At 60.5% G+C, this 56321-nt stretch carries 52 protein-coding genes, 1 tRNA gene and 1 pseudogene (2 of these 54 only partly in view); 23 read left to right on the top strand and 31 right to left on the bottom strand.

Features of this window, described 5'->3' with window-relative positions:
- The 3 genes from BTN45_RS11235 to BTN45_RS11225 form a co-directional block, all read right to left on the bottom strand.
- Positions 1-1031, bottom strand: partial view of an NAD(P)(+) transhydrogenase (Re/Si-specific) subunit beta gene (locus tag BTN45_RS11235; RefSeq protein WP_112765887.1) — the 5' portion only. The gene continues 415 nt to the left of window position 1, outside the view; the window shows 1031 of its 1446 coding nt (coding positions 1-1031); its start codon is at positions 1029-1031; its stop codon lies off the left edge, out of view.
- 21 nt (positions 1032-1052) lie between these two features.
- Complete coding sequence (locus tag BTN45_RS11230; protein ID WP_207587778.1) at positions 1053-2627, bottom strand: Re/Si-specific NAD(P)(+) transhydrogenase subunit alpha; 1575 nt, start codon at positions 2625-2627, stop codon at positions 1053-1055.
- 192 nt (positions 2628-2819) lie between these two features.
- A complete protein-coding gene (locus tag BTN45_RS11225; RefSeq protein ID WP_004443480.1) occupies positions 2820-4703 on the bottom strand; it encodes an MFS transporter in 1884 nt (627 codons plus the stop codon).
- Positions 4704-5214: 511 nt separating this feature from the next.
- Here BTN45_RS11225 and BTN45_RS11220 point away from each other — a divergent pair.
- Both BTN45_RS11220 and BTN45_RS11215 read left to right on the top strand, forming a co-directional pair.
- Positions 5215-6249, top strand: a complete 1035-nt coding sequence (locus BTN45_RS11220; protein WP_003522626.1) for an aspartate-semialdehyde dehydrogenase — start codon at positions 5215-5217, stop codon at positions 6247-6249.
- A 221-nt stretch (positions 6250-6470) separates the two neighbouring features.
- Positions 6471-7286 (top strand): lytic transglycosylase domain-containing protein, encoded by an 816-nt coding sequence (locus tag BTN45_RS11215; protein ID WP_004443477.1) that lies wholly within the window; start codon positions 6471-6473, stop codon positions 7284-7286.
- A 176-nt stretch (positions 7287-7462) separates the two neighbouring features.
- Here the strand turns inward: BTN45_RS11215 and BTN45_RS11210 are convergent, their stop codons facing one another.
- Positions 7463-8104 (bottom strand): carbonic anhydrase, encoded by a 642-nt coding sequence (locus BTN45_RS11210; RefSeq protein WP_004443476.1) that lies wholly within the window; start codon positions 8102-8104, stop codon positions 7463-7465.
- Positions 8105-8278: 174 nt separating this feature from the next.
- Positions 8279-9154, bottom strand: a complete 876-nt coding sequence (pdxY, locus tag BTN45_RS11205) for a pyridoxal kinase PdxY (RefSeq protein WP_004443475.1) — start codon at positions 9152-9154, stop codon at positions 8279-8281.
- Between the two features lie 264 nt (positions 9155-9418).
- Here pdxY and BTN45_RS11200 point away from each other — a divergent pair, with 264 nt between their 5' ends.
- Both BTN45_RS11200 and BTN45_RS11195 read left to right on the top strand, forming a co-directional pair.
- Entirely contained in the window at positions 9419-10879 is a 1461-nt protein-coding gene (locus BTN45_RS11200) for a phosphatidylserine/phosphatidylglycerophosphate/cardiolipin synthase family protein (protein WP_004443474.1), read from the top strand.
- Positions 10880-10892: 13 nt separating this feature from the next.
- Positions 10893-11738 carry an endonuclease/exonuclease/phosphatase family protein gene (locus tag BTN45_RS11195; RefSeq protein ID WP_004443473.1) on the top strand — a complete coding sequence of 282 codons (846 nt, stop codon included), beginning with the start codon at positions 10893-10895 and terminating at the stop codon, positions 11736-11738.
- A gap of 52 nt (positions 11739-11790) precedes the next feature.
- On the opposite strand, the gene BTN45_RS11190 is transcribed toward BTN45_RS11195, so the two are convergent.
- The 4 genes from BTN45_RS11190 to BTN45_RS11175 form a co-directional block, all read right to left on the bottom strand.
- Positions 11791-11994: a hypothetical protein gene (locus BTN45_RS11190; protein ID WP_004443472.1), complete on the bottom strand. Its 204-nt coding sequence runs from the start codon at positions 11992-11994 to the stop codon at positions 11791-11793.
- A 288-nt stretch (positions 11995-12282) separates the two neighbouring features.
- Positions 12283-15477, bottom strand: a complete 3195-nt coding sequence (locus BTN45_RS11185; protein WP_207587768.1) for a multidrug efflux RND transporter permease subunit — start codon at positions 15475-15477, stop codon at positions 12283-12285.
- 133 nt (positions 15478-15610) lie between these two features.
- Positions 15611-16801 carry an efflux RND transporter periplasmic adaptor subunit gene (locus BTN45_RS11180; protein ID WP_004443470.1) on the bottom strand — a complete coding sequence of 397 codons (1191 nt, stop codon included), beginning with the start codon at positions 16799-16801 and terminating at the stop codon, positions 15611-15613.
- A 115-nt stretch (positions 16802-16916) separates the two neighbouring features.
- Positions 16917-17726: an alpha/beta hydrolase gene (locus tag BTN45_RS11175; RefSeq protein ID WP_004443469.1), complete on the bottom strand. Its 810-nt coding sequence runs from the start codon at positions 17724-17726 to the stop codon at positions 16917-16919.
- 135 nt (positions 17727-17861) lie between these two features.
- On the opposite strand from BTN45_RS11175, the gene BTN45_RS11170 reads away from it, so the two are divergent.
- Positions 17862-18761 (top strand): LysR family transcriptional regulator, encoded by a 900-nt coding sequence (locus BTN45_RS11170; protein ID WP_004443468.1) that lies wholly within the window; start codon positions 17862-17864, stop codon positions 18759-18761.
- 3 nt (positions 18762-18764) lie between these two features.
- Here BTN45_RS11170 and BTN45_RS11165 read toward each other — a convergent pair whose 3' ends face one another.
- The gene (locus tag BTN45_RS11165) at positions 18765-19664 is read right to left on the bottom strand and encodes a LysR family transcriptional regulator (protein ID WP_207587766.1); all 900 of its coding nucleotides are present in this window, start codon (positions 19662-19664) and stop codon (positions 18765-18767) included.
- A gap of 163 nt (positions 19665-19827) precedes the next feature.
- On the opposite strand from BTN45_RS11165, the gene BTN45_RS11160 reads away from it, so the two are divergent.
- Positions 19828-21009 carry an MFS transporter gene (locus BTN45_RS11160; RefSeq protein WP_207587764.1) on the top strand — a complete coding sequence of 394 codons (1182 nt, stop codon included), beginning with the start codon at positions 19828-19830 and terminating at the stop codon, positions 21007-21009.
- A 61-nt stretch (positions 21010-21070) separates the two neighbouring features.
- A complete protein-coding gene (locus BTN45_RS11155; protein ID WP_207587762.1) occupies positions 21071-21904 on the top strand; it encodes an aldo/keto reductase in 834 nt (277 codons plus the stop codon).
- A gap of 116 nt (positions 21905-22020) precedes the next feature.
- On the opposite strand, the gene BTN45_RS11150 is transcribed toward BTN45_RS11155, so the two are convergent.
- Positions 22021-22095, bottom strand: a tRNA-Gly gene (locus tag BTN45_RS11150).
- Between the two features lie 368 nt (positions 22096-22463).
- Here BTN45_RS11150 and BTN45_RS11145 point away from each other — a divergent pair.
- On the top strand, positions 22464-22685 hold the full coding sequence (locus tag BTN45_RS11145) for a hypothetical protein (RefSeq protein ID WP_004443464.1): 222 nt from the start codon (positions 22464-22466) through the stop codon (positions 22683-22685).
- A 66-nt stretch (positions 22686-22751) separates the two neighbouring features.
- Here BTN45_RS11145 and dps read toward each other — a convergent pair whose 3' ends face one another.
- The 10 genes from dps to BTN45_RS11095 form a co-directional block, all read right to left on the bottom strand.
- On the bottom strand, positions 22752-23240 hold the full coding sequence (dps, locus tag BTN45_RS11140; protein WP_004443462.1) for a DNA starvation/stationary phase protection protein Dps: 489 nt from the start codon (positions 23238-23240) through the stop codon (positions 22752-22754).
- Positions 23241-23362: 122 nt separating this feature from the next.
- On the bottom strand, positions 23363-24121 hold the full coding sequence (locus BTN45_RS11135; RefSeq protein WP_207587760.1) for an ABC transporter ATP-binding protein: 759 nt from the start codon (positions 24119-24121) through the stop codon (positions 23363-23365).
- Complete coding sequence (locus BTN45_RS11130; RefSeq protein WP_207587758.1) at positions 24118-25086, bottom strand: iron chelate uptake ABC transporter family permease subunit; 969 nt, start codon at positions 25084-25086, stop codon at positions 24118-24120. Before BTN45_RS11130 ends, BTN45_RS11135 begins: the two co-directional genes overlap by 4 nt.
- Entirely contained in the window at positions 25079-26044 is a 966-nt protein-coding gene (locus BTN45_RS11125) for an ABC transporter permease (RefSeq protein ID WP_207587756.1), read from the bottom strand. The genes BTN45_RS11130 and BTN45_RS11125 overlap by 8 nt, the downstream gene beginning before the upstream one ends.
- A gap of 193 nt (positions 26045-26237) precedes the next feature.
- On the bottom strand, positions 26238-27176 hold the full coding sequence (locus tag BTN45_RS11120) for a siderophore ABC transporter substrate-binding protein (protein ID WP_022556835.1): 939 nt from the start codon (positions 27174-27176) through the stop codon (positions 26238-26240).
- A gap of 342 nt (positions 27177-27518) precedes the next feature.
- Entirely contained in the window at positions 27519-27779 is a 261-nt protein-coding gene (locus BTN45_RS11115) for a hypothetical protein (protein ID WP_004443453.1), read from the bottom strand.
- A 129-nt stretch (positions 27780-27908) separates the two neighbouring features.
- A complete protein-coding gene (locus BTN45_RS11110) occupies positions 27909-29426 on the bottom strand; it encodes a tripartite tricarboxylate transporter permease (protein ID WP_004443452.1) in 1518 nt (505 codons plus the stop codon).
- Between the two features lie 103 nt (positions 29427-29529).
- A complete protein-coding gene (locus BTN45_RS11105; protein ID WP_035210454.1) occupies positions 29530-30024 on the bottom strand; it encodes a tripartite tricarboxylate transporter TctB family protein in 495 nt (164 codons plus the stop codon).
- Positions 30021-30965, bottom strand: coding sequence for a tripartite tricarboxylate transporter substrate binding protein (locus tag BTN45_RS11100; protein WP_004443448.1), 945 nt, complete (start codon positions 30963-30965; stop codon positions 30021-30023). The genes BTN45_RS11105 and BTN45_RS11100 overlap by 4 nt, the downstream gene beginning before the upstream one ends.
- Positions 30966-31314: 349 nt before the next feature.
- Positions 31315-32382 carry an ABC transporter substrate-binding protein gene (locus tag BTN45_RS11095; RefSeq protein WP_006700422.1) on the bottom strand — a complete coding sequence of 356 codons (1068 nt, stop codon included), beginning with the start codon at positions 32380-32382 and terminating at the stop codon, positions 31315-31317.
- 81 nt (positions 32383-32463) lie between these two features.
- On the opposite strand from BTN45_RS11095, the gene BTN45_RS11090 reads away from it, so the two are divergent.
- Genes BTN45_RS11090 through BTN45_RS11075 form a run of 4 tightly spaced genes read left to right on the top strand, consistent with a single transcriptional unit; the run spans position 32464 to position 35306 of the window.
- On the top strand, positions 32464-33144 hold the full coding sequence (locus tag BTN45_RS11090; RefSeq protein ID WP_207587754.1) for a response regulator transcription factor: 681 nt from the start codon (positions 32464-32466) through the stop codon (positions 33142-33144).
- Positions 33141-34526 (top strand): sensor histidine kinase, encoded by a 1386-nt coding sequence (locus tag BTN45_RS11085; RefSeq protein ID WP_207587752.1) that lies wholly within the window; start codon positions 33141-33143, stop codon positions 34524-34526. The genes BTN45_RS11090 and BTN45_RS11085 overlap by 4 nt, the downstream gene beginning before the upstream one ends.
- Positions 34527-34554: 28 nt before the next feature.
- Entirely contained in the window at positions 34555-35115 is a 561-nt protein-coding gene (locus tag BTN45_RS11080; RefSeq protein ID WP_037091853.1) for a hypothetical protein, read from the top strand.
- Positions 35112-35306 carry a hypothetical protein gene (locus BTN45_RS11075; RefSeq protein WP_037091850.1) on the top strand — a complete coding sequence of 65 codons (195 nt, stop codon included), beginning with the start codon at positions 35112-35114 and terminating at the stop codon, positions 35304-35306. The genes BTN45_RS11080 and BTN45_RS11075 overlap by 4 nt, the downstream gene beginning before the upstream one ends.
- A 33-nt stretch (positions 35307-35339) precedes the next feature.
- On the opposite strand, the gene purU is transcribed toward BTN45_RS11075, so the two are convergent.
- The 4 genes from purU to BTN45_RS11055 all read right to left on the bottom strand — a co-directional run bounded on the left by purU (position 35340) and on the right by BTN45_RS11055 (position 38422).
- Positions 35340-36224, bottom strand: a complete 885-nt coding sequence (purU, locus tag BTN45_RS11070) for a formyltetrahydrofolate deformylase (RefSeq protein WP_207587750.1) — start codon at positions 36222-36224, stop codon at positions 35340-35342.
- A gap of 206 nt (positions 36225-36430) precedes the next feature.
- On the bottom strand, positions 36431-37207 hold the full coding sequence (locus BTN45_RS11065; protein WP_207587740.1) for a YbaY family lipoprotein: 777 nt from the start codon (positions 37205-37207) through the stop codon (positions 36431-36433).
- A gap of 333 nt (positions 37208-37540) precedes the next feature.
- Positions 37541-38065, bottom strand: a complete 525-nt coding sequence (gene hutX / locus BTN45_RS11060) for a heme utilization cystosolic carrier protein HutX (protein WP_207587738.1) — start codon at positions 38063-38065, stop codon at positions 37541-37543.
- 9 nt (positions 38066-38074) lie between these two features.
- Positions 38075-38422: an antibiotic biosynthesis monooxygenase gene (locus BTN45_RS11055; RefSeq protein ID WP_004429958.1), complete on the bottom strand. Its 348-nt coding sequence runs from the start codon at positions 38420-38422 to the stop codon at positions 38075-38077.
- A 186-nt stretch (positions 38423-38608) separates the two neighbouring features.
- Between BTN45_RS11055 and BTN45_RS11050 the strand changes: the two genes are divergently transcribed.
- From BTN45_RS11050 to BTN45_RS11040, 3 genes are read left to right on the top strand one after another with little or no spacing between them, the layout of a single operon-like run.
- Positions 38609-39502, top strand: coding sequence for a hemin ABC transporter substrate-binding protein (locus BTN45_RS11050; RefSeq protein ID WP_207587735.1), 894 nt, complete (start codon positions 38609-38611; stop codon positions 39500-39502).
- A complete protein-coding gene (locus BTN45_RS11045) occupies positions 39499-40587 on the top strand; it encodes an iron ABC transporter permease (protein WP_022556828.1) in 1089 nt (362 codons plus the stop codon). Before BTN45_RS11050 ends, BTN45_RS11045 begins: the two co-directional genes overlap by 4 nt.
- Positions 40584-41366 carry a heme ABC transporter ATP-binding protein gene (locus BTN45_RS11040; protein ID WP_022556827.1) on the top strand — a complete coding sequence of 261 codons (783 nt, stop codon included), beginning with the start codon at positions 40584-40586 and terminating at the stop codon, positions 41364-41366. The genes BTN45_RS11045 and BTN45_RS11040 overlap by 4 nt, the downstream gene beginning before the upstream one ends.
- 15 nt (positions 41367-41381) lie before the next feature.
- Here the strand turns inward: BTN45_RS11040 and BTN45_RS11035 are convergent, their stop codons facing one another.
- Positions 41382-41738, bottom strand: a complete 357-nt coding sequence (locus BTN45_RS11035) for a YbaN family protein (RefSeq protein ID WP_004443420.1) — start codon at positions 41736-41738, stop codon at positions 41382-41384.
- A gap of 247 nt (positions 41739-41985) precedes the next feature.
- On the opposite strand from BTN45_RS11035, the gene BTN45_RS11030 reads away from it, so the two are divergent.
- The 5 genes from BTN45_RS11030 to BTN45_RS11010 all read left to right on the top strand — a co-directional run bounded on the left by BTN45_RS11030 (position 41986) and on the right by BTN45_RS11010 (position 46346).
- Entirely contained in the window at positions 41986-42381 is a 396-nt protein-coding gene (locus BTN45_RS11030; RefSeq protein WP_004443419.1) for a VOC family protein, read from the top strand.
- Positions 42382-42399: 18 nt separating this feature from the next.
- On the top strand, positions 42400-43092 hold the full coding sequence (gene ung / locus BTN45_RS11025; RefSeq protein WP_004443416.1) for a uracil-DNA glycosylase: 693 nt from the start codon (positions 42400-42402) through the stop codon (positions 43090-43092).
- A 206-nt stretch (positions 43093-43298) separates the two neighbouring features.
- Positions 43299-44375 carry a DUF2218 domain-containing protein gene (locus BTN45_RS11020; RefSeq protein ID WP_207587733.1) on the top strand — a complete coding sequence of 359 codons (1077 nt, stop codon included), beginning with the start codon at positions 43299-43301 and terminating at the stop codon, positions 44373-44375.
- 160 nt (positions 44376-44535) lie between these two features.
- The gene (locus tag BTN45_RS11015; protein WP_006700433.1) at positions 44536-45480 is read left to right on the top strand and encodes a VOC family protein; all 945 of its coding nucleotides are present in this window, start codon (positions 44536-44538) and stop codon (positions 45478-45480) included.
- Positions 45481-45731: 251 nt separating this feature from the next.
- A complete protein-coding gene (locus tag BTN45_RS11010; RefSeq protein WP_207587731.1) occupies positions 45732-46346 on the top strand; it encodes an alpha/beta hydrolase in 615 nt (204 codons plus the stop codon).
- 245 nt (positions 46347-46591) lie between these two features.
- Here the strand turns inward: BTN45_RS11010 and BTN45_RS11005 are convergent, their stop codons facing one another.
- A complete protein-coding gene (locus BTN45_RS11005) occupies positions 46592-47176 on the bottom strand; it encodes a transglycosylase SLT domain-containing protein (RefSeq protein ID WP_004443407.1) in 585 nt (194 codons plus the stop codon).
- Between the two features lie 660 nt (positions 47177-47836).
- Here BTN45_RS11005 and BTN45_RS11000 point away from each other — a divergent pair.
- A complete protein-coding gene (locus tag BTN45_RS11000; RefSeq protein ID WP_207587729.1) occupies positions 47837-48370 on the top strand; it encodes a transglutaminase-like cysteine peptidase in 534 nt (177 codons plus the stop codon).
- A gap of 51 nt (positions 48371-48421) precedes the next feature.
- Here BTN45_RS11000 and BTN45_RS10995 read toward each other — a convergent pair.
- Positions 48422-49310 (bottom strand): annotated as a pseudogene (locus BTN45_RS10995) (DMT family transporter).
- A gap of 242 nt (positions 49311-49552) precedes the next feature.
- On the opposite strand from BTN45_RS10995, the gene BTN45_RS10990 reads away from it, so the two are divergent.
- Positions 49553-50851, top strand: coding sequence for an adenylosuccinate synthase (locus BTN45_RS10990; RefSeq protein ID WP_004443399.1), 1299 nt, complete (start codon positions 49553-49555; stop codon positions 50849-50851).
- Positions 50852-50921: 70 nt separating this feature from the next.
- Entirely contained in the window at positions 50922-53222 is a 2301-nt protein-coding gene (locus BTN45_RS10985; protein WP_207587727.1) for a hypothetical protein, read from the top strand.
- A gap of 427 nt (positions 53223-53649) precedes the next feature.
- Here BTN45_RS10985 and rpoH read toward each other — a convergent pair whose 3' ends face one another.
- From rpoH to BTN45_RS10970, 3 genes are all read right to left on the bottom strand, one after another.
- Entirely contained in the window at positions 53650-54552 is a 903-nt protein-coding gene (gene rpoH / locus BTN45_RS10980; protein WP_207587725.1) for an RNA polymerase sigma factor RpoH, read from the bottom strand.
- A 166-nt stretch (positions 54553-54718) separates the two neighbouring features.
- Entirely contained in the window at positions 54719-55543 is an 825-nt protein-coding gene (locus BTN45_RS10975; protein ID WP_035211706.1) for a class I SAM-dependent methyltransferase, read from the bottom strand.
- 222 nt (positions 55544-55765) lie between these two features.
- Positions 55766-56321 carry the 3' portion of an RluA family pseudouridine synthase gene (locus tag BTN45_RS10970; protein WP_113380773.1) on the bottom strand. The gene runs 467 nt beyond the window's last position, so only the last 556 of its 1023 coding nucleotides appear in the window; the start codon falls outside the window, past its right edge; its stop codon occupies positions 55766-55768.

The following is a 56321-nucleotide window of genomic DNA, read 5'->3' as shown; positions in this document are numbered from 1 at the left end:
ACGGCCGATTGCGCCTGCGCCACCGCCATGCCGTAACCGGGCACGATGATGACGCTGTCGGCGTCGTTCAGCGCTGCGGCCACGCCTTCGGCGTCGATCGCGACCTGTTCGCCCTCGATTTCCATCGCCGGGCCCGTCGTGCCGCCGAAGCCGCCGAGGATGACCGAGATGAAGGAGCGGTTCATCGCCTTGCACATGATGTAGGAGAGAATCGCACCCGAGGAGCCGACCAGCGCGCCCGTGACGATCAGCAGATCGTTGCCGAGCGTGAAGCCGATGGCTGCTGCCGCCCAGCCGGAATAGCTGTTCAACATCGAGACGACGACAGGCATGTCGGCGCCGCCAATGCCCATGATCAGGTGGTAACCGATAAAGAAGGCGGCAAGCGTCATCAGGACGAGCGTCCATGCGCCTGCGCCGTTGCAATACATGATGAGCAGCACGAGCGACAGGATCGCAGCACCAGCGTTCAGCAGATGCCCGCCCGGCAGCTTCTTCGCCTTGCCATCCACCTTGCCGGCAAGCTTGCCGAAGGCAACGACAGAGCCGGTGAAGGTCACCGCGCCGATGAAAACGCCGAGGAAGACCTCGACCTTCATGATCGCCAGTTCCACCGGCGTCTTGTGGGCGAGGATAGCGGAAAAGCCCGTCAGCAAGGAACGCGCGGTTTCATCGAGCGAGGCGACATGCGCTTCCTCGATATGGGCGTTGAAGCCGATGAAAACGGCGGCAAGGCCGACGAAGGAGTGAAGCGCCGCCACAAGCTGCGGCATCTCGGTCATCTGTACACGGCTTGCGACGAAGTAGCCGAGCACGGAGCCGCCGGCCAGCATCAGGAGCACGACGAGCCATTGCCCGACGCCCTTGCTGATTTCAGGGCCGAAGACGGTGGCGATGATGGCGAGGCCCATGCCTGTTATGCCGTACCAGACGGCACGTTTGGCGCTTTCCTGGCCGGAGAGACCGCCGAGCGAGAGGATGAAAAGAACGGCTGCGGCAACATAGGCCGCGGAAACAATACCAATGATCATTTATTTGATTCCCCGCTTGGCTCAGGACTTCTGGAACATGGCGAGCATGCGCCGTGTCACGAGGAAACCGCCGACGATGTTGATCGTCGCGATCAGGACGGAAAGCGAGGCGAGGATCACCACCAGCCAGTTGCCGGAGCCGATCTGCAGCAGCGCACCGATGATGACGATGCCGGAAATCGCGTTGGTCACGGCCATCAGCGGCGTGTGCAGCGAGTGACTGACATTCCAGATCACCTGGAAGCCGACGAAGCAGGCAAGCACGAAGACGATGAAGTGGCTCATGAAGCTTGCCGGCGCGTAGAGGCCAACGAGCAGCAATACGGCCGTGCCGGCGACCAGAAGCCCGACCTGGTTCTTGGTCTGTGCCTTGAACTCGGCCTTTTCCCTGGCGTGTTTCTCCTCCGGCGTCAGCTCTTTTGCTTTTTCCTTCGGTTTCTGCGCGGCAATGGCCTGAATTTTGGGTGGCGGCGGAGGATATGTGATTTCGCCCCCATAGGTGACCGTCGCGCCGCGGATGACGTCATCTTCCATGTTATGAACGAGCTTGCCATCCTTGGCAGGCGTCAGATCGGTCATCATGTGACGGATGTTGGTAGCGTAGAGGGTCGAGGCCTGCGTCGCCATGCGGCTTGGGAAATCGGTGTAGCCGATGACGATGACGCCGTTGTCGGACACGACGCGCTGGTCGGGAACCGTCAGATCGCAATTACCGCCGCGCTCGGCGGCGAGGTCGATGATGACCGAACCCGGCTTCATCATCGCCACCATGTCGGCAAGCCACAGTTTCGGGGCGTCGCGGCCCGGTATCAGCGCCGTGGTGATGACGATGTCGATCTGCGGTGCGAGTTCACGGAATTTCTCCAGCTGCTTCTCGCGGAATTCCGGCGAGGAGGGGGCGGCATAACCGCCGGTCGCTGCGCCATCCTGCTGCTGGTCGGCAAAATCGAGATAGACGAATTCCGCGCCCATGGATTCGATCTGCTCGGCCACTTCAGGGCGAACGTCGAAGGCATAGGTGATCGCGCCGAGCGATGTGGCCGTGCCGATGGCGGCAAGACCGGCAACGCCGGCACCGATGACCAGCACCTTGGCGGGGGGCACCTTGCCGGCGGCGGTGACCTGCCCGGTGAAGAACCGGCCGAAATTATTGCCGGCCTCGATCACCGCGCGATAACCGGCGATATTGGCCATGGAGGAGAGCGCGTCCATCTTCTGGGCGCGGGAAATGCGCGGCACCATGTCCATGGCGATGACGTTAGCGCCCTTTTCCTTCGCCTGCTCCAGAAGGTCCTTGTTCTGGGCGGGATAGAAAAACGAGATCAGCGTCTTGTCAGAAGACAGGCGATCAATCTCCGAGGTTTCAGGCGGACGAACCTTGGCGATGATTTCGGAGCCGGTGTAAAGCGCCTCAGCGCTGTCGACCACGGTCACGCCTGCGGCGCGATAGGCGTCGTCAGAAAAACCGGCCGCCTTGCCGGCGCCGGCTTCGATGACGCAATCATATCCCAGTTTCTGCAAAGCCTGAGCGCTATCCGGCGTCATGCCAACGCGGGCTTCGCCCCCATATAATTCCTTAGGTGTCCCGATTCTCAAAACTGCTCTCCCATTCCCGTCCTGATAAGCCGTCATAGCCCATTTCGAGTGTTTTTGTCTTGTTCTTGCTGTTTTTCTACCTGCGGCGGATTGACAGGCTGGAAAAGCCCATTTTCGGCGATGGCGGTACGGCGGCAACAAAAAACCCGGCGCCGAAGCGCCGGGTGATTGCTGCGTTTCATCGACTGCCACTCAATCCATGGCGTGGATATCACGATCCTTGGTTTCCGGCAGGAACAGCATGCCGATGACCAGCGTGATGCCTGCAAAGATGATCGGATACCAGAGACCATAATAGATGTCCCCCTTGGCCGCGCTCATGGCGAAGGCGGTGGCGGGCAGAAGGCCGCCGAACCAGCCGTTGCCGATGTGGTATGGCAGCGACATGCCGGAGTAGCGGATGCGGGTCGGGAACAGTTCGACCAGCAAAGCTGCGATCGGGCCATAGACCATCGTCACGTAGATCACGAGGACGGTGAGAACCGCGATGATGACAACCCAGTTCACGGCAGCCGGATCGGCCACCATGGAGAAGGCGCCGCCGCCGGCCACGGTGTAAACGGCCATTTCGGCTGCACCACCGGTTTCGGCCGGGGTCAGCAGCTTGTCAGCCACCAGCTTGTCGGTCGCAACCATCTTCTTGTCGGCAGCGCGAACGGCGTCTGCATTGAGGTTCAGTTCCGGGTTTGCGGCAATGAAGGCGTCCAGTTTCGCGTCCGGCACCTGTGCCGCGCCACGCACTAGCGGGTAACCGCCATCGTGGAGCGCCGTGTTGACCTGCTTCTGGAACGCCTTGTCCTTGGCTGCCGCATCCGCGCCGGCGGCGACGGCGTCGTAGCTGGTAATGGTGGCGTCGCCGATCTTCACGGTGGCCGGCTGGCCGGCTGCGCCCGCAACCACGTCGTAAGGCACCGAGTTGCGTGTCAGGAACGAGGTGGCGATATCGCAGGACGTGGTGAACTTCGCCGTGCCCGTCGGGTTGAACTGGAACTTGCAGTCGCCCGGTGCGGCAGTCACGGTGGCGCGAACGCTCGCCTGTGCCTGTGCAAGCGCCGGGTTGCCTGCCCAGGTCAGTGCCTTGAACAGCGGGAAGTAGGTCAGCATGGCAAGGATGAGGCCGGCCATGATGATCGGCTTGCGGCCGATCTTGTCTGAAAGCCAGCCGAAGATAACGAAGAAGCTGGTGCCAAGAATGAGCGCTGCCGCCACCATGATGTTGGCCGACTGTCCGTCGACCTTCAGAATGCTCTGCAGGAAGAAAAGGGCGTAGAACTGGCCCGTGTACCAGACAACGGCCTGGCCGATGACGGCACCGACAAGCGCGATGAGCGCGATCTTGGCGTTCTTCCACTGGCCGAAGGCTTCGCTGAGCGGCGCCTTCGACGTCTTGCCCTCTTCCTTCATCTTCTTGAAGGCGGGGGATTCGTTCATCTTCAGACGGATCCAGACGGATACGCCAAGCAGCAGAACGGAAACGAGGAAGGGAATGCGCCAGCCCCAGGCAGCGAAAGCTTCCTTGCCGAGCGCGAACTGCACGCCGAGGATAACCACCAGTGACAGGAACAGGCCGAGCGTTGCCGTCGTCTGGATCCAGGAGGTGTAATAGCCTCTGCGACCGTTGGGGGCATGTTCGGCAACATAGGTTGCGGCACCGCCATATTCACCGCCAAGCGCCAGACCCTGCAGCATGCGCAGGACGATCAGGATGATCGGAGCGGCGATGCCGATCTGCGATGCGCTGGGCAGCACGCCGACGAGGAAGGTGGACACACCCATGATGAGGATGGTGATGAGGAAGGTATATTTGCGGCCGACGATATCACCGAGGCGGCCAAAGACCAGCGCGCCGAAGGGGCGGACGAGGAAGCCAGCGGCAAAGGCCAGCAGAGCGAAGATGTTACGCGTCGTTTCCGGATACTGGCTGAAGAAGTTCGCGCCGATGTAAATCGCCAGCGAGCCATAGAGATAGAAATCGTACCATTCGAAGACTGTTCCGAGAGAAGAGGCGAAAATCACCTTCTTCTCTTCACCCGTCATCGGACGGGCGGCGCCGCTTACGGCTGCAACATTTGCCATTGTCTGTCCTCCACAGATGTCCCAATCGACGCATTGCGGAGCCCAACTCTCTCCTCTGGACTCACCTTGCGGCTGCAATGCGCGGATCATGAGAGTGACAGAAAATTAACCCCAATAAGAGCGATGCTTTCGGATTATGACTTTAGTCTAATGTTAAACGTCCCGAATATGTCGCTGCGGCGATTTGTGCTTTGGTCCGAGCGGCTGCATGACGCGCCTTTTTCCTTGACAGAACCGAGAAACCTTCTAATAGCTTCTCGCGAAGAAGGAGCATCACCTTGCGCATGCATGTTGCAGACATGTTCGTCATGGAAGGACCGGCACAATCCGCCGGCGATGATCCGCGCCTTTCTTATTCTATCCGAATTACGGCCAAAACGACGATTAAAACCGTCTGACGTCTCTGGCCACCGCTCTCTCCCCGGTTTGGCTGGGGATCGAGGAAGCCGCGATCTGATGATGCGGGTTCCCACCTCACCAAAAAGAGGAGAGACAGAAAGAGAGCTTGATCATGGGTTTCAAAGTTGCAATTGCAGGCGCCACCGGCAACGTCGGTCGCGAAATGCTCAATATCCTGGCCGAACGCGGTTTTCCCGCCGATGAAGTCGTGCCGCTCGCTTCCGCCCGTTCGCAGGGCACGGAAGTCTCCTATGGCGACCGCACGCTGAAGGTCTCGAACCTCGAGAACTACGATTTTTCCGACACGGATATCTGCCTGATGTCTGCAGGCGGCGATGTTTCCAAGAAGTGGTCGCCGAAGATCGGCCAGCAGGGCTGCGTCGTCATCGATAACTCATCCGCATGGCGCTACGATCAGGACGTTCCGCTGATCGTTCCGGAAGTCAACGCCGATGCGGTTGCAGGCTTCACCAAGAAGAACATCATCGCCAACCCCAATTGCTCCACGGCGCAGCTTGTTGTCGCGCTGAAGCCGCTGCATGACTTCGCCAAGATCAAGCGCGTCGTCGTCTCCACCTATCAGTCGGTGTCCGGCGCCGGCAAGGAAGGCATGGACGAGCTTTTCCAGCAGACTCGCGCCGTTTTCGTGGCTGACCCGGTCGAAGCCAAGAAGTTCACCAAGCGCATCGCCTTCAACGTCATTCCGCACATCGACGTCTTCATGGAAGACGGCTACACGAAGGAAGAATGGAAGGTTCTGGCCGAAACCAAGAAGATGCTTGATCCGAAGATCAAGGTGACCTGCACGGCCGTGCGCGTCCCTGTCTTCATCGGCCATTCGGAATCGGTCAATATCGAGTTCGAAAACGAGATCACCGCCGATCAGGCCCGTGACATCCTGCGCGAAGCACCGGGTTGCCTCGTGATCGACAAGCGCGAAAACGGCGGTTACATCACGCCGGTTGAATCCGCTGGCGAAGACGCGACCTACATCTCGCGTATCCGCGAAGATGCGACTGTCGAAAACGGTCTCAACCTGTGGGTTGTTTCTGACAACCTGCGCAAGGGTGCTGCCCTTAACGCCGTCCAGATCGCCGAACTGCTCATCAATCGTGGCTTCATCAAGCCGCGCAAGGCGGCCGCCTGATCCGAGATACGAATTTTTAAGGTTCGTTAAGTATAACCCGTCTGTTCTGTGTGGGGCAGGCGGGTTTTATAATTGGCGAGATCACGGCCAGTTTATTTGCAGGCCTTGCTGCCGAAAGGCAATTTAGGCCGCCAAAAGACAGTTTTGGCACCTGAATCATACAGTATTGACGGTTTGGTTCTCGGGAAAAACTCCCCAAAGGATATCGAAGGCAGATTTTGATGCGGGCAATGAAGGTAATTCTGGCTGGTGTGGCCATGGTCTCGGTTCTGGCAGCGACGCCGGTTATGGCCGCGCAATGCGGCAACACTTCGGCGGGCTTCGATGCCTGGGTCAGCGCCTTCAAGCAGGAAGCGGCGGGTCGCGGCGTCAGCGCCTCGGTGCTCGACCGGGCTTTCTCCGGCGTCTCCTACAACCAGGCGACGATCCGCGCCGATCGCGGTCAGCACAGCTTCAAGCTTTCCTTCGAGCAGTTCATGCAGAAGCGCGGCGGTCAGACGATCATTTCGCGCGGCAAGACCATGAAGAAGAACAACGCCGCACTGTTCGCCTCCATCGAGCGTGCCTATGGCGTGCCGGCTGGTCCGCTGCTCGCCATCTGGGGCATGGAAACAGGCTTTGGCGGTTTCATGGGCAACCAGCACACGCTTTCCGCCGTTTCAACGCTTGCTTTCGACTGCCGCCGTTCGGACTATTTCACCGAGCAGCTTTATGCGGCTCTGAAACTCGTCGGCAGCGGCTCGCTGAACGTCAACGCCAAGGGTGCCGCCCATGGTGAAATCGGCCAGACGCAGTTCCTGCCGCTGAACGTCGTGCGCTACGGCGTGGATTTCGACCGCGACGGTCGGATCGATCTCGTCGGTTCGCGCGCCGACGCGCTGGCGTCCACCGCGAACTTCCTCGTCGGCCATGGCTGGCAGCGCGGTGCAGGCTACCAGCAGGGGCAGGCGAATTACGCGGCAATTCAGGGCTGGAACGCCGCAAGTGTCTACCAGCAGGCGATCGCCTTCATCGGCAAGGCGATTGACGGCCAATAAGGCTGCTTTCCACGCGCGAATTCCACTTCCGTCATGCCGGACTTGATCCGGCATCCAGTCACGGCGCGTCCGCGCCATGAAAGAGTCTTTGGCGATCAAGGACTTGATCGCGCTGGACCCCGGATCTAGTCCGGGGTGACGAGCGTTGAGTTTGGCCGGTAGCTATTACCTGCCAATCACAGATCCGGGCGGCGGAAGTCGCCGGTCTTGCCGTCCATCACCCACAATTCGCCGGTCGAAATATCGAACCATGCGCCGTGCAGCTTCACCTTGCCGGCGGTTTCCTGTGCCTTGACGAAGGGGAAGCCGCGCAGATTGGCGATGGAGTTGCGGATGGAAACGCGTTCCAGCGCCGTCTGCCGCTCAGAGGCGGTCATGACGTCGTTGCTCTGGATTTGCGAGGCGGCCGACTTGACCATGTTCATCCATTTGCCAATGAAATCACCGGGCGACAGCGGCTCCAGATTGGGATCGAGCGCTGCCTGAATGCCGCCGCAGCGACCGTGGCCCATGACGACGATATCCTTCACCTTCAGCACCTGAACCGCATATTCGATGGCCGCCGAGGTGGCGTGATATTGCCCGTCCGGCTCGAAGGGCGGCACCATGTTGGCAACATTGCGGACGACAAAAAGCTCTCCCGGGCCGCAGTCGAAAATGGTTTCCGGCGCGGAGCGGGAGTCACAACAGGCAATGAACAGGGTCTGCGGTTTCTGTCCGGTATCGGCCAGAACGCGGTATCTTTCGCGCTCGTCGGCATAACGACCGCTCATGAAGTTCTTATAGCCGTTGAGAAGGTTTTCCGGAAAATCTTTCATCTATCGCAGTACCGTTGTGGTTGGACCGAGATCAAGGGAAGAACTCGGTGCGTTGAAGACCAATCCTTTGGAGCATTTTCGCTTTTCTTCGAGCCGTGAAACCGCTCCAACTCCTTGCTTGTCGCATTTCCGGACGAAGACCGGGGGCCACGTTTCACGGAAATGCTCTAGCCGCTATTTGCGCTTGCTGCGCGAAGGATGCAAGAGATGACGCATCTGCACCATGGCCATGGGTGTGGAGAGGCTTGAAGAATCCGTCTCCAGCGTCAGTTCGTTCATGTCGCGTTTTTTTGTGCGGGCCAGAATTTCGAACACGCTGGCGGTTGCGAGCTGCAGCGCCTTTTCGTCATCCAGACCTTCCAGCAGGCGGGCAAGAAACAGCGCCGACATCAGGTCGCCGAGGCCGTTAGGCGCATTTTCAATGGCGCGATGTTCGGCGAGCAGCGCGTGGCGGCCGCTGAGGTAAAGGTTGCCGGTGCCGCCCGTCATCATCGGCACCGCCGAGGTGACCAGCATTTTTGGCGGGCCGAGGGAAAGCGCTGCATCCATGATGGCGCTGTTGGTCTCAAGCGCGGCGCCGCTCATCCAGGCGAGTTCATATCGGTTGGGCGTGGCGACCGTGGCAAGCGGAATGAGGTGATCGCGGATGGCTTCGGCGGTCTCAAGGGGAATATAAAGTCCGCCCAGATCACCCATGACAGGATCGCAGGCGTAAATCAGCGCCGGGTTCTTTTCCTTGAGATTTCGGATCAGCCTTGCGACGGCACGCACCTGCGCGGCGCTGCCGAAATAACCGGTCAGAACCGCCTTGACCTCGCCGATCCATTTGGCGTTTTCGAGGTCGGTCATCGCCTTGTCGAAGTCTTCGTCCTGAAAGCGCATGCGGGTGGATGGTCCGTGGCCGGGATGCCAGGGCATGACGATGGTGGGCACTGCCCAGACCGGAAAACCGAGTGTCTCCAGCGCGAAGACTGCCGCGCGGTTGCCAACGGAGCCCCGCATGACATGGCTGGAAATGACGATGACGGCGCCTTGGGTATTGTCCTGCATCACGGCCTTCTTGCGTTCAAACGCGGCAGAAAGCCCACCAATGCTGCCCCCGCCCAAAGATCAAGATGCGCTCTCATGACATATCGCAAGACCAGTTTCCACCGTTAATCCCGCAAGGGTCTGTCCCGCAAAAGCATGGCGGTCGTTTTGCCGCCGTCAGGGAACGCCTCTCGTTGCGGGATCGCTGCACCGATTTCTCGTTAAGGCGGCGGCTTTCGGAAAACCGCGTTACACTTTTCCGCCTGATGCCCTATAGTTGTATTCATGCTCGCTCTCATCATCGCCTATTGGCCGCATATTCTTGCCGTTCTCTCCGTTTTGATGGGAACCGTGGCGGCCGTGCACGCCACCATGACGAAGGAAGAAGTTCGCTCGGCACTGGGCTGGGTCGGTGTCATCGTGCTGTCGCCCATCGTCGGTGCGGTCATCTATGCCATTGCCGGCATCAACCGCATCCGCCGGTCCAACATCACCCAGCAGCGGTCCTTCATGCAGGACGAGATCATGGACCGCGTGGCCCGTTTCGACGCTGGCGGTGAGCTGGTAGCCGAGCGGTTCGGCCGCCGTTTCGCGGCGATGAAGGTACTGGGTGACCGGGTGACCCGCCATGCACTGACGACTGGCAACAGCATCGAACCCATCGCCACGGGTGACGCCGCCTATGCGGCGATGCTTGAAGCGATCGAGCAGGCGAAACGGTCGATCATCCTCGAAACATATATTTTCGATAATGACCGGATCGGCGCCCGCTTCGTTTCCGCCCTCCAGCGGGCAAAACAGCGCGGCGTGGAGGTGAGGGTGCTCATCGATGCCGTGGGCGCGCGTTATTCGGTTCCGAGCATCCTGCCGACGCTGCGGGAAAGGGGCATCGTCGCCAACGTCTTCAACGGTAACGTCATCATGGGGCTGCGGCTGCCCTACGCCAATCTGCGCACCCACCGCAAGATTCTCGTGGTAGACGGGCGTGTCGCCTTTAGTGGCGGCATGAACATACGCGAGGGTTTTACCGAGGAGTTCGGCCAGGGAAGACAATCGCACGACACACATTTCAAGATCAGCGGACCGGTGGTAGCGGATTTTTTCTCCATTGCGGCGGAAGACTGGCGTTTCACGACAAAGGAACTTCTGGATACGCCGGTCTGGGATATCGCCATTCCCGAAGGCGTGCCGGGCTCGCAGATCGTTGCCCGCGTTTGCTCCTCCGGGCCGGACAAAAGCATCGAGACCAATCACAAGATGCTGACCGGCGCTTTTTCCATCGCAAGGTCGTCGATTCTCATCATGTCGCCCTATTTTCTCCCGGATCGGGAGCTTATTTCGGCGCTGATTACGGCGGCGCGACGCGGCGTCGTCGTTGATATCGTCGTGCCGAAAAGCAATAATCTGGTGCTTGTCGACAGGGCGATGACGGCGCAGTTCGATCAGATGTTGCGCAACTATTGCCGGATATGGAGGGCGACGGGAGCGTTCAATCATTCGAAGATGCTGGTGATCGACGGACGGTGGAGCTACATCGGTTCGTCCAATCTCGATCCCCGCTCTTTGCGTCTGAATTTCGAGATCGATCTGGAGGTTATGGACGAAGCGTTCGGACAGGCCATCACGCAGACGATCTCGACGGCGCGCGACGCCGCAATACCTGTGAGACTGAGCGAACTGAAAGCGCGTCCGTTCGTTGTTCGTTTTGTGGAACGGGTACTGTGGCTGGCCTCGCCCTATCTTTGAGCGGAGATGACGTGTGAAAAAAGACGGCGTGCTGGAAAACGAAAAAGCGGTACTGGCGCGGAATACCAGCCTGCCGGCCTTTGTGATGGACTCGCTGCGCAATCACCGTCAGCGGCAGAATGCCAAGCCTGCGGAAAAGGCGCATGATTTTCCCGTTATCGCCTCCTACAACGTGCATAAATGCGTGGGCCGGGACCGCAAGTTCGATCCTGATCGCACCAGTCGCGTGATTCAGGAAATCGGGGCGGATATCATTGCGCTGCAAGAGGCCGACAGCCGCTTCGGCGAACGCACCGGCCTGCTCGATCTCGCCCGGCTGGAAAGGGAAAGCGGCCTTGTCCCCGTGCCTGTACAGGTCGGGGTGAAGGCGCATGGGTGGCATGGCAATGTCGTCCTGTTCAAGGAGGGCGCGGTCAAGGAGGTTCATACCCTGAAGCTGCCCGGGCTTGAGCCGCGTGGCGCGCTCGTTGTCGAACTGGATCTGAAGCGCGGCGGCACCCTGCGGGTCATTGCCGCTCACTTCGGGCTGCTGCGGCATTCCCGCGCCCAGCAGGCGAAGGCTCTGATCGGCCTTCTTGAAGCGAGGGATGAATGCCCGACCATTCTCATGGGAGACCTGAATGAATGGCGCCTCGGCAATGGTTCGTCACTCAATACGTTTCGCGATGCTTTCGGCGCTTTGCCGCCAGCCGTACCCAGTTTTCCGTCCAACCTGCCGGTGCTGGCTCTGGACCGGATCATCGCCAATCGTGAAGGGCTGATCGAGCAGGTCGAAGCGCATGACAGCGCACTGGCGCGTATCGCTTCGGATCATCTGCCGCTGAAAGCCGCGGTGCGGACCGACCTGCTTCCGGCCTGATCTTGCAGCGGCGTGCCCAGGAAAGCTGCCGCAACAATCTCAGGAGGCCGGCTTAAACCCGTTGCGCCGCTGTCACGTGGCTGCGTGAGCGCGCTTCCAGCAAGGATGTGCGAATGGCTTCCATCAACCGCTCACGATTGTTTCTGGTCTTGCCTCTATCGAGATTTTGCGCGGAAAGCGCGAGATCAAGACCCTCATGCATCACTATCGAATAGGCAACGGTCGTCGCCCAGTTCTCGTAATCCTGCTCCATCATGTCGCCCCTGAACTAAATCGTTTAGTCCGAATCACCCTGTTCTTGGAAAGTAACACAAAATACAAAGCATAAAATATCATTGTTTCTTCCTCTGCGCGCAGTCACCAACATCTATATTGACTTTTGCCAATTGTGGTGCGGCGCAGAACGCAGCCTGTATTACCGTTAAGCACTTGAAACTGATTCAATTTCAGAAGAGGCGCATACACATCTTTCCATATAAAACGCCGCGCATCTCGGGATGCGCGGCGGGCTTGCGTCGAAGGTTGCGGTGGATAGGTGTCGGTCTCAGCCGGCCTTTTCGAGCTTGTAGTCCGAATTGGCCGGTTCTTCCTGCTTGTGCTGGATGAGCGGACGGTTACCCGCCAGCTTGCGCACCAGCACATAGAAGACCGGAGTCATGAAGATGCCGAAGAACGTCACGCCGATCATGCCGGAGAAGACCGCGACACCCATGGCGGCGCGCATTTCCGCACCGGCACCTGTAGAGACGACCAGCGGCACCACGCCCATGATGAAGGCGAGCGAGGTCATCAGGATCGGGCGCAGGCGAAGCCGGCTTGCCTCGATGGCCGCCTGAACCGGCGTTCGTCCCTCGAATTCCAGTTCCCGTGCGAATTCCACGATCAGGATCGCGTTTTTCGCCGAGAGACCCACAAGGACGACAAGGCCGATCTGCGTAAAGATGTTGTTGTCCCCTCCTGTCAGCCAGACGCCCGTGAGAGCTGCAAGCACGCCCAGCGGCACGATCAGGATGATCGCAATCGGCAGGGTCAGGCTTTCATATTGCGCGGCGAGCACGAGATAGACGAGCAGCAGCGCCAGCGGGAAGACCACGATGCTGGAATTGCCGGCGAGAATCTGCTGGTAGGTCAGATCGGTCCATTCGTAATCGATGCCAGCGGGCAGGGTTTCGGCAAGGATCTTTTCGATCGCCGCCTGCGCCTGACCCGAAGAGAAGCCCGGTGCCGGTCCACCGTTGATATCGGCTGCGAGGAAGCCGTTATAACGGTTGGTGCGCTCCGGTCCCGTCGTTGCATCCACCTTCAGCAGTGTCGACAGCGGGATCATCTGACCCGTTGCGGAGCGAACCTTCAGGCGACCGATATCTTCCGCATGGGCGCGGAATTGCGAATCCGCCTGCACACGGACGCTGTATGTGCGACCGAACGCGTTGAAGTCATTGACGTAGAGCGAGCCGAGATAAATCTGCAGCGTTTGGAACACGTCGCTGACGGAGACGCCCAGCTGCTCGGCCTTGGCCCGGTCGAGATCGGCGAAGAGCTGCGGCACGTTGATCTGGTAGCTGGAGAAGATGCCTGCCAGCTCCGGTGTCTGATAGGCCTTGCCGATCACGGCTTTCGCCGCTTCGTCCAGCGTCTGGTAGCCGTAACCGGCGCGGTCTTCGATCTGCAGCTTGAAGCCGCCTGTCTGGCCGAGACCGTTGACCGGCGGCGGCGGGAACATGGCGATGAAGGCGTCCTGAATGCCGGCAAACTTCTGGTTCAGCTGCATGGCGATGGCGCCACCGGAGAGTTCAGGTGTCTTGCGCTTTTCGAAGTCATCGAGAACCGCAAAGACGATGCCGGAGTTGGAGCCGATGGTGAAGCCGTTGATCGACAGGCCCGGGAAGGCGATGGCGTGGCTGACGCCGGGTGTTTCCATGGCGATCGCGCTCATCCGCTTGATGACGTTTTCGGTGCGGTCGAGCGTTGCGCCATCGGGAAGCTGGGCGAAACCGATCAGATACTGCTTGTCCTGCGCCGGCACGAAGCCGCTCGGCACTGTCGTGAACATGCCATAGGTAGCAGCCACCAGTGCCATGTAAACGATCATGACGAGGCTTTTGCGCGTCACCAGCCCGCCGACCGTCTTGCCGTAGCCGTTCGAGGCCGCGCCGAAGGCACGGTTGAAGCCACGGAAGAACCAGCCGAAAATCTTGTCCATGAAGCGGGTGAGCCAGTCTTTCGGTGCACCATGTTCCTTCAGCAGCAGGGCTGCAAGAGCGGGTGACAGCGTCAGCGAATTGATGGCCGAAATGACGGTGGAGATCGCAATCGTCAGCGCGAACTGCCGGTAGAACTGGCCGGACAGGCCGGAGATGAAGGCAAGCGGCACGAAGACGGCGACCAGAACCAGCGCAATGGCGATGATCGGGCCGGAGACTTCACGCATCGCCTTATAGGTGGCGTCACGCGGTGAGAGCCCGTTTTCGATGTTTCGCTCGACGTTTTCAACGACCACGATGGCGTCATCCACCACGATGCCGATGGCGAGCACGAGACCGAACAGGGTCAACGCGTTGATGGAGAAGCCGAAGGCATACATGACGGCGAAGGTGCCGATGATCGAGACCGGAACGGCGATCAGCGGAATGATCGAGGCGCGCCATGTCTGAAGGAAGAGGATGACGACAAGCACCACGAGGCCAACGGCCTCGAGGAGTGTATCGACAACCTTCTCGATGGAGGAGCGCACGAATTTCGTCGTATCGTAGACGATCTCGTATTTCACGCCATCGGGCATCGCCAATTGCAGATTGTCCATGGTGGCGCGAACATTGTCGGCGATTTCGATGGCGTTGGAGCCGGGAGCCTGAAGCACGGCCACAGCCACGGCGGGCTCGCCATCGAGCAGCGAACGCAGCGTGTAATCGGCCGCGCCCAGTTCGATGCGGGCGACATCGCGCAGGCGGGTGATTTCGCCGTTCGCACCGCTCTTGACGATGATGTTGCCGAATTCTTCCGGCGTCGTCAGACGGCCCTGGGCATTGACGTTGAGCTGCAGGTCGACACCGTTAGGGCTTGGCGAAGCGCCGATGACACCGGCTGCGGCCTGAACGTTCTGCTGGCGGATGGCGTCGGAGACGTCGGCGGCAGCAAGATCGTGTTCGGCCACCTTCTGCGGGTCGAGCCAGACGCGCATGGAGTAGTCACCTGCGCCGAAGACCTGCACCTGGCCGACACCTTCGATGCGGGCGAGACGATCCTTGACGTTCAGCGTCGCATAGTTGCGCAGATAGGTGATGTCATAGGCGTCGGTCTTCGAGACGAGGTTGACGACCATGATGAAGTCGGGCGAGCTCTTGACCGTGGTGATGCCGAGCGCGCGCACTTCCGCCGGCAGGCGTGGTTCCGCCTGGGACACACGGTTCTGCACCAGTTGCTGGGCTTTGTCGGGGTCGGTGCCGAGCTTGAAGGTGACGGTCAGCGTCAGCACGCCGTCGGATGTCGCCTGGCTGCCCATGTAGAGCATGTCCTCGACACCGTTGATCTGTTCTTCGAGCGGTGTCGCGACGGTTTCAGCGATAACGGTCGGGTTCGCACCGGGATAGGTGGCGCGCACGACGACGGATGGCGGAACGACTTCGGGATATTCCGAAATCGGCAGGGCGCGCATGCCAAGAAGGCCTGCCACCACAATCAGGATCGACAAGACGCCGGCGAATACCGGCCGGTCGACAAAAAATCTGGAAATATTCATATCCAGTCCCTCTCCGGGTATATTTTGGAATGCGAAGGCCGCTCCGGCGGCAATTCTGCCGCCGGTGAAGGCCGGTTCTGTCTGAATGCGCGTCTCGCGAAAGCGCGGGACGCTTACTGATCAAAGAGATGGATTACTGCGAGGCAGCAACCTTATCTTCCGCCTGAGGTGCGATGGTTGCGCCGGGACGGATGCGCTGCAGGCCGTTGACGACGATCGTATCACCGGCAGCAAGGCCGCTTTCGATGATGCGCTGGCCATCGGCCGGCGCGCCCGGCTTGATCTGGCGGTAGCTCACCTTGTTTTCGGCATCGACCACGAAGACGAAGCGCTTGTCCTGATCCGTGCCGATGGCGCGATCGCTGATGACGATGCGGTTTTCCGGCTTCGGTTCGCCCATGCGCACCCGCACGAACTGGCCGGGGATCAACCTGCCATCGGGATTGTCGAAGACGGCGCGCACACCGATGGTGCCGCTTGCCGAATCCACCTGATTGTCGATCAGGTGCAGCGTACCCTTGATCGGCGTGCCTTCATCCGAAAGCGTGCCGATTTCCACTGGGATCTGTTCGAGAGCCGGCAGGGCGCCATCGGTCTTCGGCAGCTCGGCAAGAGCCTTGGCCACCACGCCTTCGCTGGCGTTGAAGCTCGCATAGATCGGGTTGACCGACACGAGGGTCGTCAGTGCCGGCGAGGTGGAACCGGCGGCGACGAGGTTGCCGGCGGTGATTTCGATGCGGCCGACGCGGCCTGAAACAGGTGCGCGGATTTCGGTGTAACCGAGATCGAGTTGCGCCGTGGTGAGTGCTGCGCGGGCGGCGCGAAGCTGGGCTTCGGCATCCGCAAACGAGCTCTGGCGCTGGTCGAGATCGCTCTGCGAGATGGTGCGGTTGTCGGAAAGCCGGCGACCGCGGTCGAGTTCCGTTTTCGCAAGGCTGACCTTGGCTTCGGCCGAGGCGACCTGTCCTTCAGCGCCGGCAACAGCGGCCTGATAGGGGGCCGGATCGATGGTGAAGAGGGGATCGCCTTCCTTCACCAGCGCGCCTTCGCGAAAATGCACAGCCTTGATCTGGCCGGCGACGCGGGAGCGAATCTGCACCCGGTCAACGGCTTCCAGACGGCCGGAAAATTCCTCCCAGCGCATCACGTCGCGGCTTTCAACCTTGGCAACGGTGACAGGGATCGCTGGTGTTTCAGCAGGCGTGGAAGCGGCCGTTGCATCGCGACTGGTGGGGAGGTCGAAAAACAGTGCTGCTGCTGCAACGGACATAGCAAGCCCGATACCGGCGCCCGTCAGGGCCCGGCGCTTTGTGTTCAGCGTCATGGGTATCTCCTTCGCCCCCGATCGGGAGCAGGTCGTTCATCTATTTTACTTCGTCGCATGATCCGGACGTAAAACCGCTACGCACTTTTACTGGACATGCTCAAAATGCGAAATTTCAGTGGTTTAACTGGTCAACGAAAGTCTTGAACTCCGAACAGACGGATGAGACCCATCCGCCGCCCTCTCCTTGATAAAGCCCCGTCCAGCCGACGCCGGCGGGGAAAACATGCTGCCTAACGCTAACGCCTGAGGCGATGAGGCGGTCTCCGTAATTGACCGTTTCGTCGCGCAGAGGGTCGTCCTCGGCGGTAAAGATCAGCGCCGGCGCCACCCGGTTCAGCCGCGTGCACTGGCAGGGTGCGGCATAGGGGTGAAAAAACCCGCACGCCTTGGCAAGGTAATGGCTCCAGCCATCGGCCCAGCGCTGGCGCATGCCGATCCTGTCCGCGTCGCGGAAGGATTCCGTCGTCATCATCGGATCGATCATGGGCGACAGAAGTATCTGACCGGCAAGTTTGCCCGGCATGCGGTCACGGGCCTTCAAGGCAAGCCCCGCCGCCACATTGCCGCCTGCCTCTTCGCCGGCCACGAACAGCAGCGATTTCGCGCCGCCATAATGCTTGCGATCCCGGCTCAGGCGATCGAGCGCTTCGTAAGCGCAGTCGATAACCATCGGAAACTCGTTGCCGGACGGCCTGCTGTAATCGGCCTCCACGACGACGGCGCCGCTTTCTGCAAGCGCGCGCGCGACCGGAAGTTCCGGGCAATTGCCGCCCGGCTCCAGGCCGGGTTCCAGAAACGAACCGCCGCGCAGATAAAGTACGACGGGCGGTTGGCTGCACAGGCTCGAACCTTCATATCGGCGCACGGAAAGCTGGGACGCGAAGCCCCCACAGCTTTTGATATTCTCCCAGTGCGCGTTCATCTGATCCGGTCCCGTTGCACCACCTTGAGCAGTGCATCACATTTGCAAAATCTGAAATTCATATTATTGTTCGGAGAAAAACGATCAAGTATGCCAAAATGAAAACACTATTCCAAAACGACGGATAATCTCATCATGGATCAGCTCTCCGCCATGCGGGTTTTTACGCGTGTCGTGGAAACCGGCAATTTCAGCCGCGCCGCGACAGCGCTGAACATGCCGAAAACCACGGTCACCAATATGGTCCAGGCGCTCGAGGCGCATTTGCAGACCACGCTTCTCAACCGCACGACGCGGCGAGTGATGCTGACAACGGACGGCGCTCTCTATTATGAGCGTGCATCGCAGATTTTATCGGAAATAGAAGAACTTGACGGCAGCATGTCCAGCGCGCAGGTGCAGCCATCCGGCCGGTTGCGCGTGGAAATGGCCGGTGTCTTTGCGGACCTTGTGGTTATCCCACATCTTTGCGAATTTTACCAGCGCTATCCGCAAATCCGTCTCGATCTCGGTGTCGGCGACCGTCTGGTCGATTATATCGCGGAAAATGTCGACTGTGCACTGCGCGTCGGCGTGTTGCGCGATCAGTCGCTGATTGCCCGAAAAGTAGGCGAACTCCGGTTCGAAACATTTGCGTCGCCGTCCTATATCGAAAATTTTGGCATGCCCCGAGAACCGGAGGACCTGGAGAAGGATCATCTGTCGGTGGGTTACCTCAATGCCACCACCGGGCAGATCATGCCGGCCTCCTTCGACAATGGCATACGCAGCGTCGAGTTGACGCCCAACTACGTCGTTTCCGTCAATGACAGCCGCACCTACTTGAATGCGGCGCTCGCCGGCATGGGCATCGTGCAGCTGCCGATCTTCATGGTGCGCGACGCCCTTTCGCGCGGAGAGCTGGTGCCGGTGCTTTCCGAATGGCGACGGGAGGCGATGCCGATCTATGTCGTCTATCCCCAGACCCGGCACGTGACCAACAAGGTCCGCGTATTTGTCGACTGGCTTGCGAAGCTGGTACATGGGCTGGTGTGATAATCAGCGCCCGACCCTTGCGGCAAGGAAATCTATGAAGGCGCGCACGCGGGCTGCGAGATGCTCATGGCCGGCATAAACCGCGTGGATCACCTCCATGTCCTCGGCGCTATAGTCTTCCAGTACGGGAACGAGCAGGCCAGCCCTAATATCGGGTTCGACGTGGAATTCACCGACCCGACCGAGCCCAAGCCCCGAGAGGCAAAGCCTGCGCATCGCCATGCCGCTGTTGACGGAGGCATTGCCCGTGACGGGCAGGCGATAGACATAGGCAGAACCGGGGTCGCGGAACGGCCATTCATTGAGACTGCGACTGAAATTGAAGCTCAGGCAATTATGCCGCGCCAGATCCTGCGGCGTTTCCGGCATGCCGTATTGTTCGATATAGGTGGGGGAGGCGACGATAACGCGGCGTACTTCCTTCAGCTTTCTTGCCTTCAGCGATGAATCGCCCATGGCGCCGGAGCGTATGGCAATGTCCGTGCGTTCCTCGATCAGGCTGATGACGCCATCGGTGAGCGAAATATCCAGCTCGATTTCCGGATAAAGCGACAGGAATTCCGGTGCAAGCGGCAGGAGATAACGTTCACCGAAGCCCAGCGTCGCGTTGACCCGTAGCAGCCCGCGCGGCACCACCTTGCCGCCGCTCGCCACGATCTGCTCGGTCTCGGCTATGTCGGCGAGAATGCGTCGGGCCCGCGCCAGATAGACCTCGCCCTCCGGCGTAAGCGTTACGAGCCGGGTGGAGCGGGCCAGCAACCTGGTGCCGAGACGGTCTTCGATACGTGTGACAAGTTTGCTGACGGCCGAGGGCGAAAGCTTCAGCCTGCGCCCGGCGGCTGAAAAGCTGCCGAGTTCCGCCGCCGCCACGAAGACTTCCATCTCTCCGGCCCTGTTGTCCATCGCGCATCACCTATGAAATCAATTCAAAGGTATTTATCCGGCTTTGCCGATTATCATGCAAGTCCCCTTTGCCCATATTGCGCTCATACAATTTGATCCAACCGGGCAGCCCCAAGCTGTCCAGAAGGCCCGCGATCCAGCTGCGGGCGAAGAGGTATTCGTCATGCCATTGGCCATATTTGCCCTGACGATCGCGGCCTATGCGATCGGAACAACGGAGTTCGTCATTGTCGGTCTGCTGCCGACTGTCGCAAACGATCTCCATATCACCCTGCCGCTCGCCGGTCTCATCGTCAGTGTCTATGCACTGGGTGTGACCTTTGGTGCGCCGATCCTGACCGCATTGACCGGCAAGATAGAGAGGAAGCCGCTGCTGCTCGGCCTGATGGCCCTGTTCATCGTCGGTAACAGTCTCGCAGCACTTTCACCCAATTATGAGATGCTGCTGGTCGCGCGCGTCATTGCCGCCTTCGCCCATGGCGTCTTTTTCTCGGTCGGCTCCACCATCGCGGCCGATCTCGTGCCGGAAAACCGTCGCGCCTCGGCCATTGCCATGATGTTCATGGGCCTTACGGTCGCCATCGTCACCGGTGTTCCGCTCGGCACCTATATCGGCCAGGTCTTCGGCTGGCGCGCAACCTTCTGGGCCGTTGCTGCCCTTGGTGTCATTGCCTTCCTCGGCATTGCAGCGCTTCTCCCGAACACACTCAAGAAGGCGCCGCCGGCAAGCTTGCTCGATCAGGTCCGTGTTCTCGGCTCCGGCCGCCTGCTCATCGTCTTCGCCATGACCGCGCTTGGTTACGGTGGCACCTTCGTCGCCTTCACCTTCCTTGCGCCAATCCTGCAGGATGTGACCGAATTTTCGGAAAAGAGCGTCAGCCTGATCCTCGTGCTTTACGGTATCGCCATCGCGGCCGGCAACATCGGTGGCGGCCGGATCGCCAACCATAATCCGGCCAAGGCCCTCATTGGCCTCTTCCTGGCGCAGGCCATCGTGCTGCTCGTCTTTTCCTTCACCGCGGTTTCGCCGGTGCTGACGCTCATCACGCTTGCCGCGCTTGGTTTCCTCTCCTTCGCCAATGTTCCCGGCCTGCAGCTTTATGTGGTGCAGCTTGCCAAGGAGCATCGTCCCGGCGCCGTCGATGTCGCTTCGGCGCTCAACATCGCCGCGTTCAATCTTGGCATCGCCATCGGCGCGTGGCTCGGCGGTCTGGTGGTGGAATCACTGTTGGGTCTGGGAGCCACACCCTGGGTTGGCGCCATCCTCGTCGCGGTTGCCCTGCTTCTGACCATCTGGAGCAGCGCGCTCGACCGCCGCGCCGCGCTGACGCTGAAAACTGCCTGAGCTTTTCATGAAATACCCGGCCGCTCCCAAGTCGGCCGGGCCACCTCAAAGGAGAAAATATATGTTTGATGTCACTGCAAACGGCGCGTCAATCCCGGCGCTTGGTTTCGGCACGTTTCGCATTCCCGGCCCCGATGTGCTGCGTATCGTTCCCCATGCGCTGAAGGCCGGGTTCCGCCATATCGATACCGCCCAGATCTATGGCAATGAAGCCGAGGTCGGTGAAGCCATTGCTGCTTCGGGCGTTACGCGCGGCGAAGTGTTTCTCACCACCAAGGTCTGGGTCGAGAACTACAGGCACGATGCCTTCCTCGCCTCTGTCGATGAGAGCCTGAAAAAGCTGAAGACCGATCATGTGGACCTGCTGCTGCTGCACTGGCCGAACGAGGCGGTTTCGCTTGCCGAGCAGATCGGCGCGCTGAACGCGGTGAGGCAGGCCGGCAAGGTGCGCCATATCGGCGTCTCCAACTTCAGCACGGCGCTGATGGCCGAAGCGGTGAAGCTGTCCAATGCCCCGATCGTGACCAACCAGATCGAATACCACCCCTACATCGATCAGGATGTGGTTATCGCCGCCGCCAAAGCTGCGGGCATGTTGGTGACGGGTTATTACGGCATGGCCGATGGTAAAGTGTTTGACGATCCGGTGCTGAAGGAGATTGCCGCGGGCCGTGGCAAGTCGGTAGCACAGGTGGTTCTGCGCTGGCTCGTGCAGCAGCAGGGCGTCGTCGCCCTGTCGAAAACGGTGAGTGAAGCCCGGGTCGAGGAAAATCTCGCCATCTTCGACTTCGAGCTTTCGGCAGATGAAATGGCGGCAATCCGTGCGCTTGCAAGACCGGATGGCCGCATCGTTTCGCCGGAAGGGCTTGCGCCCGTCTGGGACGAGGCCGCCTGACGATGAGGGCCGGGGAGAGAACTCTCTTCCCGGTTTCTTTGCGCGAGAAATTTTCGCGTATGGCGATGCGCCTCGCATCGGGCATGCCAGAGATTTATCGGCCTGTTCTGGAAATCTGGAGCGGGCGAAGGGATTTGAACCCTCGACCCCAACCTTGGCAAGGTTGTGCTCTACCCCTGAGCTACACCCGCTCAAATCCACCGGTCCGGGGTAGTATGCTGAACCGTGGGCCGCCGAAGCGGCGACGGGTGCTATATCGCTCAATCGTTTTTGGAATGCAACAGTTTCTTTTGCGGTTTCGGTGGAAATCCGCCCGCCTGCGAGTTTATCTGCCCTTCCGGGAAGCGGTGGGCTCGGACGCCATGGATATTTGAGCGAAGATATTGTTTCATCTGGTTTTTATTGCCGTCTCACAATGGAGCGCCCAGATGCGGTGCCAGGAAATAATCTATTTACATTTGGTTAAAATCTGATTCGACAAGTGATTCGTTCGGGTGTACAAATTTCCTGTCCACGAAAAAAAGAAACGATACTTGGCATATCATCAGGAGGATGAGCCTTGTCGTATGCAGCTTTTGAACGGGTTGGCGCACAATTGTCGCCGGAGCAGATCACCGATCTGCAGAATATTTTCGATGGCGTATGTTTCGAGTGCCTTCAAGATCGCAGCAGCCACGTTGCCAACGAGTGCGCGGCGGTTCTTATCCGCAGCGCCCAGCGCGGCATTCTCGACCATGAGATGTTGCGGGACATCGGGCTTGCCGTTTTGCGGCGGCACTGATGCCTGAGAAGAAAAAAAGCGCCCGGATATCCGGGCGCTTTGTTTTTGACGTGGGCGGATTTCCGCTCAGCTCTTTTCCTGCACATGCGCTTCGAGGAACCAGAGCGCCTTGTCGAGATCGCGCGAGGCGGCGGTGAAGATGTCGGCCGTCGTGGGGTCGCCCGCTTCATCGGAATCGTCGATGGCTTTGCGGATCATGTTGGCCACATCGCCATAACGTTCGATCAGGGCGTCCAGATGGTCATGGATCTTGTAGATGTCGGTCGGATAGGCCTTGAGCTTGGTTGTCGAGGAGACCGATTGCAGGCTGCCGAGCGCCGTGCCGCCAAGCTGGACCACACGTTCGGCAATCGTGTCGCCATGATTGTCGAGCTGGGTGCGGAACGTATCGAGAAGTTCATGCACGGCGATGAATTGCGGGCCTTTCAGGTTCCAGTGCGCCTGTTTGGTGATGAGCGCAAGGTCGATCACCGAAGCCAGCGATTCGTTTAGAATGCCGATAACGGTCGACTTGGCGTTTGAAGGCAGGTCGTTCTTCGTCTTGTGCGTCTTCATCGATGTCTCCTGAAGTTGCGGACGGAATGCCGCTTTGGAAAAGTCCGTCGATTAACGTGCGGGCCTGTGGCCCTGTTCCATGTTAGGCGACGGGACAGCAAAAATCCTGCACAATCATCATGTCATTCGTAAAACAGGCAGATGCGCCGGCCGTCTATCTCACTGACGCTGATCGGCATGTCATAGATTTCCTTGAGAATATCGGGACGGATGATCTCTTCCGCAGGACCCTGATGACAGATGCGGCCCTCGCGCATGGCGATGATGGTGTCGGAATACCAGGAGGCGAAGTTGATGTCGTGCAGAACCAGAACCACGGTCTTCTTCAGCTCGTCGGCCGCCTTGCGCATGATTTTCATCATGCTGGAGGCGTGTTTCATGTCGAGGTTGTTGAGCGGCTCGTCAAGCAGCACATAATCCGTATCCTGGCAAAGCACCATGGCCACGAAGGCGCGCTGGCGCTGACCGCCGGACAGCTCGTCCAGAAACCGGTCGGCCAGATTTTCAAGGTGCAGATATTCAAGCGCCCGGTCGATATAGGCCTTGTCCTCGATGGTGGGGCGGCCCTTGGAGTAGGGGTAGCGGCCGAAGCCGACAAGGTCGCGCACGGTCAGGCGCGAGGAGATGTGGTTGTCCTGCCGCAGGATGGAGAGCCGCTTAGCCAGCGTATCGGAGGGGGTTTTCGTGACATCCAGCCCGTCGACCGTGACGGTTCCCGTATCCATGGACATCAGCCTTGCGACGATGGACAGGAGCGTGGATTTACCCGCGCCGTTCGGCCCGATGATGGAGGTGACGCCCCCTGCCGGGATGGAAACCGAGACGCCGTCGATGACGACGCTGTCACCATAGGATTTGCTGATCTGACTGGCGATGATCATCGCGCACCTCGTTTCAGAATGAGACCGATAAAGACGATGCCGCCCAGAAATTCGATGATGATGGAGAGCGCCGTATCGAAGGCAAAAACCCGCTCCAGCACAACCTGACCGCCGACGAGACAGATCGCGGCGATGAGGATCGCCGCAGGCAGCACATAGGCATGCTTGCCGTTGCCGGTGAGATAATGGGCGAGGGCCGCGACCAGCAGGCCGAAGAACATGACCGGGCCGACGAGCGCAGTGGAGACGGCGACAAGTACGGAGACCAGCACGAGGATGATGGTCACGGTGTACTTGTATTCGACCCCGAGGCTGATGGCCGTCGCGCGGCCGAGCGAGAGCACGTCGAGCGTGTGCATCAGGCGCAGCCCGATAATGGTCACCACGCCGATGATGATGGCGGAAACAGTGAGCAGCGTCGGATCGATGGAATTGAAACTGGCGAAAAGCACATCCTGCAGCACCGTGTATTCGTTCGTATCGAGGACCCGCTGCATGAAGCCCGAGAGGCTGCGGAAAAACACGCCGAAGACGATACCGACCAGGACGAGAAGATGCAGGCTGCGTTCCGCTCCGACAAAAAGCCAGCGATAGAGCAGGGCGGAAAAGGCGACGAGCAGCCCGGTTTCCACCAGAAATTTCACTTGAGGATCGATCATCACGACTGTTGCCGAGCCGAAGACAAAAATCAGCCCGGTCTGCATCAGCACGTAGAGTGAATCGAAACCCATGACCGAAGGGGTGAGGATACGGTTGTTGGTGACCGTCTGAAACAGTACGGTGGAAACGGCGATGGCGTAGGCCACCAGCAAAAGCGACAGGAGCTTGATGCCGCGAAACGGTAGCACGAAACTCCAGCTTCCCCTGGCGCCGAGCGTCATGAAGGCGATCATGGAAATGAGCGCCAGTGCGGCAAGCACAAGCAGAACGATTTTTGCGCGCCTGTCAGGGTTTCTCTCACGCATGGTTGCGTTTCCGCAGCAGGAGATAGAGGAACAGCGCGCTGCCGATGACGCCGACCACGGTTCCAATGGGTATTTCGTAAGGCGCGCGCACCGTCCGGCCGATGATGTCGCAGGAGAGCACAAAGACCGCGCCGAGCGTCGCCACCCATGGCACCGAGCGGCGCATATTGTCGCCGATCATCAGGCTCACGACATTCGGCACGATGAGGCCCAGGAAGGGGATCATGCCCACCGTCACCACCACGACAGCGCTGACCAGCGAAACGATGGTGAGGCCGAGCGCCATTACCCGGCGATAGTTGAGACCGAGATTGGTGGTGAAGTCCCGGCCCATGCCCGCCACGGTGAAGCGGTCGGCGGCCAGATAGGCGGCGATGGCGAAGAGAAAACCGATCCAAAGCAACTCATAACGGCCGCGCAGTACGCCGGAAAAATCCCCCGTCATCCATGCCCCGAGCGATTGCAGCAGATCGAAGCGATAGGCGAAGAAGGTGGTGACGGCGGAAATGACGCCGCCGAGCATGATGCCGATCAGCGGCACCAGCAGCACGTCGCGCAGCGGCACCTGCCGCAGGATGCGCAGGAACAGCGCGGTGCCGGCGAGGGCAAAAGCTGCTGCCACCAGCATCTTGCCGAAGATCGGTGTATCCGGTGCCAAAAGGGTGACGGCGAGCAGGCCGAGGCCGGCGGATTCCGTCGTGCCCGCCGTGGAAGGTTCCACGAAACGGTTTCGCACCAGCATCTGCATGATGAGGCCGGCAATCGCCATTGAGCTTCCCGCAAGGATCAGCGCGAGCGTGCGCGGAATACGGCTGACGAGCAGCACACGCAGCGCGTCTGCACTCGTGTCGGGTGCGAAAAGTGTTGCGAGCGAAACGTTGCTCACGCCGACGAACAGGCTGGTGATGGCGAGCACCAGGGCTAGCAACAGGACAAGGATGAGAGGCAGGGATTTCACGTTGGTGGTTTTTCGTAAATGGTAAAAGCTCCCCGTAACCTGGCAGGCTGCCGAAACAGGTGTCCGACCTCTCCTTGGTCATCTTCGGGCTTGACCCGAGGATCCACAACCTGACGCGCGATGGATCCTCGGGTCAAGCCCGAGGATGACGCCGAGTATGGAGCAGCCTTCAGAAGCGCATGCCTAGAGGCTTTTACGATTTCTTGTCGGAGACAGCCTTGTAGACCTGATCGAGCAGGGTGGTGAGCGCCGTATAACCGCTGCTGACGATATAGGCCGCCTGGGGGTCGAGATAAACGATCTGCTTTTTCTTCCAGGCGTTGGTCTGGTGGACCAGTTCGTTATCCAGCACCTGCGCGGCCGCCTTGCCGGGATCGGTGGCGCGGCCGATGCCGGCATCGCGGTCGATCACGAACAACCATTCCGGATTGACCTCGGCAAGATATTCGAAGGAGACGACGTCGCCGCGGTCGAAACGGTCATCAATGTCTTCAGCGACCGGCTTGAAGCCGATTTCGGTGTGCAGCCAGCCGGTGCGCGAGCCTGGGCCATAAACGCCGACCTTGCCGGCATTGGTGACGAGGATCATCGCCGTGCCGGAATTGGGGGCGATCTCTTTCAGCTTCGCCACCTTTTCATCGATGGCGGCATCGAGCTTCTTGGCTTCTTCCTGCTTGCCGAAGATATCGCCGAGCTTGGCGATGTTGGCTTTCACGCTGCCGATGAATTCCTTGGAGTCCACCGACATGTCGATGGCCGGTGTGATCTTGGCAACATCCGGATATTTTGCCCGCGAACGGCCGCCAACGATGACGAGATCGGCCTCTGCCGCATTGATCGCCTCGTAATCGGGCTCAAACAGCGTGCCGACCTTCAGATATTTCCCGTCGGCATATTTCTGCAGATAGGTCGGCAGGTTGGAGCCGACGACGCCCGTCGGCTCGACGCCGAGTGCATCGAGATTGTCGAGCGAGGGAACATCAAGAACCAGAACCTTTTTCGGCGCGGCTTTCAGCACGGTCTCGCCCTGGGCGTGCTTGATCGTCATTTCCTCGGCGCTTGCGGTCATCGCGCCAAGGCTGAAGGCCGCTGCCGCCAGCAGCCGAACGGGGAAGGTGAAGTTGATGGCCACGAATATGTCCCTTGCGAATGGTTCCGGACCGGCGGAAAGCTTTCCGTCGGGTTAACTTGATGTCCGTTATCAGCTTTATTGGCAAGGCGGGCGGAAATCAAAATTATGTTTTAGAATGGTTCTGAATTGCCGTGAGCGGGAAATGCGGGGGCAGATGAAACATCTGCTCGAACCTCTTCCCCGTCATGCTTGGGCTTGACCCGAGTATCCCACTGCGGTGGTGGTGATGGATCCTCGGATCAAGTCCGAGGTGACGTTGAGGGGAAGGAAAGGCCGGCGTCAATTTCGTCGGTGCCTTTTACCCGTCTGTTTTACCCATCACGACCAACGTGACAGCCGCTGTCAATCCGGTGGCCAGTCGCCGACGATTTCGCGCCTCTCCAGTTTCAACGATCGGTCCGGCTGCACCCGGTAAGTCTCGATCGCCAGCCTTCCGTCGCCCATCACGAATTCGTTGCTGAGCGTACTGCCGACGGGGGACTTTGTCAGTTTGGTACGGGGCTGCCCGCCATAGGTGATACTGCCGGGAATGGGTTCCACATCGGGGGCGGCGGTAGTGCAACCGGTTAAAGCAAGGATGGTCAGGATTGCAAGGCTGCGCATGACAGGGTTCCTCAGAGGGTTTCATAAAATCTATGCCGCCCCCAACCTCGCCGCAATCCATAACGTTCCACAAAAAAAGCCCCGTATCCGGAGATACGGGGCCAGTTGCCTTGGGAGGTTCTTTGGTTCTCAATCCTCGTTGGCGGCAAGCTGCGTCAGCACCTCGCCACGGCCGCGGATACGCATGATGAGCGGAATGATGAAGGCGGCTGCCGCGACGATGAACAGGCCAACGGCAATCGGCGAGGTGAACAGCACGGTCGGGTCGCCCTGGCCGATGGCCAGTGCGCGGCGAAGCTGCTGTTCGGCGAGCGGGCCAAGGATGAGGCCGACAACCGCAGGCGCAATCGGATACCCGAAGATGCGCATGATGTAGCCGAGGATGCCGAAGGCGAGCAGCATGCCGAGTTCGAAGACCGACGGGTTGGCGCCGATGGTGCCGAGCGTTGCGAACAGCAGGATGCCGGCGTAAAGCCAGGGCTTCGGAATGGTCAGCAGCTTCACCCAGAGACCGACGAGCGGCAGGTTGAGTACCAAGAGCATCAGGTTGGCGATGAAGAGGCTGGCGATCAGGCCCCAGACCAGCTGCGGATTGGTGGCAAACAGCAGGGGGCCGGGCTGCAGGCCGAACTGCTGGAAACCGGCGAGCATGATGGCCGCTGTTGCCGTCGTCGGCAGGCCGAGCGTCAGGAGCGGCACCAGCGTACCGGCAGCCGAGGCGTTGTTCGCCGCTTCCGGACCCGCAACGCCTTCAATCGCGCCGTTGCCGAATTCTTCCGGATATTTGGTCAGCTTCTTTTCGGTGGCATAGGACAGGAATGTGCCGATTTCAGCGCCGCCGGCAGGCATCGCGCCAATCGGGAAGCCGATCAGGGTGCCGCGCAGCCACGCCTTCCACGAACGCGCCCAATCCTGCGCGCTCATCCAGACCGAACCCTTGACGGCTTCGACCTTGTCGTCGCCGCTCTGGCCCTGCGCCACGATGAACAGGGTTTCGCCGATGGCGAACATGGCGACCGCAAGCGTTGTGACTTCCACGCCGTCGAGCAGGTCGGGAATGCCGAAGCTCATGCGGGTCTGGCCGGTCAGCTGGTCGATGCCGACGATGGCCAGCGCAAAGCCGATGAACAGCGAGGTGAGACCGCGCAGCGCCGAATCCCCGAAGGCGGAGGAAACGGTGACGAAAGCCAGCACCATCAGTGCGAAATATTCGCGCGGACCGAAGACCAGCGCCAGCTTGACGATGTAGGGCGCGACGAAGGCGAGCGCGATGGTGGCGATGAGGCCGGCCACGAAGGAGCCGATGGCGGCGGTGGCGAGGGCCGGGCCGCCTCTGCCCTTGCGGGCCATCTTGTTGCCTTCGAGCGCGGTCACGATCGAGGCGCTTTCGCCCGGCGTGTTGAGCAGGATGGAGGTGGTCGAACCGCCATACATGCCGCCATAATAGATGCCGGCGAACATGATGAGCGAACCGGCAGCGTCGAGCCGGTAGGTGACGGGCAGGAGCAGCGCGACGGTCAAGGCGGGGCCGATGCCGGGCAGAACGCCGACGGCGGTGCCGAGCGTCACGCCGATCAGCGCGTAGAGCAGGTTCATGGGTTGGGCGGCAACCTCAAGACCGTGCAGCAGGAATTCAAAGGTACTCATGGACAGATGTCCCCCTGTCGAGCGGAAGGGCGGGCGGAACGGCTGGCTTGGCGTCAGTGCGCGCCGGCGGTTCCGGTGATCTCGAATATTGTTGGAATGGCTGTCAGAAGAACAGCCGTTCCAGAGGTCCGGCGGGCAGCGAAAGCTGCAGCAGCTGGGCAAAAACGATCCAGATGGCAAAACTCAGCACAATGCCGACCGGTATCGAGAACCAGAGCTTGCGTTTGCCGAAAGCGCGTGCCGTGAAGGCGAACAGCAGACCGGTGGCAATGGAAAAGCCGGCAACTGTCAGCAGCAGCATCTGGGCGGCAAGGCCGGCAATGACCCACACGACGGGGGCGATTTCCTGCCTGTCACGCTCGGGAAAATCCCCGCGCCAGGCCTCGACGGCCGTCCAGATCGCCAGTCCGACAAGACAGAAGGCAATCGCGTAAGGCACGGTGGCCGGGCCAACCGGCGAGTAACCGGTGACGCTGGCAAGGCGGGCGCTATCCCAGAAGATGACGCTGGCAACAGCGACGAGGGCGACGGCGATGACCAGCGCCGCCCAGTCGGGGCGACGCTTTTGATCATGCGAAGGGTTGGAACCCTGGCTCATTTTACCAGTCCGATGTCTTTGAGGATGGTTTCGGTGGCGGCGGTGTCCTTGGCAAGCTGTTCCTTGAAGGCGTCACCGGCGAGATAGGTATCCATCCAGCCCTTGGTCTTCAGGGTTTCCTGCCACTTGGCGGATTTCACCAGCTTCTCGACGTCAGCATTGATGGCCTTTTCCTGATCGGCGGAAATGCCGGGGGCTGCCGCAACCATGCGCCAGTTCTGCACGACGACATCAAGACCGCTTTCCTTCAGCGTCGGCGCGTCGACGCCCTCAAGACGGTTTTCGCTGGTGACGGCGAGAAGGCGCAGCGTGCCGGCCTTGACCTGGCCTTCGAATTCGCCATAGCCGGAAACGCCCGCCGTGACCTGCGAACCGAGGATCGAAGCGAGTGCTTCGCCGCCGCCGGAATAGGCGATGTAGTTGATCTTGGTCGGATCGACGCCGGCCGCCTTGGCAATCAGGCCAACGGCGATATGGTCGGTGCCGCCGGCAGAGCCGCCGCCCCAGGAAACGCTGCCCGGGTCTTTCTTCAGCTGGTCGATGAGATCGCCGATGGTCTTCAGCGGCGAGGATGCCGGAACGACGATCGCTTCATATTCGCCGGTCAGGCGTGCGATCGGGGTCACTTCCTTCAGCGTCACGGGCGCATTGTTGGTGAGGATCGCGCCAACCATGACGTAACCGCCGACGATGAGGGCGTGCGGGTTACCCTTCTGCTGGCTGGCGAATTGCGCAAGACCGATGGTGCCGCCAGCGCCCGGTACGTTCTGCACCTGAACGCTCTTGGAAATGCCTTCTTCCTGCAGCACGCTCTGCAGCGAGCGCGCGGTCTGGTCCCACCCGCCGCCGGGATTGGCCGGTGCGATGACGGTGTAATCTGCCGCAGCCGCCGGAAGCGCGATCATGCCCGCCAGAAATGTGCCGATAAGAAAATGTTTCACGTAGAAAACCCTCCTCAGGATGCCCTTTTGGGCGTCGTTTTTCGTTTATGCGGAAGGGGCTTCAGGGCGCATCTGTGCCGACGCTGAGTACTCAACGCTGGGCCTTGGCAATCCTCAAGATTTCCTCCCGCATCTTCTTCCGCCTCCACGGAATGAAGAAGGATTGCAGAGCATCACAAAAAGCTGTCATCTAACTGACGCAACGCAAGTCCTTGCGCATTTACTCTCTATTAATTTGTGCCGGACGTCCACTGTGGCGTGTGGATGCCTTCGTTTTGCGCCTTTGAAGCCTGCTTCACCCGCATTCCTGTGACAAGCACAGGACTGAGGGATGGTGGAGCGCTCAAACCTACTGCGACCGCAAAGCCTCGTTCCAACGCTCGATCAGGCGGGTGCGCTTGACCTGATCCAGATAGACCATCAGGCCGGGGCTGACGGGAACCGGCCGCAATTGCGCGCCGTGGATGGCCTGCATGGTGTTGGCGGTGTTTTCGCCCGCCACCTCAGGGCTGACGGCGGGGATTTGCAATTGCCGGGCCATGATCGTCTGGCCTTCCTTGGACATGAAAAATTCGAGGTAGCGGCGGCCGAGTTCAGGATTGGCTGCGGCTTCCGGCACCAGCCCGATGCGCGACATGACGACGGTATAATCCTTCGGCAGCACGATGCCGACATCCGGGTGGCGTGAGGCCCAGTCGGCCGCATAGGAGCCGAGAATATTGTAACCCATCACGAAGCGGCCGTCGGAGACGCGCTCCAGAATGGCCGAGGAGGTTGAATAAACCTTCACACCCGCGGCACCCATGGCCTTGATGACGCTCCATATATCGCCGAACTGCTCCTGGTCGCGTGACATGAACAGGAAGCCGACGCCGGAGCGTTCGATGTCATAGGTCGCGATACGGCCATGCACCTCTTTGGCGTGGCGTTCGAGATAATCGACAAATTCGGCGCGGGTGGCGGGCGGCTTTTCGGTGGTGAAGCTTGGCTTGTGATAGACAAAAACCGCCGGCTCGAAGGTCAGCGCATAGGCGGTGTTGCGCCAGTTCGCCCAGGCGGGCCAGCGGGCGCTCATGGCGAGATCCGACCGCTGGGCATAACCGTCATTGCTCAGCTTCACCTGCAGGTCCATGGCTGAGGAAAAGGCGAAATCGGCGGTTTTCTTGCCGGCGTCGGTTTCCTTGACGATACGGTCGTAGATTTCGCCGGTCAGCATATCCTCATAATGGACGGCAATATCGGGATTGGCCTTCTGGAAACCCTCGATCATCGGCGTCGCCAGCGGTTCGTCGAGCGAGGAATAGACCACCAGTGTCTGCGCATCCGCCTTGCCGGAGGGAGCCGGAAAAACGACGGCCTGGGCAAGCGCAGGCGAGGCCATGCAGAGACAGAGACAGAGAAGAAGGCAGATACGCATGGAAAAGATCATGCCGCAGGCGCTGGCCATTCACAAGCGGTAAGGGTCTGGTTAAACTCGGCAATGTTGCAGGAGGAAGATTTGCGTATTTTGCTGGTCGAGGACAATCAGGTGCTGTCGGAAGGGCTTTCGGCGCTTCTGCGCGGCAGCGGTTATGCGGTGGACGTGGTTTCTGATGGCGCCTCCGCCGATGCGGCAATTACGGCGGAAAGTTTCGATCTGGTCATTCTCGATCTCAACCTGCCGGAAATGGATGGCATCGAGGTGCTGCGCTCCATGCGTTCGCGCCAGGACAAAGCGGCAGTGCTGATCCTGACGGCGCGCGGCACGCCGGAAGAGAAGGTGAAGGGGCTCGATCTCGGCGCCGACGACTATATGATCAAGCCCTTCGAGATTACCGAATTTGAGGCACGGGTGCGGGTGCTGCTGCGCCGCAACGCCGGCCTGCGTTCCTCCACGCTCAGTTTTGGCAAGGTGCTGTTCGATCTTAATTCCCGCACCTTTTCGGCGGACGGTCGCCCGCTCGATATTCCGGCGCGCGAAGTGGCGCTGCTGGAGGTGCTGTTCATGCGGGCGGGCAAGGTTGTCGCCAAAGAGGCGATCGTGCAGTCACTGACAGGTTTCGACGACGATATTTCCGCCAATGCCATCGAGCAATATGTCAGCCGCCTGCGCAAGCGGCTCGCGCCGCACGGGCTGACGGTGAAGACGGCGCGCGGCATCGGTTATTATCTTGAAAAGCTGCCGGAGATGGCTGAATGATACAGGCCGCCTATTCGCTCAGGCGGCGACTTCTAGGCTGGCTCCTCATCTCCACCGCCATCATCGGCTGCGTTGCGCTGACCGATACATGGCGCGAGGCGGTCAACACCGCCAATGTGGTTTCAGACCGGGTGCTTTCCGGTTCAGCGCTCGCCATTGCCGAGCGGGTGGTGGTGGCCGAGGACGGTTCGCTGGAAGTGGACATTCCCTATGTGGCGCTGGAAATGCTGACATCGGCTGCCCAGGACCGCGTGTTTTACCGTGTCGACGGGCCGAACGGGCAATTCCTCACCGGCTATCAGAACCTGCCAACGGTCGCGAACCCGAAGGGTGATACGCCCGCCTTTCGTGATGCCGTGTTTCGCGATGAACCGATCCGCATCGCGGCTATCCGCCGTTTTGCTTCGACCGGCATCAATTCCGTGCCCTTTTCCGTCACGGTTGCCGAAACCACCATTGCCCGCAGCCAGCTGGCGCAGGCAATCATCCTGCGCTCGGCGCTGCGCCTGCTTTTGATGATCGTCGGGGCGGCGATCATCGTCTGGATCGCGGTGACGATTTCGCTGCGCCCGCTTTACCGGCTCAGCGAAGCCATTGCCGAGCGCAGCCCGAACGATCTGCACCCCATCCGCCAATCCGTGCCTGTCGAGGTGGAAAATCTGGTGGAGACGGTCAATTCCTTCATGGTGCGGCTGCAATCGGCGCTGGATGCGCTCAGGCATTTCACCGGCAATGCCAGCCACCAGCTGCGCACGCCGCTTGCCATCATCGGCACCCAGCTGGCTCTTTCCGCCCGCGCCGCCAGCCTTGAGGAAGCGCAGGCGGCGGCGCTGAAGGGTGGGGCATCGGTCGCCCATGCCGAGCATATCCTTGCCCAGCTTCTGCGCATGGCCAATATCGATGCTGCCGGCTCCAGCGAGAAACATGATTTTTCCGCGATAGACCTCGTGGCTGTGGCGCAGAACGTGACGGCCGATTTCGTGCCGCGCGCCGCTGAGGCGGGTATCGATCTCGGTTTCGAAGGCGAGGGCGAGGCGACAATTCTCGCCGAACCGCTCTTGATCGGCGAGTTGATCGGCAATCTCGTTTCCAACGCCATCAATTACGCCGGTCGCGGCGCGGAAGTCACCGTCCGCGTCGGCAGACAGGCGGATGCCGTCTGGCTGGAAGTGGAAGATAACGGCCCAGGCATCCCGCCTGAAAAACGCGCCATGGTGCGCCAGCGCTTCGCCCGCGGCGAAGAAAACGCGGCCCCCGGCGCCGGCCTCGGCCTTGCGATCATCGAGGAGATCGCCGGGCTGTTCGGCGGGCGGCTGATGCTGGAGGATGGTGCGGGTGGGCGTGGGCTGAGAGCGCGGGTGGTGTTTGATGGAGCGGAATAGTTTTCGATAGAGGGACGTGAAGATGTCGATGGAAAAGTCACTCGAAGTTTTAAACGCCATGGTCGATGATGGCATTATTGAAACCTATGTCATTGCGGGGGCGGTTGCGGCTCTTTTGTATATTGAGCCGACCGTCACGGAAGACCTGGATATTTTGATAACTTTTTCATCCTCATCCCCTGGCGGACTTGTGACGCTTGGTGAAATTGTTCCCTACCTGAAAGCGCGAGGCTATGAGCAATGGGAAAAGGAAGGCCTGCTGATCGAGGGTTGGCCTGTTCAGTTTCTTCCTGCTTCCGATGCGCTGGATGTGGAAGCATTGCAGCAAGCGGAAGAGATTGCCGAAGATTTCGGATCGGGCCGCCAGATCACGACCCGCGTCCTTTCTGCCCATCATTTGGTAGCGATTGCCATCCGTACCGGAAGATACAAGGATCATGCACGGGTGATCGCGTTTCTCGACGCGAATGCCGTAAACATCGAGCTTCTACGCGATGTCGTGAAACGCCACGGGCTTGACGGTAAATGGGGGGAATTTCTTGCTAAAACTGGACATGATGATGTGTTGGATTTAAATTCCAATCCATGAGCAATCCGTCAAACTTCACGCTGAATGAGATTCTGGCACGCAAAGCAGAGGCTCGGCATGTCCGAGCCAATTTGTCTTTTGCCGAGAAAATCAGAATCGTCGAAAAAATGCGTGAGCGGCTCGCTCCATTCAAAGCCATTCGCGATAAGAACAAGGTCGGTGCCGCATCGCAAGCGACGGTGCGACGATAGCAGCTGTCAGGCATCGGGTTTACTGGCGACGTCTCACCCCATCCGCTCGGAAGCATAGCTTCCCGGGCTTGGCGGGAAGACCACGGTGCGGTTGCCGTTGATGAATGTGCGGTGGTGGATGTGGGCGTGGATGGCGCGGGCAAGCACCTGGCTTTCCACGTCGCGACCAAGCGAGACATAGTCATCGGCTGATTGCGCGTGAGTGATCCGCACCGTGTCCTGCTCGATGATCGGGCCTTCGTCGAGATCGGCTGTTACATAATGCGCTGTCGCGCCGATCAGCTTCACGCCGCGCTCATAGGCCTGCTTGTAAGGGTTCGCACCCTTGAAGCTCGGCAGGAAGGAGTGGTGGATGTTGATGATCTTGCCCGACATCTTGCGGCACAGGTCATCGGAGAGGACCTGCATGTAGCGGGCGAGCACGACGAGTTCCGAGCCTGTTGTCTCGACCAGCTCCATGAGCTGGGCTTCGGCCTTCGGCTTGTTCTCCTTCGTCACCTTGATGTGGTGGAAGGGGATGTCGTGATTGACGACAACTTTCTGATAATCGAAATGGTTGGACACGACACCGACGATGTCGATCGGCAGCGCGCCGATCTTCCAGCGATAGAGCAGGTCGTTGAGGCAATGGCCGAAACGCGACACCATCAGCAGCGTCTTCATGCGCTGGCCGTCCGGGTAGATATCCGCTTCCATGCCGAATTTTTCCGCCACCGGCCGGAACCCGTCGGTAATGGCTTCAAGGGAGGCGCCCTCTTCCGAGATGAAGGAGACGCGCATGAAGAATTTGCCGGTCTCGAGGTCGTCGAACTGCGAACTGTCGACGATATTGCAGCCTTTCTCCGCCAGATAACCGGAAATCGCGGCGACGATGCCGCGGGTCGATTTGCAGGCTACGGTCAGAACATAGGATGTCATTCGTTTTCCCTCTGAGACGTCGCGTCGGTATCAGCCGACGCAGTTCGGCGCGTTCCATAGCGCAGCTCCGCGGTGGAGCAAAGCGTCAAGACGAACGCAGTCAAAGTCATAGGGCGGGAAAGGGAAGCGCGCCGTGCCGGAAGCGACATGGAATGTTCCATGGCCAGCACGGCGACGCGGGGCTTTTGCCGGGGCGGTCGCCAACCTCAGGCGCGGCGCAGGCGCATTGCCGTGCGGCCGCGGCCGTCGAGCAGTTCCAGCGCGCCGCGGCGCGGCTCCAGCCTGAAGGAGCGGGCGCCTTCCAGCGCTTCGATGAACTGCCGCTCCTGGCGCATGATGTCTGGCGCGCAGGCCATCTGGGTGGAAATCATCCGGCCGAAATCGACACGGTTACGGTTGATCTTCACTTCACCGCCAATGCCGTTACAGCCGGCATTTCCGGAAACGCGGCCTTCGCGGGAGATTTCCAGCGTCGCCTGCCGGCGGCCGCGAACCCTCTCGCCGCGGATTTCCTCGACCAGCCAGCTCCCTTCGATACCGGCTTCCGGCTCCGGGCGGCCCGGGCCGGCGCCGACGCGCTCCAGCACGAGATCGGTATCGTCGCGGCCACCGGTCAGGACGGAATAGCGCCGGGTGGTGGTAAAGAGCAGCCGGTCGCGGTCGCGGATTTCGGCGCTCAGCGCATAGGAGCGGCGGCCACGGATGTCGCGGTCGTCATAACGCAGCACGAAGGGCACCGGCACCTGGCCGCGCGGGCGAATGGTGGTTTCGGCAATCGTCTGTGACGGCGCGTCCGCCAGCGACACATCGATCAGGCGCACGGTAACGGTTGCGCCCGGCGGCAGGGCGATGCGTTCGCGATAGGAGACGCTGCCGCGCAGGCTCGCCGGTGCCGCCGCCGCGCCGCCTGCCGCAAAGAGCGGGGCAAGCGCGAGAAGACCGGCGAAACTGCGGCGCGAAAGAAGGGGCTGGTGGTCGGTCATGGTGCTTGCTCCGTGCTGGTTCCGGTGGAATTGAACCGGATGATAAAAAACGGCACTGAACGTGCGATGAACCGGATTTTCAAATCCGGTCAGGTGGACATTTGGTGTGGATGGCAAGGGACCGACGGGAGGATCTATGCCATTTGCATCCCCTCCGCCCTCATTCCTGTGCTTGTCACAGGACACCAGTCGACACGCGTCTGCGTGGCGGGAAGATTCTTTTCAGCCGAAGGACTTGGGCTGGTTGGATTCCTGACGAGCACAGGAATCAGGGTCGTGGGAGGCCGCATCGTCCAAGGGAGCAACTCCTTGCCGGCGGCCTCCGCTCAGCTCTCAGCCGCGGAAACCGTTCCGCAGCGCTTCGAACTTCGCCAGTTGTTCGGCCAGCAACTCCTTGTTCTCGTCGCGGCGGACGAACACCTTGAACATGGCGCCGCCGGCGGCATTCATGAACCAGACGGAACAGGAGCGGCGTCCGTGGAAGCCGCGGTCGACGAAGGTGATGCCGGCGCAATTGTCCTTCTTGATGTGACCGCCGATGGGGCTGTCGCCGTGGATGTTGAACCAGCCGTGACTTTCGCTGCCTTCCGGCAGGTGGCCTGGCACTTCCAGCACGATATCGCCGGTCTGCACGATCATCAGGATTTCACCCCAGCCGCGCATCTCGTTCCAGATCGCATCGAAGCGGTCGGCGGCAGCGGAAACGGCCGCACCTTCCGGCAGGATCGCCAAAATCTCGGCCGGCGTCACCTCGGCCTTGGAGGCGATGGCCTCCACGATGCCATCAGGTTTTTCAGCGAGCGCGGCGGCGGCGCGTGCCCGCCTGTCGTCGTTCGTCTTTTGGACTGCAATGCTCATCGGGTAGCCTCAGGCGGCAATCGAACGGCGCTCGCCATTCTTGTCTTCGTGGATAATGACGTCGAAACCTTCGAAATGCGGGCCGGAGAGATATTCCACCTTGCCGCGGTTCTCGCCGGCCTTGGCATGGGCGGCGCGGAACTGTTCGGATTTCGTCCAGGCAAGGAAATCGTCCTTGGTGGCCCAGACGGTGTGCGAAGCATAAAGCGTGTGATCGTCCGCCTTCGGGCCCTTCAGCATGTGAAATTCGATATAGCCCGGCAATTCGCTCAGATGCGATTTGCGCTCGCGCCAGATGGATTCGAACGTGTCTTCGTAACCCGGCACGACGCGAAAGCGGTTCATTGCGATAAACATGAAAGTCTCCCTTTAAGTTTCCTGTTTCAGTCAGGATATCGTCCGCGGACGGGGTTGGGAAGGGGTTCACGCCAAAGCGAACAAAAATACTCCACTTATCGATTGCGCGGCGTATAAACATGTGTAAATAACTCAAGATTAGTGGCGCGGGTGAACCTGCGCCGGGTCGTTTTTCAGGATAACGCCATGTTGAATTCCCGTCTTCGTTCCTTTGTTTTCGCCGCCCTCGTGCCCGCCGCAATCGCCTTTGCCGCGCCGGCCGCCATGGCTTCGGACGAGGGTAATCCGGAGGCTAAACGCATCGTTGCCCTGGGCGGTACGGTTACGGAAATCCTTTATGCGCTGGGTGCAGGAGACCGTATCGTGGCGCGCGACAGCACCAGCAGCTATCCGGCCGATGCGCTTGCAAAGCCTGACGTCGGTTATATGAGGGCACTGTCTTCAGAAGGTATCCTGTCGCAGAAACCCGATCTCATTCTCTCCGAAGACGGCTCAGGCCCGGCGGACGTCATCGCCATCCTGAAAGCCAGCGCGGTGCCTTTCGTCACCGTCGATACGCCGCCGAGCGGCGATGCAATCCCTAAAAAGATCGAGGATGTCGGTGCGGCCGTGGGGCTCTCGGACAAGGCGAAGGCGCTGGCTGCCGAGACCAAGGCGGGGCTTGATGCGCTCACCAAGGACGTCTCCGCCGTGCCGGAACAGGGCCGGAAACGCGTTCTGTTCGTGCTTTCCACTGCCGGTGGCCGCGTCATGGCGGCGGGCAAGGATACTGAGGCGGCGGCGATCATCGAAATGGCTGGGGGTAATAACGCGGCGGAGGACATTACCGGTTACAAACCGCTGACGGACGAGGCGGTCATTGCCGCGGCGCCCGACGTGGTGCTCACAATGGCGCGCGGCGACCACGCCGCCAAGGCGGATGAGACTTTCGCGCTTCCCGCGTTCCAGTCTACACCCGCCGCCGCCAGCAAGGCGCTCATCAGCATGGATGGGCTTTATCTTATCGGTTTCGGCCCCCGCACGCCCGCTGCAGGCCGGGAGCTGGCAAACAAGCTCTATCCTGATGTGGTGAAGCCGTGAGCCTAGCCGTCTTGAGTTCGACCGAGGGCAGCGTTGCGGGCGACAGATCCCGTCAGGGCGTTGTTGCCCTTGTCGTGCTCGTCGGCATCCTGCTGTTTGCCTGTGGCGTATCGCTGATCAGCGGACCCACGGGCGTCGGCATCTCCGAACTCCTTGCCTATCTCACCGGCGGTGCGGATCAGCTCGATGCGCGCGACAGGATCATTCTTGAGGCGGTGCGCCTGCCGCGCACGGCGCTCGGCATGTTGATCGGCGCGGGACTCGCTGTTTCAGGGGCGATGATGCAGGGCCTGTTCCGTAATCCATTGGCCGATCCCGGTATTGTCGGCGTCACCTCGGGCGCTGCGCTCTTTGCTGTCGCCGCCATTTCGCTCGGGGAAGGCGCGCTTGCCACGGTCGCGCTGTTTTTCGGCCCTCACTTCCTGCCGATCATGGCCTTCTTCGGCGGGCTCCTGAACACCTGGGTGCTTTATCTGATCGCCACGAAGGACGGCGCGACCTCAACCACCACACTCATTCTGGCCGGCATTGCGGTGGCGGCCATCAGCGGTGCGATGACCGGGTTGATGATATTCGTCGCCGATGACCGGGCGCTGCGCGACATCACCTTCTGGTCGCTCGGTTCTCTCGGCGGGGCAACGCCCGCCAAGGTACTGGCCACCCTGCCTTTCATCATCGTCGTTCTCGCCATCATTCCCTTCGTCGCGCGCGGGCTGGATGCGCTGATCCTCGGGGATGCGGCCGCCTTCCATATGGGAATACCGGTGCAGCGGCTGAAACGGGTCGTCATTCTGGCCGTTGCCGCCGCCTGCGGGGCGAGCGTGGCGGCGGCGGGTTCCATCGGCTTTGTCGGTATCGTCGTGCCGCATCTGCTTCGCCTCGCCATCGGCCCGTCGCATCGTTTCCTGTTGCCGGCCTCCGCCCTTGGCGGGGCGGCGCTTTTGCTGCTGGCCGACAGTTTCGCCCGCACGGTGGCAGCACCGGCGGAACTGCCGATCGGCGTCGTCACGGCGCTCATCGGTGCGCCGGTCTTTCTGTTCCTGCTGCTGGGACGCGGCGGTTTTTCCATGCGGAACATGTCATGATCCGGGCCGAAAACCTTACCCTCATCCGCTCCGGCCGTCGGCTGCTTGATGAAGTCAGCGTCGATCTGAAACCCGGCAAGGTCAATGTCATCATCGGTCCCAACGGTGCCGGCAAATCCACGCTGATGAAGGTTCTCTCGGGCGAGATGCGCGCTGAGGCCGGTTTGGTGACCTATAATGATGTCGACCTGCCGGTGTTCACGGCGGTCCAGCTTGCGCGGCTCCGCGCCGTGCTGCCCCAGAGCACCCAGCTCGCCTTCCCTTTCACTGCGCTCGAAATCGTCCGCATGGGGGCGGTCGCGCAGGGGTCGCGTGCGCCGGAAGAGCAGGCCCGCCGGGCTCTTGCCAAGGCCGGGCTGCGCGGTTTCGAACAGCGGTCCTACAATATGCTCTCAGGCGGCGAGCAGCAGCGGGTGCAGTTTGCGCGGGCGCTGGCGCAGGTACCGAACCCGGTTGAAAATGGCGAGGCAAGGGCGCTCTTCCTCGACGAGCCCACCGCAAGTCTCGATATCGGCCACCAAATCGCCGTGCTGGAAACGGCGCGGGATTTTGCAAGCGGCGGCGGGCTGGTTCTCGCCATCCTGCACGATCTCAATCTGGCGGCGGAATTTGCCGATCAACTTATCGTCATGCATGGCGGCCGGGTGACGGCCAGTGGCCCATCGCTGGAAACGATCAGCGATGAGACCATTGCAAGGGTCTATGGCATTGGTGGTGTCGTCGGCCGGCTGCCGGCGCGGCATATTCCCTACGTACTTCCGCAGTCTCGCCACCGATAGGGGCTGTCCTCCGCCTCAATTTTCCGGGCGGGTGGCGATGAAGAGCGCGGAGCCCAGCATGACGGCGGCGACGACGGCTGCGCGCAACGGCGGCGGCTCGCTCAGGAACCAGAAAGCGGCGTAGCTGACGGACATGGCCGAAAGCGCCGCGATCTTGGCTTTGCGGGCTATTGCGCCGCGTTCGCGCCATCGCCGCAGGGAAGGGCCGTATCTGGGATGGGCGAGAAGCCACGCCTCGAGTTTTGGCGAGGAGCGGGAAAAACACCAGAGCGCCAGAAGCAGAAAAGGCGTGGTGGGCAAAACGGGAAGAAACGCGCCGACAATGCCGGTCGCGACCATAAGCCAGCCAAGACAGAGGTATAAAAGGCGCATGCCTAGCCGGTATCATGACTTTACCACTCAGGATAGAGCGGTGGGCCGAAAAGGATGGGTCCCGTTGCCGCAGGCTCCACCGCACCGGAAACCGGCAGCTTTTGCCATCACATTTGCCGTGATCTGCGTTCTCCCCGGCCCTGTGTCGCGCCTTTAGGGTTGAAAGCGCCGCACACTGTCTTTATCCCCTTGGCCGCGATGCCCGGAGCATAACCGGGCCGTCAACAGGAAGAAGAAGGAAAACACCATGGCCAAGCTGATCCACTCGATGGTCCGGGTGCTGGACGAAAAGCGTTCGGTGGAATTTTACAAACAGGCTTTCGGGCTTGAAGTGGCGGAACGCGCCGAGTTCGAGAATTTCACGCTGATCTATCTCAGCAATGCCGAGGGCGATTTCGAGCTGGAGCTGACCGTCAACCGCGGCCGCGAAGTGCCCTATGCGCTGGGCGACGGTTATGGCCATCTCGCCGTCAGCGTTGCCGATGTTGACGCCGAGCATCAGCGCTTCAACGAGATCGGGCTTTCCCCCGGCAAGATCATCGAGGCCGATTACAAGGGCCAGCCTTTCGCAAAATATTTCTTCATTTGCGATCCCGATGGTTACAAGATCGAAGTGCTGCAGCGCGGCAACCGGTTCAAATAAGCTCTGATGGAGGCAGGCATGGCAGAGGCAGGCGTTAAACTCGAAGACAGCTGGAAGCGCGTGCTTTCCGCAGAATTCGCCAGCCCCTACATGCAAAAGCTGAAAGAGTTCCTGCTTGCCGAAAAGACAGCCGGCAAGCGTATCTTCCCGAAGGGCGCGGACTATTTCCGCGCTCTCGATCTGACACCGCTCGATGAGGTGAAGGTCGTCATATTGGGGCAGGACCCCTATCACGGCGCCGGCCAGGCGCATGGACTGTGCTTTTCCGTGCAGCCCGGCGTGCGCATCCCGCCCTCGCTCGTCAATATCTACAAGGAATTGCAGGCCGATCTCGGCATTCGCCCGGTCGGCCACGGTTTTCTGGAAAGCTGGGCGAAACAGGGCGTGCTACTGCTCAACAGCGTGCTGACGGTGGAAGAGGCCCGCGCCGCCTCGCATCAGGGGCAGGGCTGGGAAAAATTCACCGACGCCGTCATCCGCGCCGTCAACGACGAGTGCGACCATGTCGTCTTCCTGCTCTGGGGTTCCTATGCCCAGAAGAAGGCGGCCTTTGTGAACCAGCGCAAACATCTGGTGTTGCGCTCGCCGCACCCGTCACCGCTTTCCGCCCATAACGGCTTTTTCGGTAATGGCCATTTTTCCAAGGCGAATGCCTTTCTCATCTCCCATGGCCGCGACCCGATCGACTGGCAATTGCCGGAATCGGTGTAAGCCTCCCTGCATATACTTCCGTCATTCCGGCCGTGAGCCGGAATCCAGCCGACGCGCGTCTGCGCGGCGAGAAGAGTCCTTTCAGCCCAAAGACTTGGGCTGGCTGGATGCCGGATCATGTCCGGCATGACGGGATTCAAAACCAAAATGTCTTTACGCGCGGCAGGCTCCGGTCTAAAGAATACTAGACTATGAAGTGAAGGATTATGCCCGTGTCTCTCCTGTCTGCCGAAACCTCCGTCTCGCTGCCCGATCCGCTGTCGATCGTCGATGCTTTCGAGGATCATTTTTCCGAGCATATGGAGATGGAGCGCGAAGGCGCGACGGTTCGGTTCAAGACCGAATACGGCCATGGCCGTTTCAGCGCAGAAGGCGGTCGTTTCGCCGCAAGCGTCAGCTGCATTTCCGAACATATATTGATGTCGGTCAAGGCCATGGTGGCCGAACATATTGTCGAGTTTTCCGGGGAGACGGGGCTGGATTTCCGCTGGAGCGGCCATGGCGCGCAGCAGCGCGAACTGCCCAATCTTTTCGTCGGCAAGATTGCCCGCGCCTATAATCTGACGCCGCATATGCGCCGGCTGGTGGTTTCCGTCGAAAGCGGCATTGAAAGGCTGATGACGGGCGGCATGCATGTGCGGCTGCTTCTGGTCCCGGATCAGGCCCGAGCGCCGGTCTGGCCTTATCTTGCGCCCACCGGGGCCATCGTCTGGCCGGCGGGCGAGGATCTTCTCACGCGCCGCGTCTACACCATCCGTTCCGGCGATATCGCGCGCGGTGAAGTCCATATCGACTTCGTCATGCATGAGGGTGACCACATGCCGGGCGCGACATTCGGCGCAACGGCCAAGCCCGGTGATGTTCTCGGCATCATCGGCCCGAGCGGTGTCTGCCCGGAGGCCGAACGTTATGTCTTTGCCGGCGATGAGACGGCGCTGCCGGTGATGCTGCGCATGGCGGCCGAAATGCCGGCCGGGAAGAAGCTCAGCGTCTATGCCGAGATCGATGACGAAGCCGAGCGGCAGGAAATCGTTTGCGCGGCAAATGTCGAGTGGACATGGCTCTATCGTCGCGGCAAGGCCGCCGGCACCGCCGGCCTTATTGAAAAAGCGCTGCGCGACCATGCCTGGAGCGGGGACCATGAAGGATTGCATGTCTTTGTCGCCTGCGAAAAATCCGAGGCGAGGGCGGCAAAATCCTTCCTTACCGACGATATTTCCGTGCCGAAAGCTGCTCTGCGCGCGGTCGGTTACTGGAGCCTGGGTGTCGCCGACGATCATTGACTGGGTCATCGGTCGTTGAACAGTCGGTTTTATCGTTCACCATTCGGGAACAATCCGTTCCCGTTGTCCACTCTATGCCCGAGAGCACTGTTACCCCATCTTTACGCCATGAAAAGGACGGGCCCAACCATGCGGCCCGCCAAGCAAGAAGGGGTTTATCATGCTCAACCAGATCAAGGGCCTGCACCACGTCACATCCATGGCGGCGAGCGCGCGCCAGAACAACAGTTTTTTCACCGATACGCTCGGCCTGCGCCGGGTAAAGAAGACGGTCAATTTCGACGCGCCTGATGTCTATCATCTCTATTATGGCGATGAAGTCGGCACGCCCGGCTCTGTCATGACCTATTTCCCGTTTCCACATATCGCCCGCGGCCGTCCCGGCACCGGCGAAGTGGGCACGACGCTGTTTTCCGTACCGGACGGGTCGCTCGGCTACTGGCAGGAGCGTCTTTCGAAGGCCGGCGTGGATGGCCTGAAGGCCGACGAAGCATTCGGAAACAAGCGCCTGCATTTCGCAGGCCCCGATGGTGACGGTTTTGCGCTGGTCGAGGTCAGGGATGACAACCGTGCGCAGTGGATCGGCAATGGCGTCGGTCAGGATCAGGCGATTCATGGTTTTCAGGGTGCGTCGCTGCGACTTCGCGATGAAGGTGCGACGGCCGAGCTTTTGAAATTCATGGGTTATCAGGAAGTCGACCGTCAGGACGGCGTGTTGCGCCTTGGTATGCCCGGCGGCAACGGTGCCGATGTCATCGACATCGAAACCATGCCGAATATATCAGGCGCGCGGCTGGGTGCTGGCTCCGTGCACCACATCGCTTTTGCGGTCGAAAACCGCGAAAAGCAGCTGGAGGTGCGCAAGGCGCTGATGGACACCGGCTATCAGGTGACACCCGTCATCGACCGCGATTATTTCTGGGCGATCTATTTCCGCACGCCGGGCGGCGTGCTGTTTGAAGTTGCCACCAACGAGCCGGGTTTCGACCGCGACGAGGACACCGCCCATCTCGGCGAGGCGCTGAAGCTGCCGACCCAGCATGCGCATCTGCGCTCCGTGCTGGAAGAGCATCTGGAGCCGCTGGGGGATGAGAAGGCCGCGTAATCGCTCGATGGCTTTTGGCAGGATGTTGCCGCGTCTTTCTTCTCCCCCTGCGGGGAGAAGGTGGCCCGAAGGGACGGATGAGGGGGCAACGCCAGCGATAGACCGCACCCTCGCCCCCTCATCCCGCTGCCGCGGACTTCTCCCCTCGGGGAGAAGAAACAAGCGGCACTTGCTCCACATGGGAATGCTCCGTTCGGCTGAAAAAGCCGCGTGGATGCCACTGAACCTCTCCTTCCAGAAAGGATTTTTCGATGACCAAGGACAGCTATTTCCACAAGTCCCGCGCCGGTGCTGTCGGTGCACCGCTTTTCGTCCTGCTGCACGGCACTGGCGGTGATGAAAACCAGTTCTTCGATTTCGGCTCGCGTCTCCTGCCGCAGGCAACCATCCTCTCGCCTGTCGGTGATGTTTCCGAACACGGCGCGGCGCGGTTTTTCCGCCGCACCGGCGAGGGCGTGTACGACATGGCCGATCTTGCCCGGGCCACCGGGAAGCTTGCGGATTTCGTCAAGGCCAACCGGGAGCAATATCAGGCCGGTCCGGTCATCGGTCTCGGCTTTTCCAATGGCGCAAATATTCTCGCCAATGTGCTAATCGAACAGCCCGGGCTTTTCGATGCCGCAGTGCTGATGCATCCGCTCATCCCGTTCGAGCCGAAGATTTCCCCTGCCAAAGCCACGCGCCGGGTGTTGATCACGGCGGGTGAGCGCGATCCGATCTGCCCGGTGCCGCTGACCAAGGCGCTGGAACAGAGCCTTCAGGCGCAGGGTGGAACCGTGGAGACGGTATGGCATCCGGGCGGGCATGAAATTCGCTCCAGCGAGATTGATGCCGTGCGGGAATTTCTCTCGGTTTACGGGGAGTGATGCTGTCTTCCGTCATGCCGGGCTTGACCCGGCATCCAGCCACGGCGCGTCTGTGCCGTGAAAAGAGTCTTTCGCGATCAAGGACTTGATCGCACTGGACCCCGGATCTAGTCCGGGGTGACGGGGCGCGGATGATGTGCATTCGCCCAAACTCAAGGTCATCCTCGGGTCAAGCCCGAGGATGACGGAGGAGGGATTTACTGCTCCGTCAAGTAATCCTTAGACCAGCCTCGTCCCGCCCAGCCTCAACGATACCCGCACTGCTGCAACTGCGCCTCGTAACGCAACGCCATGTTGGCGGAGCGGCGGGCAGCCTTCTGGACGGCTGAATTGTTGCGCCAGCTGCCCTTCGCATAACCGGCATGGCCGGAATAATAGGCAAGGTAGAGGTTATAGGGATCGTTCAGTGCAATGCCGTTTTCGCGGCGGCTCTTGGCGTGATACCAGCCGACGAAGTGGATGGCATCGGTGAAATCGGTGCGGCTTGCCGACCAGCGGCCGGTTTCTCGCTGGTAAACACTCCATGTGCCGTCGAGTGCCTGGGCGTAGCCATAGGCCGTCGATTGCCGTTTCCAGGGAATGAAGCCCAGCAGCTTGGTGCGCGGAGGCCGCGCATAAGGGCGGAAGGCGGATTCGGTATAGATCGTCGCCATCATGACAGGCACGGGCACGCCGAACTCTCGTTCTGCCGCTTTCGCATCACGCCGCCAATTGTTGAAGATGCCGTTGCGCTGCTCGAAAATCGCACAGGCATTGGTCACCTGCGACGGTGCGGTGGCGCAGCCGGCGAGAACGAGCATCAGGAAAACAACGGCAAATACGCCACGCATAACGGAACCCTTTCGTTCCGTTATTCTTAAATTGCTAACCATTAACGTCGGGTTTTAAGACAAGGTTAATTCAAATGCCGCCGATCGGGCGGGCGTTAACCCGCTGAAAATTCCTGTGGCCGGGATGGGGCGAAACCGCCTCCCGGCGCCTTTTTTCAGAATGCGTCATCCCCGCGCGTCCCCGGTGCTGCCAGCCAGACTATACTTTGCCCATACCGGTCATCAGGCGTGCGCGCGGCGCAGGATGGGCGGGGCAGGCGGCCTAAACCGGGGAGTTTCCCGATGTCACGGTCAGGGCGGCCGGCATATGCCCATCCTCCAAACAGGAACCGGTTTGGCGGGCGGGCCATGTGTTTGAAGCCGGGGCTGCATCGTTTGCAAAACCCTCTGCCACCCTTTGATACCCCCGCAGCGATGCGGCCCCTTTTTCTCTTCCCGACGTTGCCGCGGAATCCGCGGCGACGATACCGGCGCATGTTCATAAATCGTGCCCGCTGTACAAAAATGAAAACCGGTAAAATTGTAGCAATCGGCTTAAAGCGGCTGAAAACAGTGTTGTGCCATTGTGGGATCACAGACGGAGAACGTCCCTTAAAAGAGACGCTTCACAACTAAATCGAGACCGGCACAAGCCGGCGGATCGCAAAACGGGGTATGAAAATGCTGAAGAAGATTATTGCTGCCGCCATCTGCGGAATTGCCGTTGCTTCCATGTCCAACCATGCCGACGCGGCTGGCGCTGCCGGTTTTGCCCGCGGTTTTGCCGCCGTCGAGAAGTCCGCCGTTACGCAGATTGGTGTTTCCGCACCTGATGGTTTCGATGGCTGCGTCCTTTCCGCAGGTCAATGCGTTTCGACCATCGCGGCGCCGCTGACGGCCGAGCGACGTGAGGAACTGTTGCGCGTCAACCGCGATGTGAACACCACCATGGGCTCGCTCGACGATTATTTTTCCGGTCTCGCAACCGATCTTCCGGCAACGCCTTCTGCAAACCTTCGGGATTGCGGTGACTGCGCCGCGATCAAGCGCGCCGCCCTTGCCGGCGCTGGCTGGTCTTCCAGTGCGTTGCGCCTTGCCTTTTCGCTGAACAATGACGGATCGCTCGAAAAAGTGCTGATCGTCACCACCGATAAGGGCGATATCGTCCTTGGCAATGCGGTCCTTTCTCCGGTCGAGCGCGAAACCGCGCTTTAAACCCATCCTTTCATGCCTGCCAGACTGCGCCGGTTTTCTGACCCTGTGGGTTCAGGAAGCCGGCGATTTTTTTCGTTCCGCCACGGCAATGCCGGCCAGCGCCATGATGAGCGCTGCGATCTGGTAGGTGTGCAGGGTCTCGCTGAGCACGACGACCGACAGCAACGTGCCGAAAACCGGCACCAGATTGATGAACAGGCCGGCGCGATTGGCGCCGATCTGTTCCACGCCCTTGATGTAGAGGATCTGTGCGATGAGCGACGCAAAAATGGCGGCATAGACCACCAGCACCCAGCCCTTCTGATCCGGCCAGACGACGCTGTCGCGCGACATTTCCCAGAAGACCAGCGGTACCGACGTAAGCAGTGCGAACAAGGCGGGGATGGCCATCAGTGTCCGCCAGTCGACCGTGGGTTTCCAGCGCAGGATCACCGTGTAGATGGCATAAACCAGCACGGCGAGCAGCATGACGGCGTCGCCGACATTCATTTCCAGTTGCAGCAGCGAGACCGGATCGCCATGCGAGGCGAGCAGCGCCACGCCTGCAATGGTCAGGCAGAAACCGGCGATCTGGCCGAACAGCACCCGGGTACGGAACAGGATGAAGTTCAGAACAAAAATGACCATGGGAATGCCGGCCTGTAATGACGGCGGCATTGATGGCCGAGGTGTGCTGCAGGGCGGTGTAGAGAAATACGTTGAAGGCCGTGTAACCGACGCTGCCGAGCACGAAGAAATAGGGCAGGCGTTTTTTCACCACCGGCCAGTCCTTGATCAACTGCGGCACTGAAATGGCAAAGATGATGGCGACGGCGAAGACCCAGCGCAGGAAGGTGAAGGCCATGGGGCTGATGTGGCCGACGGCGAGCTTGCCGGCAACGGTGTTGCCGCCCCAGCAGAGCGTGGCGATGATGAGGGCGATATAGGCTTTCGAAGGCACGCTGATGTTTCGCTTCTTCATAAGGGCGGGAAAACGGTGAGGGGTGAGCGGCGGCCTTGCACCCGCGCTTGGCCGCCCACGGGGCGAGATAATGCGGGAAATCCGCGGCTTGTCACGGAAAAAGCAAAATTCTCCATAAGAAACAGGGTCGCTTTCCGTAAAACAACACAGTATACATTCGCGGGTTTGGGTTTCCCATCGGGTTATCGGGCGTGCAAGCGCCATGAGCAGGAAAGCAAGAAATGACGAATGTTGTGGTGGTCGGCTCGCAATGGGGCGACGAAGGCAAAGGCAAGATTGTTGACTGGCTGTCCGAGCGGGCAGATGTCGTCGTGCGGTACCAGGGCGGTCACAATGCCGGCCACACGCTTGTCATTGATGGTGTCAGCTACAAGCTTTCGCTTCTGCCGTCCGGCGTCGTGCGTCCCGGCAAGCTCGCCGTCATCGGCAATGGCGTCGTCGTCGACCCGCATGCGCTGATCGCCGAAATCGGCCGTCTGGAAGCGCAGGGCGTCAAGGTTACGCCGGAAAACCTGCGTATCGCCGACAATGCCACGCTCATTCTTTCTCTGCACCGTGAATTGGATGGCATGCGCGAAGACGCCGCCTCCAACAGCGGCACCAAGATCGGCACCACACGCCGTGGCATCGGCCCGGCTTACGAAGACAAGGTCGGCCGCCGCGCCATCCGCGTTATGGATCTCGCCGACATGGAGGCGCTTTCCGCCAAGGTCGATCGTATCCTTACGCATCACAACGCACTTCGTCGCGGCTTCGGTGCGGCCGAAGTCTCGCATGAAACGATCATGGAAGAGCTGGGCTCGATTGCCGAGCGCATCCTGCCGTTCAGCGAAACCGTGTGGCTGCTGCTCGACAAGAAGCGCCGCGCCGGTGCCCGCATCCTGTTTGAAGGCGCGCAGGGTTCGCTGCTCGATATCGACCACGGCACCTATCCCTATGTGACCTCTTCCAACACGGTTGCCGGCCAGGCCGCTGCCGGTTCGGGCATGGGTCCTGGTTCGCTGGGCTATATTCTCGGCATCACCAAGGCCTATACCACGCGCGTCGGCGAAGGCCCGTTCCCGACCGAGCTCAATGACGAAATCGGCCAGTTCCTGGGCGAAAAGGGTCACGAATTCGGCACCGTCACGGGCCGCAAGCGCCGTTGCGGCTGGTTCGATGCCGCGCTGGTGCGCCAGTCGGTCGCCACCAACGGCATTACCGGCATTGCGCTCACCAAGCTCGACGTTCTCGACGGTCTGGATGAGCTGAAAATCTGCGTCGGCTACAAGCTTGACGGGCAGGAAATCGATCATCTTCCGGCCAGCCAGGGCGCGCAGGCGCGTGTCGAGCCGATCTACATCACGCTGGAAGGCTGGAAAGAATCTACCGTCGGTGCCCGAAAATGGGCGGATTTGCCTGCTCAGGCAATCAAATACGTCCGGCAGGTGGAGGAACTGATCGGGGCGCCGGTTGCGCTTCTGTCGACAAGTCCCGAGCGTGACGACACCATACTTGTGACTGATCCGTTTGAGGATTAATGTCCTCGGCGATCTAGATTCATAAACCATATCGGGCCGGTACGTCGCCGGTCACGACGAGAAAGTGCTTATGGCGGATTTTGTAGCAGTCATTCGCAAGGCCGTGGATGGCTTGGCGAACAATACTCCCGAAAACCGGGCGAAGGTTTACGACAAGGCGCGCAGTGCGGTTGTGCGCCAGCTCGAGAATATGAAGCCACGTCCGCCGGAAGAATTGTTGCGCCGGCAGATCGCCAAGCTGGACGCCGCCATTGCCGAGGTGGACAGCGAATATGCCGAGGCGCTTCCGGCGCTGGAGGAGGATGACGCGTTCTCCCCCGTCGCGGAAGACGCGGCCGCGCCTTACCATCAGCACGAAATCGAAGAAGACGACCGCGCGGCGCATGCCGCCGAGCCTGTTACGCACGAAGAGCAGGAGCAGGTTTATGAAGAGCCCGCCCCCGTCGAGGCCGACGAGCGCGAGCCGGTCTACGAAGAGCAGGCCACCGAAGAAGAACCTGGCCGTGAAACGCCCGTAGCCGAGCGGGATGAGCAGGTTTACGCTGAGCCACAGCCGCGCGTAGAACAGCATGGCGAAGCCGAGCCGGAAGAGCTTTATGAGGCGCCCACGCCCGTGGCGCCGGTATCGCCCGTCGCTTCCGACGAGGTGCATCAAACCTATTTCACCCGTGCGGAAGAAGAGCCGGCCTATCGTTCGGCCGACGAGCATGATCGTGAATTCGAAACCGCACCGCTCGCAGAGGATGCGTCCGTTCCGGCCCACTGGGCGCAGCCGGTGGATGAAGATGACTGGCGCAAGCTGGATGAGGCGCGGGACGAGGACCTGCGCGCGGCGGACGATTATGCCGACAGGCGCGCCGAGGCGGATGAGCATCCGCTCGTTGCCGATTATCCCGCGCATCATTATCAGGAACCGGAAGTGACGCTGGATCCCGAAAGGCGGGACGATGCGGATCAGCGGTTCGGCCAGACGCCGGCTTTCGGCGCCCGGGACGAGTTGTCCGAGCAGCGACAGAGCGAGGAGGCCACTCCGAAAAAGGCCGTCGTGGAAGATTTCTCGTCCTATTTTCAGGATGCGGATATCGCCATTCCCGCCAAAGACGCCCCCGTCCTGCCGCGTGCCGATAACGATCCCTTCGGCGATCAGGCGCAGGCGAAGGACAACAGGGAGCGTACGCCCTGGGATGATCTGGACGAGCTGATCGGTTACGACGGCGCGTCGTCCACCACCCGCCAGTCTTCGGATGAAACGCCCGGCCTCGGCGCGGCTGCGGCAACGCCTGCCTACATGGTCAAGAAGAAGCCGCGCCGCAACTATGCCTCCGTGGTGCTGGCACTTGTGGGCGTGGCGCTGCTTGCCGGCGGTGGTTATGCCTTCTGGCTGAACCGCGATGCGCTGAACGACATGGTCGGCGGGCTGGTCAATTCTGCCCAGAACGGTGGTACCCAGACATCTTCGCCGGAGACGGCGCAGACGCAGCCCACCACGCCGCCCGCAACCCAGCAGCCGCCTGCGGCTGGCCAGCAGCAACCGACGGCCACACCAAACAACCACCCGAACCAGTCGCATGGCGATGATGGTTCGGTTACCGGCACAAAGTTCACCCAGCGGCTTCTGGCCGATGGCACCGAGCGTGACGAGGGCCAGGCGCCGGGCGCCAACGGCCAGCCCGTCACGGCGGAAGGTCAGTCGGTCTACGAGCAGAATGTTGCGCCTCCGCCGGCAGGCGAAAGCCCGGCCGGCAATACAGGTGCACCTGCCGGCACACCGGCTGGCGCACCTGCCGGACAGCAACCTGCCGCCGCGGCTTCCGGCGACCGCATGTTCCTTTATGAGGAAGTGCTGGGCCAGACGGTTCCGACCGCCATTCAGGGCAGCGTGTCCTGGTCGCTGCAGCAGGAAAATGATGCCGAAGGCAAGCCTTCGCCTACCGTGCAGGGGCAGATTACCGTTCCCGGCCGTGGCCTCAGCGCGCTGATCACCTTCAAGCGCAACACCGATCCGTCGCTGCCGGCGAGCCATCTGATCGAAATCGTCTTCTCGGTTTCGCCCGGCTTTGAGGGCGGCGCGATCGACAGCGTCCAGCGTATTGCGATGAAGAGCACCGAGCAGGATCGCGGCAACGCGCTGATCGCGGTTCCGGCCAAAATCACCGACGATTTCCACATGATCGCGCTCAACGACTTCCCGGATGCGATGAAGACCAATCTGGAGCTTCTGAAGAGTCGCAACTGGATCGATATTCCGGTGTCCTACCGCAATGGCCGCCGTGCGCTGCTGACCCTGCAAAAGGGCAATGACGGCATCGCCGCTTTCGACAAGGCGCTCAGCGAATGGGCGGCATCAGCGCCGGCGACGGGCGGTCAATAAGGATTGAAAGGGCGGCTCAGGCCGCCCTTTTCTTTACATGGCTACGGCGGTGTCTTTGCTGTGTCAGGTGATGGATTTCGGGGATGTTGGTGGGTGCGGCTCACCCCCCTGCCCTGCCGGGCATCTCCCCCACAAGGAGGGAGATCGATATGCCGCGAGGGTCTCGACCAACTCAACGGTCGAGGATGAAGCGGCGGTAGCGCGTCTTGCCGATCTCCCCACCTGTGGGGGAGATGTCCGGCAGGGCAGAGGGGGTAAGCGGCATCCTCTGAAGCATCGATATTTTTCCTACCGGTTTTCCTGCAGCACACTCGCGGGTCTCAGGGGCAGACCATTTCCTATCGCCCGCCTTTTACCAACAAAAAATCCCCGGCCGAAGGCCGAGGATGATTCATGGTCAGCGCATTGGCGTCATGAGCGGGCTGTCTTACGCATCCACCACGCGCAGGGCGCGCGCCGCTTCCAGCGCTTCCTTCTGCACCGCTTCCTGCACCTTCTCAAAGGCACGGACTTCGATCTGGCGCACGCGCTCGCGGCTGATGTTAAACTCGGACGAGAGTTCTTCCAGCGTCACCGGCTCCTCGGCAAGTCTGCGGGCCTCGAAGATGCGGCGTTCGCGGTCGTTCAGCACGCCCATGGCTTTCGCCAGCATGCGGCGGCGGGTTTCCAGTTCGTCCTGCTCGATCAGCACGTCTTCCTGGCTGTCATGGTCATCCACCAGCCAGTCCTGCCATTGGCCGGACTCGCCTTCGGACGCCTTGATCGGCGCATTCAGCGATGCGTCGCCATGCAGGCGGCGGTTCATCGAGATGACTTCTTCTTCCGACACCTGCAGCTTCGTCGCGATTTCCTTGACGTGCTCCGGCTTCAGGTCGCCATCGTCGATGGCCTGGATGCGGCCCTTCAGACGGCGCAGGTTGAAGAACAGACGCTTCTGGTTGGCGGTTGTGCCCATCTTCACCAGCGACCACGAGCGCAGGATATATTCCTGGATCGAGGCCTTGATCCACCACATGGCATAGGTGGCGAGACGGAAACCGCGCTCGGGATCGAACTTCTTTACCGCCTGCATCAGGCCGACATTGCCTTCGGAGACGACTTCGCCGATCGGCAGGCCGTAACCACGGTAACCCATGGCGATCTTGGCGACGAGACGCAGGTGGCTGGTGACGAGCTTGTGCGCGGCGTCGCGGTCGCCATGCTCGGCATAACGCTTGCCAAGCATGTACTCTTCCTGCGGCTCCAGCATCGGGAATTTGCGGATTTCGTCGAGATATCTATTGAGACCGGCTTCGCCGGCTGTAATCGTAGGCAAACTATTGCGGGCCATAAAGCACCCCCTTATCTATGGTCTGGAACGGCACCCTCTTTGATCGGCGGTTAACCCGCCGGAGGCGCGCCGTAAGCTGCGGGTCGTTACCGACCCCGCACGAACCCATGTGACAGATATGTACGCTCACGCCGCGTTTCAAGCGAACGCTGCGTTCACGCATGCGTTATGTCGAGGCGACCCCTTCTTTGACCTGTTTAACTTTCGAGCGGTAAATTCGTTCCGAAAAACCGCCAAGGCCGGAGCGTACCATCAGCTCATACATCACCCGTCGGCGCATCGGATTGTGCAGACGCACCACCTTCGCGCCGAGGAACTGCGTCTCGACATGGGCAAGCGCCTGCAGATCGGTATCTTCGGCAATCGCGCCGGCATAGGTTGCGTGAAATTCGCGGTGGCACACATAGGTCTTGTATTTCGTCATGCCGAAGCAGACGAGGCTGTGGCCGTGGGTGCGCAGGAAATCGGCGACACCCACCGTCACTTCCGGCCAGGCGGGGTTGAAGGTGTCATCGAAAACGATGATGCCGTGCGGCGCGATCACCTCCATGGCCAGTTTCGCATCGGCCAGCACGTGATGCAGGTGATGGCCACCATCGATACTGAAAAAGCGTGCCGGACCGATGCGGGACGTGATGTCGTCTGGTGTCAGCCGCGTGCTGTCACCCTTGATGATGAGGTCCCGATCCATTGTGAAACCCAGCCGGCGGCCGTTTTCCATCAGGCGTTCATACTGGTCGAGGCTGCCGTCTTGCGGCGGGTCCAGATCGAAAAGATCGACGCCCAGCACCTTTTCCTGGCTCTGCGCGAATTTGCGCAGCAGGAAATAGGAGCGACCGTAATAGACGCCGATTTCCGCAATGCCGCCACTAAGGGCGCTTTTCGTCTGCGCCTGCAGAAGTGCCTTGAAGACGAGCGCATCCGGCGGGTCGATGTAACCTTCGACGCTGCGCAGCTCCTGGAATATAAACCGGCGGTCTTTAATCGTCATGCGCACGCGATCCCGTCATCGTGCCGGCTCCGTTCAAGGCAGTTCGAACGTGCGGCGGTTCAAGGCTTTGCGAGGCAAAGGAGGTGCGAGGATTAAAGCGAAATTGGGGCGGTCTATGAAGAGGACCGTTGGCAGAATATCGCGTTCCGCTAATCTTTTTTTGTTATCCGAAGCTTCCGGCGAAATGTGCGGCGCAGTTTTTTGGAACTGCGCCAGGCGTTTTCAGGCACGCAATGCGGCGACCAAGGCTTCCATGTCTTCTGGAAGCTCGGTTTCGAACTCCATCACCTCACCAGTGCGAGGGTGTTCGAAAGCGAGCAGATAGGCATGCAGTGCCTGGCGCGGAAAGCGCCCGACGATGCCCTTTGCCGGTTCTTCCAGAAGGTTCGCCTTGGTACGGAAAGCCGCGCCATATTCGGGATCGCCGATCAGCGGGTGGCCGATATGGGCCATGTGCACGCGGATCTGGTGGGTGCGGCCCGTTTCGAGACGGCATTCCACCATCGAGGCGAGACAGGTGGCGTCCGGCCGCTCGTGATAACGCTCGACTACCTCGTAATGGGTGATTGCCTCGCGGGCATCATCCGAATCCTCGTGCTTGACGGCGCGTTTGGTGCGGTCGACGCTGCGGCCGAGCGCTGCGTCGATTGTGCCACGCAGCGTGCGCGGGCGGCCCCAGACGATGGCCTTGTAGGCGCGTTCCAGCGGCCCGGTGCGGCCATGGTCGGCAAATTGTGCGGCCAGATGCCGGTGGGCGTTGTCGTTCTTCGCAACGACC

The sequence above is a fragment of the Rhizobium sp. ZX09 genome, assembly GCF_017357485.1.
Classification (GTDB): domain Bacteria; phylum Pseudomonadota; class Alphaproteobacteria; order Rhizobiales; family Rhizobiaceae; genus Agrobacterium; species Agrobacterium pusense.
The sequence above is the reverse complement of the archived record's forward strand: the minus strand, read 5'-3'. Positions and strand labels throughout refer to the sequence as shown.

Excerpts from the sequence above, each read along its gene's own strand:
- BTN45_RS11225 (WP_004443480.1), bottom strand. The coding sequence starts at position 4,703 with ATGGCAAATGTTGCAGCCGTAAGCGGCGCCGCCCGTCCGATGACGGGT.
- BTN45_RS11220 (WP_003522626.1), top strand. The coding sequence starts at position 5,215 with ATGGGTTTCAAAGTTGCAATTGCAGGCGCCACCGGCAACGTCGGTCGC.
- BTN45_RS11215 (WP_004443477.1), top strand. The coding sequence starts at position 6,471 with ATGCGGGCAATGAAGGTAATTCTGGCTGGTGTGGCCATGGTCTCGGTT.
- BTN45_RS11210 (WP_004443476.1), bottom strand. The coding sequence starts at position 8,104 with ATGAAAGATTTTCCGGAAAACCTTCTCAACGGCTATAAGAACTTCATG.
- pdxY (WP_004443475.1), bottom strand. The coding sequence starts at position 9,154 with ATGCAGGACAATACCCAAGGCGCCGTCATCGTCATTTCCAGCCATGTC.
- BTN45_RS11200 (WP_004443474.1), top strand. The coding sequence starts at position 9,419 with ATGCTCGCTCTCATCATCGCCTATTGGCCGCATATTCTTGCCGTTCTC.
- BTN45_RS11190 (WP_004443472.1), bottom strand. The coding sequence starts at position 11,994 with ATGATGGAGCAGGATTACGAGAACTGGGCGACGACCGTTGCCTATTCG.
- BTN45_RS11185 (WP_207587768.1), bottom strand. The coding sequence starts at position 15,477 with ATGAATATTTCCAGATTTTTTGTCGACCGGCCGGTATTCGCCGGCGTC.
- BTN45_RS11180 (WP_004443470.1), bottom strand. The coding sequence starts at position 16,801 with ATGACGCTGAACACAAAGCGCCGGGCCCTGACGGGCGCCGGTATCGGG.
- BTN45_RS11175 (WP_004443469.1), bottom strand. The coding sequence starts at position 17,726 with ATGAACGCGCACTGGGAGAATATCAAAAGCTGTGGGGGCTTCGCGTCC.
- BTN45_RS11170 (WP_004443468.1), top strand. The coding sequence starts at position 17,862 with ATGGATCAGCTCTCCGCCATGCGGGTTTTTACGCGTGTCGTGGAAACC.
- BTN45_RS11165 (WP_207587766.1), bottom strand. The coding sequence starts at position 19,664 with ATGGACAACAGGGCCGGAGAGATGGAAGTCTTCGTGGCGGCGGCGGAA.
- BTN45_RS11160 (WP_207587764.1), top strand. The coding sequence starts at position 19,828 with ATGCCATTGGCCATATTTGCCCTGACGATCGCGGCCTATGCGATCGGA.
- BTN45_RS11155 (WP_207587762.1), top strand. The coding sequence starts at position 21,071 with ATGTTTGATGTCACTGCAAACGGCGCGTCAATCCCGGCGCTTGGTTTC.
- dps (WP_004443462.1), bottom strand. The coding sequence starts at position 23,240 with ATGAAGACGCACAAGACGAAGAACGACCTGCCTTCAAACGCCAAGTCG.
- BTN45_RS11135 (WP_207587760.1), bottom strand. The coding sequence starts at position 24,121 with ATGATCATCGCCAGTCAGATCAGCAAATCCTATGGTGACAGCGTCGTC.
- BTN45_RS11130 (WP_207587758.1), bottom strand. The coding sequence starts at position 25,086 with ATGCGTGAGAGAAACCCTGACAGGCGCGCAAAAATCGTTCTGCTTGTG.
- BTN45_RS11115 (WP_004443453.1), bottom strand. The coding sequence starts at position 27,779 with ATGCGCAGCCTTGCAATCCTGACCATCCTTGCTTTAACCGGTTGCACT.
- BTN45_RS11110 (WP_004443452.1), bottom strand. The coding sequence starts at position 29,426 with ATGAGTACCTTTGAATTCCTGCTGCACGGTCTTGAGGTTGCCGCCCAA.
- BTN45_RS11105 (WP_035210454.1), bottom strand. The coding sequence starts at position 30,024 with ATGAGCCAGGGTTCCAACCCTTCGCATGATCAAAAGCGTCGCCCCGAC.
- BTN45_RS11095 (WP_006700422.1), bottom strand. The coding sequence starts at position 32,382 with ATGCGTATCTGCCTTCTTCTCTGTCTCTGTCTCTGCATGGCCTCGCCT.
- BTN45_RS11085 (WP_207587752.1), top strand. The coding sequence starts at position 33,141 with ATGATACAGGCCGCCTATTCGCTCAGGCGGCGACTTCTAGGCTGGCTC.
- BTN45_RS11080 (WP_037091853.1), top strand. The coding sequence starts at position 34,555 with ATGGAAAAGTCACTCGAAGTTTTAAACGCCATGGTCGATGATGGCATT.
- BTN45_RS11075 (WP_037091850.1), top strand. The coding sequence starts at position 35,112 with ATGAGCAATCCGTCAAACTTCACGCTGAATGAGATTCTGGCACGCAAA.
- purU (WP_207587750.1), bottom strand. The coding sequence starts at position 36,224 with ATGACATCCTATGTTCTGACCGTAGCCTGCAAATCGACCCGCGGCATC.
- BTN45_RS11065 (WP_207587740.1), bottom strand. The coding sequence starts at position 37,207 with ATGACCGACCACCAGCCCCTTCTTTCGCGCCGCAGTTTCGCCGGTCTT.
- hutX (WP_207587738.1), bottom strand. The coding sequence starts at position 38,065 with ATGAGCATTGCAGTCCAAAAGACGAACGACGACAGGCGGGCACGCGCC.
- BTN45_RS11055 (WP_004429958.1), bottom strand. The coding sequence starts at position 38,422 with ATGTTTATCGCAATGAACCGCTTTCGCGTCGTGCCGGGTTACGAAGAC.
- BTN45_RS11050 (WP_207587735.1), top strand. The coding sequence starts at position 38,609 with ATGTTGAATTCCCGTCTTCGTTCCTTTGTTTTCGCCGCCCTCGTGCCC.
- BTN45_RS11040 (WP_022556827.1), top strand. The coding sequence starts at position 40,584 with ATGATCCGGGCCGAAAACCTTACCCTCATCCGCTCCGGCCGTCGGCTG.
- BTN45_RS11035 (WP_004443420.1), bottom strand. The coding sequence starts at position 41,738 with ATGCGCCTTTTATACCTCTGTCTTGGCTGGCTTATGGTCGCGACCGGC.
- BTN45_RS11030 (WP_004443419.1), top strand. The coding sequence starts at position 41,986 with ATGGCCAAGCTGATCCACTCGATGGTCCGGGTGCTGGACGAAAAGCGT.
- ung (WP_004443416.1), top strand. The coding sequence starts at position 42,400 with ATGGCAGAGGCAGGCGTTAAACTCGAAGACAGCTGGAAGCGCGTGCTT.
- BTN45_RS11020 (WP_207587733.1), top strand. The coding sequence starts at position 43,299 with ATGCCCGTGTCTCTCCTGTCTGCCGAAACCTCCGTCTCGCTGCCCGAT.
- BTN45_RS11015 (WP_006700433.1), top strand. The coding sequence starts at position 44,536 with ATGCTCAACCAGATCAAGGGCCTGCACCACGTCACATCCATGGCGGCG.
- BTN45_RS11010 (WP_207587731.1), top strand. The coding sequence starts at position 45,732 with ATGACCAAGGACAGCTATTTCCACAAGTCCCGCGCCGGTGCTGTCGGT.
- BTN45_RS11005 (WP_004443407.1), bottom strand. The coding sequence starts at position 47,176 with ATGCGTGGCGTATTTGCCGTTGTTTTCCTGATGCTCGTTCTCGCCGGC.
- BTN45_RS11000 (WP_207587729.1), top strand. The coding sequence starts at position 47,837 with ATGCTGAAGAAGATTATTGCTGCCGCCATCTGCGGAATTGCCGTTGCT.
- BTN45_RS10990 (WP_004443399.1), top strand. The coding sequence starts at position 49,553 with ATGACGAATGTTGTGGTGGTCGGCTCGCAATGGGGCGACGAAGGCAAA.
- BTN45_RS10985 (WP_207587727.1), top strand. The coding sequence starts at position 50,922 with ATGGCGGATTTTGTAGCAGTCATTCGCAAGGCCGTGGATGGCTTGGCG.
- rpoH (WP_207587725.1), bottom strand. The coding sequence starts at position 54,552 with ATGGCCCGCAATAGTTTGCCTACGATTACAGCCGGCGAAGCCGGTCTC.
- BTN45_RS10975 (WP_035211706.1), bottom strand. The coding sequence starts at position 55,543 with ATGACGATTAAAGACCGCCGGTTTATATTCCAGGAGCTGCGCAGCGTC.